46 protein-coding genes and 1 riboswitch are annotated in these 57,671 nt (G+C 52.1%); of the genes, 13 read left to right on the top strand and 33 right to left on the bottom strand.

Annotation, left to right across the window (positions count from 1 at the left end; genetic code table 11):
- Positions 1-182: 182 nt before the first annotated feature.
- The 3 genes from I2D94_RS10835 to I2D94_RS10825 all read right to left on the bottom strand — a co-directional run bounded on the left by I2D94_RS10835 (position 183) and on the right by I2D94_RS10825 (position 5,000).
- On the bottom strand, positions 183-1,112 hold the full coding sequence (locus I2D94_RS10835) for a DUF5131 family protein (RefSeq protein ID WP_195396903.1): 930 nt from the start codon (positions 1,110-1,112) through the stop codon (positions 183-185).
- Positions 1,113-1,581: 469 nt separating this feature from the next.
- Positions 1,582-2,913 (bottom strand): MATE family efflux transporter, encoded by a 1,332-nt coding sequence (locus tag I2D94_RS10830; RefSeq protein WP_072683367.1) that lies wholly within the window; start codon positions 2,911-2,913, stop codon positions 1,582-1,584.
- Positions 2,914-3,077: 164 nt separating this feature from the next.
- Entirely contained in the window at positions 3,078-5,000 is a 1,923-nt protein-coding gene (locus I2D94_RS10825; protein ID WP_195396901.1) for an aconitate hydratase, read from the bottom strand.
- 138 nt (positions 5,001-5,138) lie between these two features.
- Between I2D94_RS10825 and I2D94_RS10820 the strand changes: the two genes are divergently transcribed.
- Positions 5,139-6,482 carry a citrate synthase gene (locus tag I2D94_RS10820; RefSeq protein ID WP_195396899.1) on the top strand — a complete coding sequence of 448 codons (1,344 nt, stop codon included), beginning with the start codon at positions 5,139-5,141 and terminating at the stop codon, positions 6,480-6,482.
- A 129-nt stretch (positions 6,483-6,611) separates the two neighbouring features.
- On the top strand, positions 6,612-7,385 hold the full coding sequence (locus I2D94_RS10815) for a sulfite exporter TauE/SafE family protein (RefSeq protein WP_195396897.1): 774 nt from the start codon (positions 6,612-6,614) through the stop codon (positions 7,383-7,385).
- Positions 7,386-7,638: 253 nt separating this feature from the next.
- Here I2D94_RS10815 and I2D94_RS10810 read toward each other — a convergent pair whose 3' ends face one another.
- The 3 genes from I2D94_RS10810 to I2D94_RS10800 are packed head-to-tail and all read right to left on the bottom strand — an operon-like array spanning position 7,639 to position 10,205.
- Entirely contained in the window at positions 7,639-8,973 is a 1,335-nt protein-coding gene (locus I2D94_RS10810; RefSeq protein WP_195396895.1) for a hypothetical protein, read from the bottom strand.
- A complete protein-coding gene (locus I2D94_RS10805) occupies positions 8,954-9,850 on the bottom strand; it encodes an ATP-binding cassette domain-containing protein (protein ID WP_195396893.1) in 897 nt (298 codons plus the stop codon). The genes I2D94_RS10810 and I2D94_RS10805 overlap by 20 nt, the downstream gene beginning before the upstream one ends.
- Positions 9,837-10,205 carry a GntR family transcriptional regulator gene (locus tag I2D94_RS10800; protein WP_039865060.1) on the bottom strand — a complete coding sequence of 123 codons (369 nt, stop codon included), beginning with the start codon at positions 10,203-10,205 and terminating at the stop codon, positions 9,837-9,839. Before I2D94_RS10800 ends, I2D94_RS10805 begins: the two co-directional genes overlap by 14 nt.
- A 154-nt stretch (positions 10,206-10,359) precedes the next feature.
- Here I2D94_RS10800 and I2D94_RS10795 point away from each other — a divergent pair, with 154 nt between their 5' ends.
- A complete protein-coding gene (locus tag I2D94_RS10795) occupies positions 10,360-11,163 on the top strand; it encodes an amidohydrolase family protein (RefSeq protein WP_195396891.1) in 804 nt (267 codons plus the stop codon).
- Positions 11,164-11,331: 168 nt separating this feature from the next.
- On the opposite strand, the gene I2D94_RS10790 is transcribed toward I2D94_RS10795, so the two are convergent.
- Entirely contained in the window at positions 11,332-13,221 is a 1,890-nt protein-coding gene (locus I2D94_RS10790) for an alkyl/aryl-sulfatase (protein ID WP_195396889.1), read from the bottom strand.
- Positions 13,222-13,379: 158 nt separating this feature from the next.
- Between I2D94_RS10790 and I2D94_RS10785 the strand changes: the two genes are divergently transcribed.
- Complete coding sequence (locus I2D94_RS10785; RefSeq protein WP_195396887.1) at positions 13,380-13,925, top strand: TetR/AcrR family transcriptional regulator; 546 nt, start codon at positions 13,380-13,382, stop codon at positions 13,923-13,925.
- A gap of 51 nt (positions 13,926-13,976) precedes the next feature.
- On the opposite strand, the gene I2D94_RS10780 is transcribed toward I2D94_RS10785, so the two are convergent.
- From I2D94_RS10780 to dnaE, 5 genes are all read right to left on the bottom strand, one after another.
- A complete protein-coding gene (locus I2D94_RS10780) occupies positions 13,977-16,736 on the bottom strand; it encodes a glucosaminidase domain-containing protein (RefSeq protein WP_195396886.1) in 2,760 nt (919 codons plus the stop codon).
- Between the two features lie 400 nt (positions 16,737-17,136).
- Positions 17,137-17,838 (bottom strand): tRNA1(Val) (adenine(37)-N6)-methyltransferase, encoded by a 702-nt coding sequence (locus I2D94_RS10775; protein WP_195396884.1) that lies wholly within the window; start codon positions 17,836-17,838, stop codon positions 17,137-17,139.
- Positions 17,820-19,289 carry a cell wall metabolism sensor histidine kinase WalK gene (locus I2D94_RS10770; RefSeq protein WP_195396882.1) on the bottom strand — a complete coding sequence of 490 codons (1,470 nt, stop codon included), beginning with the start codon at positions 19,287-19,289 and terminating at the stop codon, positions 17,820-17,822. Before I2D94_RS10770 ends, I2D94_RS10775 begins: the two co-directional genes overlap by 19 nt.
- Positions 19,279-19,941: a response regulator transcription factor gene (locus tag I2D94_RS10765; protein WP_039865057.1), complete on the bottom strand. Its 663-nt coding sequence runs from the start codon at positions 19,939-19,941 to the stop codon at positions 19,279-19,281. The genes I2D94_RS10770 and I2D94_RS10765 overlap by 11 nt, the downstream gene beginning before the upstream one ends.
- A gap of 37 nt (positions 19,942-19,978) precedes the next feature.
- On the bottom strand, positions 19,979-23,062 hold the full coding sequence (dnaE, locus tag I2D94_RS10760; protein ID WP_195396880.1) for a DNA polymerase III subunit alpha: 3,084 nt from the start codon (positions 23,060-23,062) through the stop codon (positions 19,979-19,981).
- Between the two features lie 436 nt (positions 23,063-23,498).
- Between dnaE and I2D94_RS10755 the strand changes: the two genes are divergently transcribed.
- The 7 genes from I2D94_RS10755 to I2D94_RS10725 all read left to right on the top strand — a co-directional run bounded on the left by I2D94_RS10755 (position 23,499) and on the right by I2D94_RS10725 (position 30,077).
- On the top strand, positions 23,499-24,350 hold the full coding sequence (locus I2D94_RS10755; protein ID WP_072683383.1) for a DegV family protein: 852 nt from the start codon (positions 23,499-23,501) through the stop codon (positions 24,348-24,350).
- A 139-nt stretch (positions 24,351-24,489) separates the two neighbouring features.
- Positions 24,490-24,945 (top strand): MarR family winged helix-turn-helix transcriptional regulator, encoded by a 456-nt coding sequence (locus tag I2D94_RS10750; RefSeq protein WP_195396878.1) that lies wholly within the window; start codon positions 24,490-24,492, stop codon positions 24,943-24,945.
- Positions 24,938-25,345, top strand: coding sequence for a hypothetical protein (locus I2D94_RS10745; protein WP_072683385.1), 408 nt, complete (start codon positions 24,938-24,940; stop codon positions 25,343-25,345). Before I2D94_RS10750 ends, I2D94_RS10745 begins: the two co-directional genes overlap by 8 nt.
- Before the next feature lie 6 nt (positions 25,346-25,351).
- A complete protein-coding gene (locus I2D94_RS10740) occupies positions 25,352-25,639 on the top strand; it encodes a hypothetical protein (protein ID WP_195396876.1) in 288 nt (95 codons plus the stop codon).
- Positions 25,640-25,904: 265 nt separating this feature from the next.
- Positions 25,905-27,383 carry a stage IV sporulation protein A gene (gene spoIVA / locus I2D94_RS10735; RefSeq protein ID WP_072683387.1) on the top strand — a complete coding sequence of 493 codons (1,479 nt, stop codon included), beginning with the start codon at positions 25,905-25,907 and terminating at the stop codon, positions 27,381-27,383.
- Positions 27,384-27,616: 233 nt separating this feature from the next.
- Complete coding sequence (locus tag I2D94_RS10730) at positions 27,617-28,966, top strand: S1C family serine protease (RefSeq protein WP_195396874.1); 1,350 nt, start codon at positions 27,617-27,619, stop codon at positions 28,964-28,966.
- Between the two features lie 418 nt (positions 28,967-29,384).
- On the top strand, positions 29,385-30,077 hold the full coding sequence (locus I2D94_RS10725) for a hypothetical protein (RefSeq protein WP_195396873.1): 693 nt from the start codon (positions 29,385-29,387) through the stop codon (positions 30,075-30,077).
- 77 nt (positions 30,078-30,154) lie between these two features.
- Here the strand turns inward: I2D94_RS10725 and I2D94_RS10720 are convergent, their stop codons facing one another.
- Positions 30,155-31,540, bottom strand: coding sequence for a sodium-dependent transporter (locus I2D94_RS10720; RefSeq protein ID WP_195396872.1), 1,386 nt, complete (start codon positions 31,538-31,540; stop codon positions 30,155-30,157).
- Between the two features lie 269 nt (positions 31,541-31,809).
- On the opposite strand from I2D94_RS10720, the gene I2D94_RS10715 reads away from it, so the two are divergent.
- Both I2D94_RS10715 and I2D94_RS10710 read left to right on the top strand, forming a co-directional pair.
- The gene (locus I2D94_RS10715; protein WP_229056852.1) at positions 31,810-32,250 is read left to right on the top strand and encodes a LytTR family DNA-binding domain-containing protein; all 441 of its coding nucleotides are present in this window, start codon (positions 31,810-31,812) and stop codon (positions 32,248-32,250) included.
- A 9-nt stretch (positions 32,251-32,259) separates the two neighbouring features.
- Positions 32,260-32,721, top strand: coding sequence for a DUF3021 domain-containing protein (locus I2D94_RS10710; protein ID WP_195396868.1), 462 nt, complete (start codon positions 32,260-32,262; stop codon positions 32,719-32,721).
- A 169-nt stretch (positions 32,722-32,890) separates the two neighbouring features.
- Here I2D94_RS10710 and nagA (I2D94_RS10705) read toward each other — a convergent pair whose 3' ends face one another.
- The 20 genes from nagA (I2D94_RS10705) to I2D94_RS10610 form a co-directional block, all read right to left on the bottom strand.
- Complete coding sequence (gene nagA / locus I2D94_RS10705; protein WP_195396867.1) at positions 32,891-34,093, bottom strand: N-acetylglucosamine-6-phosphate deacetylase; 1,203 nt, start codon at positions 34,091-34,093, stop codon at positions 32,891-32,893.
- A gap of 21 nt (positions 34,094-34,114) precedes the next feature.
- Positions 34,115-35,332 (bottom strand): N-acetylglucosamine-6-phosphate deacetylase, encoded by a 1,218-nt coding sequence (gene nagA, locus I2D94_RS10700; RefSeq protein WP_195396865.1) that lies wholly within the window; start codon positions 35,330-35,332, stop codon positions 34,115-34,117.
- A gap of 67 nt (positions 35,333-35,399) precedes the next feature.
- Positions 35,400-36,212 (bottom strand): PTS system mannose/fructose/sorbose family transporter subunit IID, encoded by an 813-nt coding sequence (locus I2D94_RS10695; protein WP_195396863.1) that lies wholly within the window; start codon positions 36,210-36,212, stop codon positions 35,400-35,402.
- Positions 36,205-37,002 (bottom strand): PTS sugar transporter subunit IIC, encoded by a 798-nt coding sequence (locus I2D94_RS10690; RefSeq protein ID WP_195396861.1) that lies wholly within the window; start codon positions 37,000-37,002, stop codon positions 36,205-36,207. Before I2D94_RS10690 ends, I2D94_RS10695 begins: the two co-directional genes overlap by 8 nt.
- Before the next feature lie 12 nt (positions 37,003-37,014).
- On the bottom strand, positions 37,015-37,515 hold the full coding sequence (locus I2D94_RS10685; RefSeq protein ID WP_195396859.1) for a PTS sugar transporter subunit IIB: 501 nt from the start codon (positions 37,513-37,515) through the stop codon (positions 37,015-37,017).
- Between the two features lie 78 nt (positions 37,516-37,593).
- Positions 37,594-38,010 (bottom strand): PTS sugar transporter subunit IIA, encoded by a 417-nt coding sequence (locus I2D94_RS10680; RefSeq protein WP_195396857.1) that lies wholly within the window; start codon positions 38,008-38,010, stop codon positions 37,594-37,596.
- Between the two features lie 15 nt (positions 38,011-38,025).
- Entirely contained in the window at positions 38,026-40,758 is a 2,733-nt protein-coding gene (locus I2D94_RS10675; protein ID WP_229056851.1) for a sigma 54-interacting transcriptional regulator, read from the bottom strand.
- Between the two features lie 505 nt (positions 40,759-41,263).
- A complete protein-coding gene (gene nagA, locus I2D94_RS10670) occupies positions 41,264-42,460 on the bottom strand; it encodes an N-acetylglucosamine-6-phosphate deacetylase (protein ID WP_195396853.1) in 1,197 nt (398 codons plus the stop codon).
- A gap of 12 nt (positions 42,461-42,472) precedes the next feature.
- Complete coding sequence (locus I2D94_RS10665; protein ID WP_195396852.1) at positions 42,473-43,288, bottom strand: PTS system mannose/fructose/sorbose family transporter subunit IID; 816 nt, start codon at positions 43,286-43,288, stop codon at positions 42,473-42,475.
- Positions 43,281-44,081 carry a PTS sugar transporter subunit IIC gene (locus I2D94_RS10660; RefSeq protein ID WP_195396850.1) on the bottom strand — a complete coding sequence of 267 codons (801 nt, stop codon included), beginning with the start codon at positions 44,079-44,081 and terminating at the stop codon, positions 43,281-43,283. Before I2D94_RS10660 ends, I2D94_RS10665 begins: the two co-directional genes overlap by 8 nt.
- Before the next feature lie 12 nt (positions 44,082-44,093).
- A complete protein-coding gene (locus I2D94_RS10655; RefSeq protein WP_072683403.1) occupies positions 44,094-44,594 on the bottom strand; it encodes a PTS sugar transporter subunit IIB in 501 nt (166 codons plus the stop codon).
- A 56-nt stretch (positions 44,595-44,650) separates the two neighbouring features.
- Complete coding sequence (locus I2D94_RS10650; protein ID WP_195396848.1) at positions 44,651-45,067, bottom strand: PTS sugar transporter subunit IIA; 417 nt, start codon at positions 45,065-45,067, stop codon at positions 44,651-44,653.
- Positions 45,064-47,814 carry a sigma 54-interacting transcriptional regulator gene (locus tag I2D94_RS10645; RefSeq protein ID WP_195396847.1) on the bottom strand — a complete coding sequence of 917 codons (2,751 nt, stop codon included), beginning with the start codon at positions 47,812-47,814 and terminating at the stop codon, positions 45,064-45,066. Before I2D94_RS10645 ends, I2D94_RS10650 begins: the two co-directional genes overlap by 4 nt.
- Before the next feature lie 305 nt (positions 47,815-48,119).
- On the bottom strand, positions 48,120-48,968 hold the full coding sequence (locus I2D94_RS10640) for a DegV family protein (protein WP_072683405.1): 849 nt from the start codon (positions 48,966-48,968) through the stop codon (positions 48,120-48,122).
- A gap of 140 nt (positions 48,969-49,108) precedes the next feature.
- The gene (locus I2D94_RS10635; RefSeq protein ID WP_195396845.1) at positions 49,109-52,330 is read right to left on the bottom strand and encodes a DEAD/DEAH box helicase; all 3,222 of its coding nucleotides are present in this window, start codon (positions 52,328-52,330) and stop codon (positions 49,109-49,111) included.
- A gap of 56 nt (positions 52,331-52,386) precedes the next feature.
- The gene (locus tag I2D94_RS10630) at positions 52,387-53,376 is read right to left on the bottom strand and encodes an NAD(P)H-dependent glycerol-3-phosphate dehydrogenase (protein ID WP_195396843.1); all 990 of its coding nucleotides are present in this window, start codon (positions 53,374-53,376) and stop codon (positions 52,387-52,389) included.
- A gap of 12 nt (positions 53,377-53,388) precedes the next feature.
- Positions 53,389-54,693, bottom strand: a complete 1,305-nt coding sequence (gene der, locus I2D94_RS10625) for a ribosome biogenesis GTPase Der (RefSeq protein WP_195396842.1) — start codon at positions 54,691-54,693, stop codon at positions 53,389-53,391.
- On the bottom strand, positions 54,686-55,360 hold the full coding sequence (gene cmk / locus I2D94_RS10620; protein ID WP_072683409.1) for a (d)CMP kinase: 675 nt from the start codon (positions 55,358-55,360) through the stop codon (positions 54,686-54,688). Before cmk ends, der begins: the two co-directional genes overlap by 8 nt.
- Complete coding sequence (locus I2D94_RS10615; RefSeq protein WP_072683410.1) at positions 55,360-56,415, bottom strand: hypothetical protein; 1,056 nt, start codon at positions 56,413-56,415, stop codon at positions 55,360-55,362. Before I2D94_RS10615 ends, cmk begins: the two co-directional genes overlap by 1 nt.
- A 315-nt stretch (positions 56,416-56,730) precedes the next feature.
- Positions 56,731-57,333, bottom strand: coding sequence for an ECF transporter S component (locus I2D94_RS10610; protein ID WP_195396840.1), 603 nt, complete (start codon positions 57,331-57,333; stop codon positions 56,731-56,733).
- A gap of 95 nt (positions 57,334-57,428) precedes the next feature.
- Positions 57,429-57,545: riboswitch (FMN riboswitch) on the bottom strand.
- Between the last annotated feature and the right edge of the window lie 126 nt (positions 57,546-57,671).

The following is a 57,671-nucleotide window of genomic DNA, read 5'->3' as shown; positions in this document are numbered from 1 at the left end:
GATCTGAATCTCAGTCAGATATCGCTGCGAATCCATTTCATTCCAAAGTCCGTACTGTATGATTTGCCGATCGGGGCCGTTGAGATGCTTTCCGTTTTCTTCCAGCCCCCGGACAACCAGCAGCGGAGCTTGCGGATCAAGATCGGCTTCAGTTTGGAAAATTCGCCGATTTTTAACGTCGTTCAGTCCTTCTTTCCGGTAATCCGATCAAGCTGCAATGGGTGTCCTGACGTCGTCTGCTTTTTCTCACAGCGCCCGCAGTGGGTGCAGCCGTTGCAGGTCAGCTGTCCGCCGCAGCGCTGGCAATGGGATCCAAAATAAGGCTGATATAACCGTTCCGGCGGAATTGGGCCATATTCGTCTTTCAAATGAAAGACCTGCGGACGGCCGCGGAAGCTGAGTCCGGATTTCCACGCCATTTCACTTTGCAGGCGCTTGGACGGCATGCGGTATGTTTTCCCGTCTTTGACAAAAACCGAGCCGGTTTCGATGAAATTAAAAGTCACCCCGGCCCGGCGGCATTGCGCCCCCAGAGCTTGAACCCAGCGATAATCGCAAGGCCGCGCGCCATCGTAATTTTCCCCGCCGCAGATCACCTGTTCGATCTGGCCGCTGGCGAGCCATGGCGACAAGTCGACAGGACCGATCAAGGGTGCGCACATCACCCCTTTATGTTGAAACGGCAGCTTCAATAACCAGTCCATCCGCGATTCCGCCCGTTTCTGATTCTCCACGGTCACATTAAAAAAGATGTTTTCCCAACCCGTTCCCCAATCCGCCGGAAGACACGCCGCCACACGCTCAGGACGTTTTGTCAGCAGGAAAAAGATAACGTCCGAACGTTTTTTCATGATCTGCCAGGCTTCCTTTCGCCAGAGGTCAGCCTCAGCCAGGAAAAAATCAGAGTTCATGCATACGCGCACCCGCTCGCCGCTTAGAATCTTATAATATCCGCGCCGGTCTTTCTTTACCGGCATGTCGAAGCCACTTGCAACCCGCCGGATCTGGGCTCCGTCCTGCCCCCGCTGGCGGTCGAGAAAATACATATAACAATGCTCGCAGCCCTCGCTGATCTTCGTGCAGCCATGCCATGGATTCCAGATATCATGCATCGGGATCGCCACCCTTCTTTTTCCTGTTTTCTTCATTGTAGCGAAACATTGAATTATTTTCAAGTTTTTTAGAATGATTCCTGAGGAAACGGACCACAGAAAAAGAAAAGAATCCTGCGCTCTGTCAGAATTCTTCAATTTCCCCTTGGTCTTGATAAATCAGCTCGATTAAGCGGCCCTGCGTGCCGATCGTAAACATCAGCTTGCGGATCACGATCAGCCAATCCCATCCTGAAGCTCAAAGACTTTCAGATAAGCAGGATTTCGCTTCAGCAATGTTGACGGTGTGATCAGATCCGACAATATTGCCAGCCCTTATGCCGAGCAACCATCCCCGCCGTCAGCTGAAATTGCGCCAGCTTGGGATGCTCGTCAAAAATCGGCTGAAGCATGAGAGCCTTCCAACAGTCCTTTGCGGCACACGACATTCCTGCCGCTTTCCCGGCTGTCCCTACTTCAGATACCGGCCTCAGCCTTCGATTAACTGACGGCGGGTCCAGCGGTCGCCGCGGAAGCGAACCGCAAAGAAAGCGGAACGCACAAACCAGTCGCAGATCATCGCCAGCCAGACGCCGACGACGCCCAGCTTGAAAACCAGCCCGAACACATAGCTCAGACCGATCCGGCAGATCCACATCGACGCAATCGAAACGCTCATCGTAAAACGCGCGTCGTTGGCTGCCCGCAGCGCATTGGGCAGCGTGAAGGAAACCGGCCAGATCACCATCACGAAGAAGCCATGGATAAACAACAGCTTAAATGCGATATCCAGCGTTTCCGGCGACAGATTATACAGCTTCAGTAAGACGTTCGCTCCCAGCAGAATGCAGACGTTCAAAGCGATCGAAGCCATATACGCCCATTTCATCAGCTTCTTCGTATAATATCGCGCTTCCTCGATCTTCCCGGCGCCGACGCACTGGCCGACCACCGTGACCAAGCCCAGACCGATTGCCGCGGCGGGAATGACTTCCATCGACGCGAAGTTGTTGGCGACGGCGTTGGCCGCGATCGAAGCGGTGCCGAACATCGCGACTAAGCTCTGTACCAGAATCTTGCCGATCTGAAACATGCCGTTTTCTAATCCGTTCGGGACACCGATCTGTAAGATCCGTTTGATCATCGTCCAGTCAAAGCCCAGATGGAAATACGAATCCAAACGGATCTGATCCTGCCGATGCCGGAGCATCACGACGATCAGCACCGCGCAGACGATCCGCGAAATCAGCGTCGGGATCGCCGCACCTTCCACGCCCATGCCCAAACCGTAAATCAGAATCGCGTTGCCGACGATATTGAGCGAATTCATGATCAGCGACGTCACCATTGAAATCCGTGAATTGCCCATCGCCCGGTATAACGCCGCGCAGGAATTATACAACGCGATAAACGGATAGGACATCGACGTGATAAACAGGTAGGTCTGCGCACTGGCAAGCACCTCCGGATCCACCTTGCCGAAGATCAGGGAAATCAGCTGATGACCGAAAATCAGAAACATCACCATGATCACCGCGGAAATCGCCGTCGTACACAAGATCAGCTGCTTCGCGGAGAAGCACGCCTGTTCCTCTTCCCGCCGGCCGAGATACTGCGCCGCGACAACCGCGCCCCCGGTGGCCAGCGCCGCAAAGATATTGATGATCAGAATGCTGATCGAATCGACCAGCGATACGCCCGAAACCGCAGCCTCAGAAACGCTGCTGACCATCATGATATCTGCCATGCCGACCAACACCGCCAGAATCTGTTCGATCACTAACGGTATGATCAGCTGTTTTAACTTTTGATTGGTAAACATTGTCTTCCCCCATTTCTCTGAACTTGTCTGATTATACGCTTTCTTATCGGGAAGTTCAATTTTGTTTTTCTGTTAATAAGCGCGATCTGCCACTGAAAGCATTGGCCTAAGCATTTCAAAGTTGAAGAAAACATCAAGAAAGCTGACTTGCGTCAGCTTTCAGGTTATGCTTCAGTTTTCTGATTCTTGTTTTTAATCAGGTTCAACAGACCGCCGGCCCGCAGAATTTCCAGCTCCCGCGCAGTACAATGATGCTGGACCGTGAAGGAGAAGCCCTTCGCGTCCGTGATCGTCAGCGGCTGGCCTTCCGCCAGCTTGCCGCAGTCCAGCGCCAGCGTATCGAGCATCGCAATTCGCTCATAGTCGTCCGGCCGCTCAAAGACCAGCGGCACAATTCCGGCGTTGATCAAATTCTGGCGGTGAATCCGGGCATAGCTCTTGGCGATCACCGCCTGAATCTTCAGATACATCGGCGCCAGCGCGGCATGTTCGCGCGAGCTGCCCTGCCCGTAGTTCTCCCCGGCGATAATCCACCCGCCCCCATACTGCAGACAGCGATCGTGGAATTGCGGATCGATCTGGCTGTAACAGAACTCGCTGATCTTTTCGATGTTGCTGCGGTACGGCAAAATCTTGGCTCCGGCCGGCATGATGTGATCGGTTGTGATGTTGTCCCCGACCTTGATCATGACCTGCGCTTCAATCGTTTCCGCTAACGGGGTCTTGACCGGATACGGCTTGATGTTCGGGCCGCGTTTTATTTCCACCGCCGGATCGCAGCTGGGCTGGATCAGCATCGTGTCGTCGATCAGATAAGCGTCCGGCATCTCCGGCTTGGCATAGTCGATCGTTTCCGCGCTGCACAGAACCCCGGCGATCGCGCTGGCAGCCGCGGTGGCTGGGGAAACAAGATAGATCCCTGCGCTCAGCGTGCCGCTGCGGCCATAGAAGTTGCGGTTGAACGTGCGCAGCGAGACGCCGTTTGACTGCGGACTCTGTCCCATTCCGATACACGGTCCGCACGTCGCTTCCAGCACCCGCGCCCCCGCCGCGATCAGATCGTCCAGCGCCCCGCAGCGGCTGAGCATCCGCAGCACCTGCTTGGAGCCGAAGGAAATCACCAGTGAAACTTCCGGATGAACGGTCTTGCCTTTGAGAATCCGGGCCACCTCCAGCAAATCGGTAAACGAGGAATTCGTACAGGAACCGATCGCGACCTGATCGACCTTCAACCCCGCCAGCTCCTCGACCGGCTTGACTAAATCCGGGGAATGCGGACAAGCGACCAGCGGTTTCAGCGCGGCGCAGTCAATTTCGATCACTTCGTCATACACAGCGTCCGCATCGGGCTTCAGCTCGATAAAGTCAGCCGCACGGCCCTGCTTGGTTAAAAACTCACGGGTATTTTCATCGCTGGGAAACAGCGACGTCGTCGCGCCCAGCTCCGCCCCCATGTTGCAGATCGTACTGCGCTCCGGTACGCTTAAATCAAGCAGACCTTCACCAGTATATTCCAGGATCTTGCCGACGCCGCCTTTGACGCTCATCAGCGACAGAACCTTCAGGATAATATCCTTCGCCCCGACGCCATGCGGCAGCCGGTGGATCAGCCGCACGTTGACGATCTTCGGCATCGTTAAGGAAAACGGCATACCCGCCATCGCGCAGGCCACGTCCAGTCCGCCCGCGCCGATTGCGATCATCCCCATCGCCCCGGCGGTCGGCGTATGGGAATCCGAACCCAGCAGCGTCTTGCCCGGTTTGTCAAACCGCTCCAACTGCACCTGATGACAGATCCCGTTGCCCGGCCGGGAGAACAGAATGCCGTAACGATCCGCGACCGTGCGCAGGTATTGATGATCGTCAGCGTTTTCAAAGTCGTTCTGCAGCGTGTTGTGATCGACATAGCTCACCGAGCATTCCGTCTTGACCCGCTCGCATCCCATCGCCTCAAATTGTAAATAAGCCATCGTCCCCGTCGCATCCTGTGTCAGCGTCTGATCAATCTTGATTTCAATCGGCATTCCCGCCTTCAGCTCGCCCGCTATGCAATGCGCCGCTAAGATTTTTTCCGCCAGTGTCTTCATCCAACCCCTTCTTTCATAGACTTTATTATATCAGCTCGTTTCCGCTTTTGAAAGTCTTTACACAGAAAAGTAAATTGTTTTCTTTCCTGTGTCATTTCTTTCATTTTTGTAGTAAACTAGAACTATTGAGGTGAAATCATGAACAGTCAGCTGCAGAAGATCTTCCAGGAATCAATCCCGGAAAATAAAATCGACAATGAATTATACACAAAATATGACGTAAAGAAAGGTCTTCGCAATGAAGACGGCACCGGCGTCTTGATCGGTCTGACCCGGATCGCCGACGTCGTCGGCTACAAGCTAGTCGACGGGAAAAAGGTGGACGATCGCGGTGAGCTGTACTATCGGGGGATTCCGATCACCCAGCTGTGCCGGAATCTCGATCAAGATCAGATCTGCGGTTATGAGGAAACGTGCTTTCTGATTTTATTCGGGCATCTGCCAAGCCGGTCGGAGCTGGATCTGTTTACCGCTGAACTGCGCGGACGCTACACGCTGCCGGAGGGCTTTCTGGCGACCAACATCCTGCGTTATCCAAGCATGAACGTGATGAACCAGATCCAGAAGGCTTTGTTGATGTTGTATGGGGAGGATCCTTTGGCTGACGATATCTCGGTTGCCAACACGCTGGACCAGGGGTTGTCGATCCTGGCGAAAATGCCGGCGATCCTGTGCTACTCGATGGCCGCGAAAGCGCATTTCTTTGAAAACAAGAGCCTGATCGTCCATCCGGTGAAGCCTGAGCTGTCGATCGCGGAGAACATCCTGTCCTTATTAAGACCCGATCAACAGTTCACCCCGCAGGAAGCGAAGATTCTGGATCTGATGATGGTGCTGCACGCCGATCATGGCTCCGGCAACAATTCCACATTTACCAATATCGTCGTCGCTTCCACCGGTACGGATATCTATTCTGCGATGGCGGCTTCCGTAGGCTCGCTGAAAGGTCCGCGCCATGGCGGAGCGAACATCTCCGCCCGGCGGATGATGGACGCGATGCTGATGCGGCTGGGGCTGGACGCCAGCGACGCACAGATCACCCAGATTTTAGAACAGATCATGGATAAGCAGTTCTTCGACGGCAAAGGTTTGATCTACGGCATGGGGCATGCCGTCTACACCCTTTCCGACCCGCGCAGCGAAATCTTAAAAGCGCAGATTGAAATTCTGGCTCAGGAGAAAAACCGTTCCCGCTTATATCAGTTCTACCGCCGCACTGAAGAATTGGCGAAGCAGGTCATCTTGCGCCGCAAAGGAATTCATGTCAGCAGCAACATCGACTTTTACAGCGGGCTGGTTTATTCCATGCTGGACATCCCGGAAGATTGTTACTCGCCGCTGTTCGCCGCCAGCCGGATGGTCGGCTGGCTTGCCCACAACATTGAAAACAAGCTGTATTGCGACAAGATCGTTCGGCCAGCCGGCAAATACGTCGGTGACTTAGCCGATTACATCCCGCTTGCACAACGCCAAAACCGCTGAATCCCAGCGGTTTTTTTGACAAATCACCAGCTTTGTCAACAAGCGCAGACAGTTTTTCTTGACATTCGTTCTCCGCTCTTTATAATTTATAAATAGTTTACAAATAAACTATTCAAAGGAGCTGAATTGATGAATATGACTATTTTGATCGTCACGATGATCGCGGGATTAGGCGCGGGCATTGCGACCGGACTGGCAGGCTTGTCGGCGGCCGCGGTCATCACGCCGATGTTGGTCACCTTATTGGGCTTCAACGCTTATGAAGCCGTCGGCATCTCGCTGGCCTCCGACGTGCTGGCCTCGGCTGTTTCAGCCTTCACTTATTACAAGCACAAGAATCTGGACATCCGCAACGGCTTGATCATGATGATCTCGACGGTGATCTTTACGATGGTCGGCAGCTGGCTGGGCTCGTTAGTGCCGCAGACGACGCTGGGCAGCTTCTCCGTCTGGATCACGATGATCCTCGGTATCCGCTTTATCGTCAAGCCGGTCATGAGCGCCAGCTCCAAAAATCAGACCCGCACCGCGAAACAGAAAGCGTCGTTATCACTGGCCTGCGGCGTCCTGATCGGTTTAATCTGCGGCTTTATCGGCGCCGGCGGCGGCATGATGATGCTGCTGGTCTTAGTCAGCGTGCTGGGTTATGATTTAAAAACAGCGGTCGGCACCAGCGTGTTCATCATGACGTTTACCGCCTTAACGGGTGCTCTCAGTCATTTTGCGATCAGCGGCACGATCCAGTGGTTCCCGTTGATCAGCAGCGTCTTCTTCACCTATCTGGGCGCGATGATCGCCGCGCGCTTCGCCAACAAGGCGGAACCGAAAAAGCTCAATCAGGTCACCGGCGTTGTCCTGTTTATTCTGGGCGTATTCATGTTGGCGATCAAATATCTTGGCTGAATTTTTACAAAACACTCCGTTTCGTGCGGAGTGTTTTTAATCTGCGATTTACTTTCTTTGTTTAAATGAAAATCGAAAGAAACTGAAATTGCATAATCGTGTAAAGGGTAATCGCTTGGCAAACCTCTAAAATTAAATGTCATTCAAATCATTAGTAAAGGTATCCATAAAAGCTGCACGAACAGAAAGTTTGTGCAGCTTTTTAGCTAAGTTCAAAATTAAATGATCAGTTAAATCTTATGACTGTTTCGGTTCATTGTGGCTGGCAGCCTTCCGGCAGATCCTGCTGATAAAACAGCTGGACAACTTTGCTGCCGGACATTAAATCTACCGGGATATTCTTATAATAAGTTAAATTTTTATAATCGTGAAAACGCACCTGCATTGCCCGCGAAGCATCATCGTTCCAGTCATCATATTCGTAGTAGCTGGCATCTTGATAAATTCCTTCCAGCGAAGTTTTCATCCACCCCCGCAATTCGTTCAGCACTAACGGATCCTTTACCTGATCAACTTCGACCTTGCATAGCAGATTTTCGGGGATCATCCGCTTGTCGTTATATAAATAATATTCCATGGATACTTCGTTCATTTTTTGAATTTCCCGTTTATCAAGACGGTAACAGAGCGGACGAATCCCCAGGTTAATCCCCCACGCGATCAATCCTATCGCCAGAAAACCAACGACTTCTTTACGCGATGGTCTCAAGCTTTGCCGGTAAAGCATCAGCCCTCCGAAATAAACAAGAATCATCAGAAGCGCCATCATAATCCAGCTGCGGTCGCGCGGCAAACCCTGAGTGCAGTTCAACATCAGCAGAAACGCATAAGCCGAGGATAAAACCGGCAGCACCCCTGCTGAGCGGAAGCCTTTCCCGGCCTCCTCATTGTGGAATTTCCGGCTTAAACGCAGGGTCAGCGCCAGAGCCGCCGCGCCGATCAGAAAGACAAGCCCTAATTCCATCCCATCCCAGCGCTCTCCCGTAAAGGCACCGGTTAAAAACGCCTGAAAATCGCCGCTCATCTTACTGAAGCCATAGATCCAGGGTGATAGAAAGTCCAGCCATCGGGGGCTGTTAAACCCAAACAGAAGATGCTGACGAAGGATATCGGACAGATTATTAAGAATCGTCATCGGCAACAAGAGATATCCAGCTAACGCAATGATCCCTTCCGCAGCTGAATGGCAGACGCTCAGAATCAACAGATTCAGCGAAGTCATCAGAAACAGATGGCAGATCCAGTTCAACATCAGCGAGATCATCGAGGTAAAAGAGATGCTCTCGCGAACGACCACCGCGAACAGAAGAAGGATCGCCGGAACCAGCACCAGAAACAGAACAACGCCGAGCCGGGCAATGACAAATTTCTTTCGATCCATTGGCAGCGCCCCATAGGTGTACGCCGTTTTTCGCCGGAACTGCCAGAACTGAAACAGAAACGGAATCGCCAGCGATACGATGGCCAAATAAGCCGGAAGATTATCCGGATTGATAAAACCGAGCGAGAACAACAGCCCAAAAACCAAAATCAACGCAAACAGCGGCAGCGATTGTTTCATCAAATATTTAAAATACTTCTCCGTCATTCTCCTCATCCCCCTTCCATGTCGAATCTGTCATCAGGCTGAAATAATCCTCCAGACTGAGCGGCTGAACGTCGGCCAACGCCGGGGACAGCCCGGCAATTACGCCGCGGATCGCCTGTTCCTCTCCGCGCACAACGGCATTCCAGCACTTTCCGATCCGCTCGGCCTGCACGATTTCCAGCGTCTTCAAATCCAGCTCACACTCCTTGAGAAACACCAGCTGCACGCGAAACAGATGATTCTCCAGCAGATCCTGCTGAGCGACGATCGTCTGATCCTTCATCAAGAAACAATGATCGCAAATTCCCTTGATCTCTTTTAAACTGTGCGAGACCAGCAGCACGCCCATGGATCCATCGCTGATCTTATCCGTCAGACACCGCATGAGATACCGCCGGACGTTCCAATCCAGGCCGTCGAACACTTCGTCGATCATCAATAACCGCAGATCCAGACTCAGCGCAATGGAAAACAACGCCTGACGTTTCTGACCTTTCGACAGGCTGCTGATCCGCAGCTTTTCCGCCAGCTGAAAATGCTTTAAATGCTGCGCAAACACCTCCTCATCAAGCGGATAAAACATGCTGTAAAATTCTTTCATCTGACGAATCGTGAAAAACTGACCTTCGTCAAAGTCCTCGCTGATCAAAAACAGCGCTTTCCGGTTCAGCGGTTCATGAATTAAATCTTTACCATCCAGTTCAATCCGTCCCGCTTCCGGTACCAACACGCCCGCGATGCAGTTGAGCAGCGTCGTTTTCCCGGCACCGTTAGGTCCCGCCAGCCCGCAAATCTGACCGGCCTGCACGCTCAGGCTGCAATCCTTGACGATTGCCTTCGATTGAATCGACTTTGTTATGTTGTCAACAATCAACATTATTTTCCCCTTCCTTCCTTATGATTTCGATCAACTCGTCCGTGCTGATCTTCAGGGTGCGGCATAACTTCAGCAGCTGCCGGACTTCCGTTTCCACACCGCAAACTTTTCCATTCGCAGGCCGGCCGCGGACAAACACCCCTTTTTTCGGCAGCGTATACAGCACACCTTCCACTTCCAGTTCCTGATAGGCTTTCTGCACGGTGTTGGGATTGATATTTAATTGCTGGGCCAGCGAGCGCACCGAAATCAATTTTTCATCCGGCTGCAGCACGCCGGCTTCCACGAACCGCACGATCTGACGTTTAATCTGTTCGTAAATCGGTTCGTTGCTTTGCGTATTGATCAGAAACAAGCTTCCGCCTCCAATCTGTATCATCTGTACTATCTGTATTAACTGTATTACTAAAAGGTAAAAATGTCAATCCTGAATTGACGCTTTTCCCCCTCCCTCCTCTTTTCTTTTTTCATCAGCCTTGTATAATCTAAACAGAAGGAGAGATCGGATTATGAAAATATTTGCCAATCATGCGCATGTGTTCCGCCGGGATCAGCGGGCAGACGGAACGGTCAGCGCTTTGCTTGAAATCATGGATAAAACAGGAATTGAGAAATGCGTCTGTTTCGCACCATTTTACGAATGGGGTCTGGACTATAACCCAAACCTGTGGATGGCGGAAGAACTGAAAGCCCATCCGGAGCTGACGGGCTTCGGCGTCGTGGACATCCATGGACAGGATCTGGCCGGACAGGTCAGAGAAATCCGCGAACTGGGATTGAAAGGCATCAAGCTGCATCCGGCTTTCCAGAAATTTGCGATCGACGGACCGAAAGCGTTCCAGGTTTATGCGGCCGCACAAGAAGCGGGATTATTCCTGTCGTTTCATACCGGCGTGCACTGGCATCGGATCAAGGATTATCAGCCGCTGCTGTTTGACGAAGTCGCCTGGCATTTTCCAGACTTGAAATTCTCGATGGAACACGTCGGCGGCTATTGCTTCTTTAACGAAGCGCTGGCCGTGATCCTGAACAACCGCGCGGAGGAAACCGGCAAGTGCAACGTCTACGCCGGATTAACGAGCGTGTTTGACAACGACCGCAACCGCTTATGGTATTTGGGTCAGGAGAAGGTGCGGACACTGCTGCACATGACCAGCGATGAGCTGTGTCTGTTCGGATTGGATTTTCCTTACAACAACGCTGAAAAAATCACGGAAGCGATGAATGAAATCCTGCGTCTGCCGATTGATGAAGACGCAAAGCAGCGGATCCTGGGCGGCAACCTGGCGCGGGTTCTGGGCGTTGATCTCTGATATAATTTTGAAATTATAAAAGTCTTAAAAAGCCAATAAAAAAAACTTGGTCTGCAGGCTGCCTTTCCGGTTTGAAAGGCAATCTGTCCTTGCCAAGTTTTTTTGCTTCCGCGCTGTTCCAGTTTGAAAAACAATCTGTCCTCGCCACGTTTTCTTTTTACTTTTACGCTATGGTTCGATGATCGCGAAGCGTTTGTCAAAATCGGTAATGGCCTCCGTCAGCTCCGCGATACAATTCGGATCGCCGTCGATCTGAATCAGCTTTGCCTGCAGATCCCCATTGCGGGAAAGTATGGCCGCCAGCCCCATTCGCGGCATCGTCAGCGTCGCCCGGGCATCTTTTTCGTGAATCTTTGGATAAACTAACAGAGCGCCGTGAATCAGATGCACGCAAAACTTTTCCTGGGTGTCCGTGATTGTCAAGTTCAGCTTGATATCCTTGTCCTCCGCCTGTTCGCCGTCAATCAGAATACCCAGATAGTCCAGCATCATGCGGCTGTCCATACAGCGGGCCAGATCCCCGGAGTTTTTCGCTTGCCGGCCTGTTTTGACCCCGTGGCGGAGTTCGTCCGCGCCGTTGAGATAACAGTTGCGCCAGGGGCCGGATTCAGCCTGATAGCCCAGTTGTTCCAAGGCATCCGCGCAGAGATAGCGGGCTTTCATATGGTCGGGATGGACAAAGACAACGGCGTTGGCCAGCTCCGCCGCCCATTGATATTCACCCTTTTCCAGTGCTTTTTCCGCTTGTTCCAACACAGCCTCAAGGCCGCCGGCCAGCTCGATCAGCTTCTGCCCCTGCTCGGATGGGAGCAGCGGATTCAGATTGACCGGATTGCCGTCATACCAGCCCAGATAGCGCTGATAGACCGCTTTGGCATTGTGCGACAGCGTACCGTAATAGGGCCGGGTCGTCCACACTCTTTCTAACGACTTCGGCAGCCGGATCGTATGGGAAATTTCATTCGGCGTCAGGCCCTTATTCATATACAGCAGCGTCTGATCGTTGATGAACTTGTACACCGCCGCGGTTTCCTCCAGAATTTCGTTGACTTCCTGATTCCCCCAGTGCGGCCAGTTATGCGCCTGAAACAGCACTTCGGCCTCGCTGCCAAACAGCGCTCTGGCCTGCGTGATCGCGAACGCCCACGCATTGCCGTCACGGATCTGCGTGCCGCGCAGCGTATATAAATTATGCATCGTCGCATTGCACAGTTCAGCCATCCATAAGGCCTTAAACTGCGGCAGATACCAACACATTTCCGCCGGCGATTCTGTTTCCGGCGTCATCTGGAAAATAAATTCCACGCCGTCGATGATCCGGCTTTCCCCCGTCTGCCGGATTTCATCCGTAGGCCGGATAAACGTCACCGTCCCGCGCGACTGCCCCATCCCGATCCCCATCGCGATCGCGCCGGTTTCGCCAAAATCCAGCGCCGTTCCATACTGGTAACAGGCCCGCCGCTGCATCGCGTTCATCGCATAGACATTCTCGCTTGCGGCGTAATCGGTATAATGCTCGGGCACAATGATCGGAACCGAACCATTTTGAACCGCTTCTTCGCTGACAATGCCCTTGATTCCGCCGAAATGATCAAGATGCGGATGTGAAATCACAACCGCGGAAACCGGCCGCGTTCCAAGCACGGCATTGACTAAGGCCAGCGCCGCGGCTGAGCATTCACAGCTGATCAGCGGATCGCAGACGATCCAGCCGGTTTCCCCGGCGATGACGGTCAGATTGGACATATCGTAGCCGCGGACCTGAAAAATTCCGTCGACAACCTTGAACAAACCGGTCTGATGATTCAGCCAGGCGTTGCGGTACAGGCTCGGATTGATCGTTTCCACTTCCTGTTCCTGATCCAGACAGGCGATTTTCTGACTCCAGATCACTTCGCCTTCCGCGTTTTTGATTTCCAGATTTTCTACTTTTTTCAGACAGTTGCGCAGCGCGCATTCCTTCTCATGCGGATCGTCAAAATCCAGCAGCGTCTTCATCGCTTGATGAATCTGGCGGGTCGCCTCGCTTGCGGGTTTTGGCAAATCGTTGTATTCCATAACTTATCCCTCCGTGCTTGATGATAAGAAACGGATCGCCGCTTGTCCATGGGCACTCTCCTGTTCTGTTCGATTTTTGGGCAATTTCTCAATTTGTCCAAAAGAATTTGGACAGCGGAACCGGGGTTTGTTACAATAATGAAAAAGGAGTGAGACTGATGGCGACTTCCGAACTGACCCGGCAGGCGATCTTCAACGCCGTAGAAAACTTGATGCGCAAGAAATCGCTGGATGATCTGCAAATCGGACAGATCAGCGATGTGGCCGGTGTCAGCCGCAATACGCTTTATTATCATTTTTCCGATAAATACGAAATTCTGGACGCGCTGCTAAAAAGCCGGCTGATCCCCGTTGTCCAACCGCTATTGACGCGGGAGAGTTGGGCGCGGTCTCTGGAAGCGGCGGCAGCTCAGCTGCGGCAGGATCCGGCGTTTACGATGCATGCCCTGCACACTTACGGACGGGTCAATTTAGGCACGGTCCTGCGCGAGATTTACGAAGGCTTCCTGCGCCAGCAGCTGCAACTCAGCCATCCGGATTTAAGCGCCAAGGAACAGGGACTGATCGTGCGTTTTTATACGCATGCGATTGTCGGCTTGCTTCAGGATTGGATCAATCTGGGGATGAAGCAGGACGTCGGCGAAGCGATTGCCGTGATCACCCGGGCGATTCATGAAAACATCTTCCAATCCCGCAAAGAATAAAAATCCGCAGCGAATGAACTTCTGAAATTCATCCGTCACGGATTTTTTTAATTATCGGCGGCGGGTACGCTGGCGTTTCGCTCTTCTCGCCAGGGCCCGGCGGCGTTTTTTATCCGCCCGCCGTTGTAAAACAAGGACGGTGATAAACAGGACTAACAACGCGATCACGGCTGCCAGCGCCTTGATCATCAGCTGCGGCCAGTCTAAACCGTTCTGGGCGATCGTCATGACCTCAACCGGCGCCGCGTCTTCATATTGGTTAACCGTCTGACGGCTGACGAGCACAAACTGACCTAAGGCTTCCGTCGAGAAGGTCAGCGTCGAAGCGCTCTGGGTCGTCGGCATCTGGATGACGTCGCCGGCCTCCAGCCGCCACACCGTTACCTTCTTTGAGCTGTCCCAGCCCTCCGGCAGACTCATCGTCACGCACAGAGGCGTGCGCAGCGTCAGCGTTTTGTCATAGTTCTTCTGTCCCGACACGCTGAACCATTGTTCAATCTCCGCGCCGTTGCCGCTGGCAATCGTCTTCACCTGGGCCTGGACCTCCGCCTCCGGCACGGTTTCTTTCAACGTCAGCTTGTAGGTGTCCGGGATGCCTTTTTTCTTTCCTGGGTTTTTCTGCGGCAGCGCCAGACTCAGTCCGGAAACCGCAAACTGGCTGTCCTTGGATTTCAGAATCAGCGAGCGCTGGCCGTCCAGCAGTGGTTTCAGCAGCGCATCCAGCGAACGGATCTGGGCGATCGTCCAGGCCGAAACCTCCGTCGTGTCCAGCCGCTGCTTCAGCTGAATCAGATCGGTCTTCTGCTGCTCCGTGACCGCCGCCGGATCAATCGCGTCAATCAGCGCCTGAAGATCCTCTTTGAGCGCATCCTGAGCTTGGGTCAGCTGCTCGGACACCTCAATATCGTAACTGGTCGTCGCCGTGCCGACGCTCACCGTGACCGTCTGCGGCCCATCAGCGTTCATATCAAATCCGCTCACCATGGAACTGGTCAGCGGCTTCTCTTCCTGCGTTCCATCGGCATACTGAACCAGGACTGATCCTTCTTTGAGATCAATGCGTGAACCGCTCGCAAATTGTTGCTTCGGCAGCGAAATCATCGAAATCGACTGAATTTCCTTATATTCAGCCGTATAAACACCGTTGTTTTCCTGCCAGCCGACAAAGACGCCGCCTTCCCGGGTCGGCTCCGGCGCATACGGTTCGCTGTTTTCCAACAGATCGATTTCGATCCGGCTGCCGCCCTGCGGGAATGTTCCTTCACCCGCGTCAAAGACCGCGGATTTCAGCTGCAGCGTATTCAATCGGTCCGCGTTTAAAATCAGCTGGAAGCTGGATGATGGCAGATAACCGATGCAGTCTTCAAAGCGATAGGTAAAATCTTCCGCCACCGCGGCTTCACTCTGCACCTTATACCATGTGCCTTCCCCATTCTCAAGCTTTTCCAATAACACTAACGCCAGCGGCGCCGTCTTTCCGCTCGTGTAGAGTACCTCTGCGGAAGCGGCGGGTTCGCTCAGAATTTTAAGACTGGTATTTTCCGTATGAATGCCCAGCGTCAGCTGGTTCAGATCTTTCAATCCCATCGCTTCGTCCAGCTGCATATAATAGGAAGCCGCTTTCTCACCCCAATACGGATCGGAGGCATAGCTGACGTTCATTCCACTGGCCTTGTCGCCGAAAAATCCGCCGTGATACTGAAACTTCTTCGGATTGAGATAACTGGCGGAAACATAGGTTTTGGCATGCGATAAAATGGAGCTGCTTAACTTGAAATAGCGCTTGGCGTTGGCCTCGACGTCGCTGTCATACGCCGCATGGCCGAACAGATTGTTGCGCGTAAAACTCAGGGAACTGCGGCCGCTGGCCGATTCGTTCATCGACAGCGCCAGCATCATTAACGCATTGGAGCCATACAGCGACTGCGCCTGCAGGAATGCGCCTTCCTCGCCATAATACAGCGACTGGTTCAGTGTATCGTGAACGGAATTGCGGTCGCGGTCCTGATAGGAAACGATCGACTGATCGATCCCCAGCGTCTTCTGGAAATAATCCGTCAGCTCCGCTTCCGTGTAAAAGGACAAGGAGCGATGGGATAAATATTGATAATAAAAATAAAAGGGTTCGGCGGGATTGACTGACGACGCGGTGCTTCCCTTGCGATAATCCTGCAGCATCACCGCCGGATCTTCATAGAAATAGTGACCGTCGTAGCTGTAAAGCTGAGCAGCACTGCTCAAATATGCCGGAACCGGCCCCAGATCGATCATCGTCGCATAGCGCGAGGACGACTGACTTTGACGGATCTGATGATACAGCCGGCCGTCGCGGATCGTATAGCTGCTTAAATTGCCAGCCTGATCCAGCGGAACCAGCGTCACCTCTGCCAGCTTCACCCGGCCGCGCACGCCGGAAATTTTGAAATCCACCTGCATGCGTGTGAAATCAGTGTCCAGCGCCGCACCGTCAGCGCCGTAGCATCCGTTGAGATAGCCGTCGTTACCCGTGTCGGCATCCTTGTATTCCGTATTGACCTTGCAGCCTTCCGAGGCGAAGAAGACGATCCCCTGATCCACGGCGATCAGCTTCCCATCCTGCCGCACGCCCAGATTGGCGACACTGGCGTCATCCCGGTGCTTGGCATAATAATCCGCCGCGCTTTTCACGGTGCCAAACGTCTGCAGGACAGATTCCTGTCCATCGCGGTAATCGACAATTTCGATCACCGTCGTTTCCGCTTTGACCGGCGTTACCGGCAGCAACAGGCAGCACAAAAGAAACGCCGCCCATTTTTTTCCTTGTTTTCTCATTTTTGACCTCCTGAAAGCTGGGGGAACTCGCTTAGATTCATTGTAAAAGTTTTAGCGTCTGAAATCAACTCCGACCGGGCTGCCATTTCTTTCAATTTCAGGTCGGAATGAACGGATTTTTGTTTCTTAATGCGCTTCCTCCGGTGAAGATGTGATGAAGGAAAACGCGATTCTGCCCGCTAACCAACAGGAACCCGCCGCCTTCCTTATGTTTCATCCGAACTCCTTTCAAACTTTTGTACTGAGATCATTTCAGAGATTATTTTTTCCTGCTTACCTTCCTCATTCTTATCGTTTCTTTTTTCGATCTTTCCGGATTTGAGCGATGTTCAGGCAATGCAGAGACGCGATCCTTTCCAGAAACAAAAAACGCCGGCTTTTTTCAGCTGACGTTCTTTCCTTATTCCTGATCGGGTTCCGGCCGCCACAATGGTTCGCGGAAACGCACCGGGCCCAGCTTTCCCTTGCACAGCTCGGCGATCACCGCCGTGGCCTGACGGGTGCGGCGGTCAAACACCAGCGTCGCTTCGCGCAGCGTTAACGGCGAGTTCTGCAGCGCCACGATGATTTGCGCCAGCCGGTCGGCGCGGTGAACCAGATAGAACCGGCCCTTGTCTTTTAACAATCGGCCGCCCGCCGCAAACAGCGTTTCCAGCGTGCAGCCCGCTTCATGCCGGGCTGTCGCTAAAAAAGGATTGGGGTTGACGGAAGCCGGATCCGGCGTCGCGAAATACGGCGGATTGCAGACGATCACATCAAACGGCAGATGACGAAACTCCGCCAGATCCGCGCAGATCAGTTCCGCTTCCAGACCGTTGATCCGCATGTTTTCCGCCGCCAAGTCCAGCGCTTGGGGAAGCAGGTCGACGCCGGTTAAGGAACCCGGCGAAAAACGTGAGGCGTACAGCAGCAGCGCGCCGTTGTTGCAGCCCAGATCGAGCACACTCTCGCCTTTTCGAACAACCATCTGCTCGCCCAAAAGCACGGTGTCCGTGTTCATGCAGAACATGTCCTTGCGCTGCCACAGCGGCAGTCTCAGCTTGGGCAGATAATCCAGACGCAGGTTCTGTCGTGCTTCTTCAGTTAGATTTTGATTTTCCATTCTGCCGAGCGCCGGATCCTGAACCAGAACCGGGAGCCCTTGCCCTCCTCGCTTTCTACTGCGTATTCCGCGTGATGACTGTCCAGAATCGCCTTGACGATCGCCAGGCCCAGCCCGGTGCTGCCGCCGGTTGCCCGCTGATATTTTTTATCAATCTTGTAATACCGGTCCCAGATGTACGGCAGATCTTCTTTCTTGATCCCCTCGCCCTCGTCTTCCACCTCAACCTGAATCCAGTCGTTTTTTTCAAACGCGCGGATCGTGATCTTCTTTCCGTCCGGCGTATGCTTGAAAGCGTTGGACAGGAAATTATAAATAACCTGGCTGATTTTGACCTCATCGGCCGTCATCATCAAACTCCGCGGACATTCGATCATCAGCTGATAATGATGCTCGTCGATCATGACCTGGCACAGCGTGACGATGTTCTGGATTTTCTGGCTTAAGTTAAACGTACCGAGCTTCAGCTGATAGCTGCCCGACTGCATCTTCGAGAGCTCCGCCATGTCGGTCACCAGATGATCGAGATAATCGACCTCGCGCACGATGACGTCCAGATGCTCGTCGCGCTTGGCCGGGATATCGCCGGAGATATCATGGATCATTTCGGCATACGCCTTGATCATCGTCAGCGGCGTCTTGATGTCGTGCGAGACGTTGGCAATCAGATCCCGCCGCAGCTCATCAACCTTGCTCAGCTTGTGCGTGGCATCGTTCAGCGTATCCGCCAGCTGGTCGATCTCGCTGAAATAGCTGCCTTCAAAATGAATATCGTAATGCCCCTTGGCCAGCTCGTTGGCGGAGTGCTTCATCTGCACGATCGGCCGCGACAGCTTTGTCGATATAAACAGAGAGATCACAATGGATAAAATCAGCGCGAAAAAAGCCAGAAAGAAAAACTGATCCTGAAAAATCGTCAGCGTGGAATCCAGCGGTTCCAGCGGACTGTTGACAAACAGATAAAAATTCGCCAGATTGGCCTGCACCATTTTCCCATACAGAATCATTTCCTGATCGCTGCGCTGATTCGCCAGCACTTCCGAAAGCTCCCCGTCGCTTAACAGCAGCAGCTCGCGCATCGCTTTTCCGTTGGTCAGGGGCTGCAGCTGCGTCGAGCCGACGGTAATCGTCTGGTTGAAAATACACGAATCCCCCAGCGAATCGGAATTGTAGACCACGTTGCCGCTGTCGTTGTAAACGACAGCGCAGACATTGTTGTTGATCGCAAACTGCGAAGCTTTCTTGATCGTCGCCTCGTCCAGCCATTGATTGTCGATGACGTACTCCTGAATCGTCGCCGCCACCTCTTTGATCGCCGAAATCTTATTGCTTCGATAATACGGCTTGATCAAAAGCAGCTGCGCCCCGCCGACCAAAGCTAAAAGTCCGGCCGCAAACAACATGAAATACAGCCAGATATTAAACTTTATGCCATGAAAATCAAGCTTCAAACTTATACCCCATTCCGCGGACGGTAACGATGAACTTGCGGTAGTCTTTTAAATTATGCCGCAGCATTTTAATGTGCGTATCGACCGTCCGGTCATCACCGAAATAGTCGTAATCCCAGACTTCTTCCAGCAGCTTCATCCGCGATAAGGCAATATTCTTATTTTTAACCATGTATAACAACAGATCGATTTCCTTCGGCGTCAGATTCGCTTTCTCCCCATCCACCGTGACAGAGCGTCCCTCGATATTGATCTGCAGCCCTTCAAAGCGCAGGACTTCGGTATCCTTGGTTTTAAAGCGTTCCAGAATGACCTTGACGCGGGCCATCAGCTCCTTCGGCGAGAAAGGCTTGACGACATAATCGTCCACGCCCAGCTCAAAGCCGAACAGCTTGTCGTATTCTTCCTGACGGGCCGAAAGCATGATGATTGGAATCGGCTTGATCTTTTTAATCTGCTTACACGCGGAAAAGCCGTCGAGCTTCGGCATCATGATATCGAGGATCACGCAGTCGAAATCTTCCTTCTCCACTAACTCCAGCGCCTCCAGTCCGTCGCTGGCTTCCGCGACTTCATAGCCGTTGATCAGCGCGTATTCCCGGACGACCTCGCGGATCATCTGTTCGTCGTCAACAATGAGTATTCTGGCCATGTGCATCATCCTTCCTTATGGTCAACAGTGTATCGTTTTATTGTGAATTCTGCGTGAAATCCGTGTTCAGCGGCTGCAGCCGGTTGACAAGACAGGAATCTTCCTTGTCCATCTTGCCCTGGAAGTACACGTACTGGCCTTTGTTCAAAAAGGCCGTGCTGCGGGCGTAAATGCTCGGCATGACGACTAAGTCGATCTGCGCGGTTTCATCCACGCCGACCGCAAACGCCATCAGATCGCCTTTTTTCGTGCGATGCTGGCGCACCCGCTGCAGGTAAACGAAGCCTTCGATGAAACCGCCCTTCGCCATTAACCGGACTAACGGTTCGGTCTGGATCTGAAATTTCTTTTTGACCTGCAGGATCGGATGCGAGCAGAGATAAAAGCCCAGCGCTTCCCGCTCGCGTTCGCTGCGTTCGATCGGATCTTCCTTCGCCATCACCATCACCGGCTTGGATACCAGGCCTAAATCAATCCGTACCTGACCGCCGACCTCAATCCGCACTAAATCGCCGTAGCTGATCGCTTCCTCCAGCGACAGGCGCAGACTTTGGCGGTTGGCGTGGAACTCGTCCAGCGCCCCCGCGTCGATCAGCGCTTCGATCATTTTCCGATTAAGCCTGCGCGTCAGCATCCGCGTGACAAAATCGTAGTAATCCTGAAACGGCCCGTTTTCCTGCCGCTCCGCCAACAGCTGCATGCAGGCGGCCGAGCCGATATTCTTAATCCCGAGCAGCGGATAGCGGATCGCTTCACCCTCGATTAAATAACGCACGTCGCTGGCATTGACCGACGGACCCAGAATTTGAACCTGATGCCGGCGGCATTCGTCAATGTATTCGGCCGTCTTGCCTTCCGCGCCGATCACGCTGTTAAGCAGCGAAGTATAGAATTCCAACGGGAAATTGGCCTTCAGATAGCTCAGCTGATAGGCAAGCAGGCCATACGCTACGGAATGGGATTTATTGAAGCCATAATTGGCGAACTTCAGAATCAACGCATAAACCTCATTCGCCAGCTTTTCATCATAGCCCTGCTGGATACAGCCGCCGATGAATTCCTTCTGCAGCGACTGCAGCTCCTTGAGCTTTTTCTTGGACATCGCCCGCCGCAGCACATCCGCGCGGGCAAGCGAGAAACCCGCCATCTTCTGCGCCGTCTGCATGATCTGTTCCTGATAGATCATTACGCCATAGGTACTTTCCAATATCGGCTTGAGATCCGGATGCAGGTAATGCACAGCCGACGGATCCTTCCGGCAGCGCAGATATTCCGGGATGTTTTCCATCGGCCCGGGGCGAAACAGCGCGATCGTCGCGACGATGTCGTCGAAACAGGCCGGCTGCATCTTGCGGATCAGATTTTTCATGCCTTCCGATTCCAGCTGGAAGATGCCGACGGTGTCGACTTTTCTTAACAGCGCGTAGGTTTTCGCGTCGTCCAGCGGAATTTTCATAATATCGAGCGACTGGCGCTGCTGCACGCGCTGAACGATATCGTCGATGATCGTCAGGTTGCGCAGTCCCAGAAAGTCCATCTTGATCAGTCCCAGCTCCTCAAGATGCTCCATCGTATACTGCGTGGAAAGCAGATCGTTTTCAATCCGGATTGTCGGGCAGACCTGCTCCAGCTCGGCGCGGGAAAAGACAATTCCGGCCGCATGGGTAGAAACATGCCGCGGCAGACCCTCGATCCGCAAGGCAGTTTCATACAGCTCCTGATACCGCCGGTCGGCATAGACCATCTGGTAAAACCGCGGATTCTGCTGAATCGCCGTCTGCAGCGTCATCTTAATTCCAAACGGCACAGCTTTGCAAAGCATGTCAACCTCACGCAGCGGAATCTCCAGAACCCGGCCGACGTCGCGCAGCACCTGCTTGGCGCCCAGCGTACCGAACGTCGCGATATGCGCGACATGTTTTTCGCCATACTTTTCAGCGACATACTGAATCACTTCGTCGCGCCGGTTATCCGGGAAGTCGGTATCAATATCCGGCATGGAAATTCGCTCCGGATTCAAAAATCGTTCAAAAAGCAATCCGTATTCCAGTGGATCCACATGCGTGATTCCCAATACATACGCGACTAATGAGCCCGCCGCGCTGCCCCGGCCCGGTCCGACATAAATTCCCGCCTTGCGGGCAAATCGGATGAAATCCCAGACGATCAGAAAATAATCCTCAAAGTGCATCGTTAAAATGACGTCCAGCTCATATTTTAACCGCCGCCGATACGCCGGATCCTCCGGCTGTCCCTGCCGCCGTTTCTTCAAGCCGGCCAGACACAGCTGGGTTAAATATTGTTTTGAGGAAACGCCCTGCGGACAGGGAAACGCCGGCAGCGTCGTCTTCGCCAGCTCCATCGTCACGTTGCAGATTGAAGCGATGTGATCGCTCGCCTGCAGATCCTCGGCGTCATACAGCTGTTCCATTTCCGCCGGGGTGCGCAGATAGCGGCCGTTGACCGACGGCAGCGTTTTATCATTGATCGTCTTGGACAACCGGATCCCGTTGACAATTTTAAACAGCTGGGCATCCTCTGCTTTGCCATAATAAATCTTCGACAGGGCGACAGTCGGAATTTCCTGCGCCGCGCACACCTGCTTTAATAAAATATTCTTCAATTTCCAGAACGACGCGTCGTTAAACGAGACCGCCATATAAAACAACGGCAGCTGCGTCTTCAGCCAGCCCAGCTTATCGCTCAAGCCGCGGCGGTCCTCCTGAATCAATTCACTTTCGACAAAACCGCCCTCGCCATAAACGATCAGCACCCAGTGTTCCAGATGCGCTCGGATCTGATCCAGCGTCAGCGTATTCTGCCCGTCGCACAATCGGCTGGAAGCTTCCATCAGACCGACATAACCTTCATTATCCCGCGCCAGCACGGTCATCGCAACGATCTCTTCTTCAATTTGAATCTGTACTTCCAAACCGAAAATCGGTTTAATCTGTTCCCTCTGGCAGCACTTCCAGAATTCCATCGCACCGTGCATCACTTTTTCGTCGGTGCAGGCGATCGCCTCATAGCCCGCCTGTTTGGCCTGAGCTACCAACTGCGGTACCGTCAGGGTGCTGTTTAATAAAGTATAACAACTTCGCGCATGCAGATGAACACTCATTTTTCAGCACTCCCTTCTTTTTTATTTTACCATAAAGCGGCCGGATCAGCCACTGCTTCACTCAACCGAAGGCTTCCCTTCCGGCTTATTTCCATGCCTGTTCCGCTCCGTCAGGGCAGCGCCGCTTCCATTTTGCGTCATCATTTCTTTTGAGTGAATTATACGAAATTATTCAGACTCCGTCAATTTCAAATTGAATTTTTTTCTAGTTTGATCGAAACATCCCTCTTTCCGTTTTTTCCAGATTTATTTTTGCTTTTCCAAACTGTCCTTCTTTATTTTTAACCCTTGATTCAGCCCTTTGATTCATCAATTCGATTTCAATGAAGATCTGTGCTTTCGCACAAAGTCGACAAACCGTCTTTTCTGTAAGTGGATATTAGTTTACTTCTAAATCAGATCGCGTTAAAATGAAACATATAAGGAGTGAAAAACTATGAAAATAGCCTTTGTTACCGACAGCGGCATCGGGAAAACCGCGGCTGAAATGGCAGCGGACGGCATCGTCAGTCTGCCGCTTCAGATCAGCGTCGACGGCCGCAGTCTTCAGGATATGGAAGACATTGATCAGGACCAGCTGATCACGCTGCTTCAGCAGCAGAAGGTTATGGCGACATCCCTGCCGTCGTTAGGCCGGATTCAGGAATGTTTTGAACAATTAAAAGCTGAGGGCGTGGAACTGATCTTCGCTGTGCCGATCTGCAGCGGTCTGTCCGGCACAATCAGTGCGATGCAGACGGCGGCTTCCCAAATTGGGCTGCCGATCATCACGATTGATACGCATGTCACGGCCGTCGTTCAGGAATACCTGATCCGCACCGCCAGGCAAATGGCCGAGACCGGCGCCTCCATGGAAGAAATCCAGGCCGCCTGCCAGCAGGTGATCGACACGACCAACACCCTGATTCTGCCCAGCGACATGCAGCATTTAAAACGCGGCGGACGGCTGACGCCGCTGGCCGCCACGTTAGCGGGCTTATTAAAGATCAAACCGATTCTGGAAATCAACCGGCGTACCCAGGGCCGGATCGACGTCAAGGAAAAGGTCAGAACCTATACCCGCGCGCTGGAACGGGCCGTACAGATCATGAAGGAAGATAACATCGACGAACATTACTCGATTACCATCGCGCACGTCGACGCACCGCAGACCGCCGAGCAGCTGGCCGCCATCCTGCGCCGCACCTTCCCGAAAACCGAAATTCAGATCATCAAGCTTGTCAACGTCGTCGCCGTTCACACCGGACTGAACACGCAGGCGATTCAATATTTCAGAAAGCTGGATTAGCCGTCAATCGCGACGGCTTTTCTGTTGCTTCAGAAAGTGAAGACTGTGTGAACATTTCATGTGAAATCATGTGAAGTCTGTAAACACGTGTTTACAAGATTGCGAAAATCGGTATAATAGTTTGCATGAGGTGATGATGATGGAAGATGCAATCCGCAAGGTCCTCGAAGATTTATTCAATCTGCAGCCGCTGATGCTCAACCGATCCATGGGAATCGCGCAGAACGAGAATTTCAGCCCTGTTCAATTATATGTTTTATTCACGCTGCAGTGCCGTGAGGAAATGACGCTGGCCGACTGCTGCCGGCAGACATTGATTTCCAAGCAGCAGCTGTCCAAGCTGATCGACGGTTTAGTCACACGCGGGATCGTCGACCGCAAGCCCAACCCCAACAACCGCCGCAGCATTCTGATTTCGATCAGTCCTCAGGGCGGCGAAATCCTGCGCCAGTATAAAGAGAAGCAAATCCGGCATCTGACGCCGTATTTCGCCCAGCTCAGCGCAGACGAACTGGCGACGCTGCACCGCAGCTTTCAGGAGATTACGCAGATCATGCGCAAGCTACATTATAAGGAGAACGATAACCATGCTTGAAAAAATTAAAAACGCGCTGTTTCGCTTTATGAACGGCCGCTACGGCACCGATGCGCTGAACAACTTCCTGTTGTTCGCATCCCTGGCCGTCCTGCTTGTCAACACGCTGACGTTTAAGAGCGTATTCCTCGGCCTGCTGGGCGACGTACTGATCTTCGCCTCCCTGTTCCGCACGCTTTCCCGCAACCTCTGGAAACGCCGGAAAGAAAACATCAAATTCATGGAACTGACCCGGCCGGTCCGCTCCGCCTTCTCACTGATCAAAAAGAACGCCAGTGATAAAGAGCACAAATATTTCAGCTGCCCGCATTGCCATCAAACGGTCCGCGTGCCGCGGGGACACGGGAAGATTGAAATCACCTGTCCGCGCTGCAAGACGACCTTCGAGAGAAAGTCGTAGGGCGCGATGATGGGATCCTTTGTTTATTTTTTCATTCTGTTAATTATTCTGCAGGTGCTCTCGCCGCTGCTTTACGCCTATCCGCTGGTCGGACTGTTGTTATGGGTCGGGATCATCGGCTGGTTTCTGTACCGCAATAAAAAACAGCGCGAAGCTTTCTACAAAGCGCAGCAGCAACAAGATTATTATCAGCAGCAACAGCAGGACGCCGGTTATTCACAAACTCAATCCCGCCCGCACGTCGATGAAAAAGATGTGATCGACGCGGAATATACCGAGCATGAAATCAAATAGCGCAGCCCTTAGGCAAGGAAGGTTGGTCTTCTTGTGGATCAACCCGATTTAAATCCATCGTGAAAAGACAATCCACCGGTCGGGATTGTTTTTTTTCTGCGATCACGGCCTTCGTTTTCCTGTTTCTCATGCGTGTCCCCCCGCGGTTCCTTTTTAATCGCCGCCGATTCCCTTCCGCCCGGCAGATTTCCACTTATTTTTCACATTGCGCTGGCATAGAGCCCTGGGCAAATTCATACACTTCAAATAGCTAAGGGAGGAAGTTATGGAAACGACAGAAATTTTGAAAAACATCGGTGAAAGAACTGGCGGCGATATATATTTAGGCATTGTCGGACCAGTACGGGTAGGCAAATCCACTTTCATCAAAAAGTTCATGGAGCAGGCCGTCATTCCGTATGTCGAAGACGAATACGAAAAAGGACGGATGATTGATGAACTCCCGCAATCCGGGGAAGGCAAGACGATCATGACAACGGAGCCGAAATTTGTCCCGAACAACGCTGCGACGATCGCTTTCGACGACGGCTTTACGGTCAAGGTCCGGTTAGTCGACTGCGTCGGTTTTGTCATTCCTGAAGCCAAAGGCTACAAAGACGAAAACGGCATGCGGATGGTGCGCACGCCGTGGTATGACGAAGCGATTCCATTTAATGAAGCGGCCAAGACCGGCACGCAGAAGGTCATTCAGGATCATTCCACGATCGGCATCGTGATCACCACCGACGGCTCGATCGCGGATTTGCCGCGCGACTCGTATATCGAGGCGGAAGCCGAGGTCATCGACGAACTGACCCAGATCGGCAAGCCGTTCATCATCATCGTCAACTCCAAGGATCCTTCATCCATTCAATGCCGCAGCGTCGTCGACAAGTTAAAGGAAAAGACTCAGGTTCCGGTTCTTCCGATGGCAGTCAACCGCCTGGACGAAAACGATATTCACGCGCTGCTGCGGGAAGCACTATACGAATTCCCGGTTTCGGAAATCAACGTTCAGATGCCGAAGTGGGTCTCCGTTTTGAGCGACGAGCATTGGCTTAAGCAGAGTCTTAACGGTTCGATTGAGGAAAGCATGAAGGCGATCACCAAGCTGCGCGAGGTCGAAGGCATCGTCGATATCCTCAATGAGAACGAATATGTCGAGAAAGCTAACCTGGCGACCGTCGATACCGGCAAGGGCGTCGCCGTCGTCGATCTGGAGGTCAAAAGCGGACTCTACAATCAGGTCTTAAAGGAAATCATCGGTCAGGACATCACCGACAAAGCCCAGCTGATGCAGCTGATGCAGGAATTTGCCGAAGCCAAGCGGGAATACGACGCCATCAGCAGCGCTCTGAAGATGGTCAAGCAGACCGGCTATGGCTTCGCTTCCGCCTCCCTGCATGACATCCAGCTCTCCACTCCGGAAATCGTCAAGCAAGGCGGCCGCTACGGCGTGCGCATCAAAGCCGTCGCCCCATCCATTCACATGATCAAGGTCGATGTTGAAAGCACGTTTGAGCCGATCATCGGATCGAAAGAACAGAGCGAGGAACTGGTCAGCTATCTGCTTCGCGATCAGGAAAGCGATCCGCAGGCCATCTGGGAATCGGATATCTTCGGGCGCAAGCTGGCCGACATCATTAAGGACGGCATGAACTCAAAGCTGTCGATGATTCCGGAAACCGCGCGGGTCCGCCTGCAGGGTATCCTGACCAAATTGATCAACCGGGGCAAAGGCAACGTCATCGCGATTGTTCTCTAACTGGCAGCTGTACTCAAAGAAGCCCGGAGGTTCCGGCGCTTCTTTTTGCCTGTCCGCTGCCTTCTGAAAGTCTTCGCCGGATATGCTTTTCACCCTCAGGTCAACCAGTTTTTTTCACCTTCTCTACAAAGTGAACATCAGTTTACCCAAGCCTTCACACAATCTTCATATTTCAGTCAATATGAAGTCACATCCCCGGACTAGAATAAGACTCGTAAAAAGAAAGAGGTGTGATGATGATGAATGAAAATCATGAAAATCGAATCCCAGAAGAAAATCACTGTGAAAATGAAGCCGGCATGACCGCTGCCTCACAGGAACATACAAGCGCGAATGCCCAGGCAAAAGCTCAGGAACAAACCCGCTGCGAGCGAATCCATGTCCAGCCCGAACCCGATCCGGTGCTGAAAGAACTGGCAAAGCAGCGCAAGTCGATGAAGCGCACGATGGTCACCGGCTTTCTCTGCTGCGGACTGTTGGCCGGAGGCATCGGTTTCGGCGGCGGACTGCTGGCCAACCCGATGAACGGCTCCTCCACAACGCTGTACCGGTCGACCGCCGGCAAGGTGGAAGTCCAGCCGGTTGCGGCCGGCAGCGAGATGAGCGTCGAGCAGGTCGCTGCGCTGAATCAGCCGAGCGTCGTGGAAATTAAGACGGAAAAAGTCACCAACAGCAGCTTCCTGCAGCAATACGTGCAGACCGGAGCCGGCAGCGGCGTGATCATCTCCGAAGACGGCTATCTGATCACCAACAACCACGTGATCGACGGTGCTTCCACCATTCAAGTCCGCACCAGCGACGGAACAACCTATGACGCGGTGCTGGTCGGCACCGACAGTAAGACCGACGTCGCGGTGCTGAAGATCAATGCCAGCGGCCTGACGCCGGTCACCTTCGGTGATTCAGACACCCTGAACGTCGGCGAAACCGCCGTCGCAATCGGCAATCCGTTAGGTGAGCTGGGCGGTACCGTAACCAACGGCATCATCAGCGCCAAGGATCGCTCGATCACGCTGGATAATCAGCAGATGACGCTGCTTCAGACCAACGCGGCAATTAATCCGGGCAACTCCGGCGGCGGGCTGTTCAACTCCCGCGGCGAACTGATCGGCATGGTCGTCGCCAAATCCAGCGGCAGCGACGTCGAGGGCCTGGGCTTTGCGATTCCGTCCAATCTTGTCAGCAGGATCGCACAGGAGCTGATCGCCAACGGTTATGTCACCGGCCGGCCAGCGCTGGGCGTTACCGTGCTGAGCATTGAAAACGCTCAGACTGCGATGCAGTACGGCGTCAACAGCTTAGGCGTTTACATCACGGATGTGGAAAGCGGCAGCGCAGCGGATAAAGCCGGCATGCAGGCGGGCGACCGGATCATTTCGATCAACAATCAGGTTGTGGAATCCTTCGCGGATCTCAGCGCGGCGTTAGACAATTACGCTGTCGGCGATACCGTGGAAATCATGGTCAGCCGCGGCGGATCCACGGTTACCCTGTCCCTGACGCTGCAGGAAAAGAAAAACACCACCCTTCCGCAGAATGAAAACGGCGAAACGCAGACCAATCCGCAAGTCCCGTTAAATTAATCCCTGAATTCTCCACAGCATAGTTTCTGACCTTCCGCAAACCGCGGAAGGTTTTTTTCTACCGTCCGCTGTTTTAAACTGATCCGTTTTTTTGTCTGCTTTTCCCCAAGGAATTCATAACAGCGGATGAACCCGCAACAAAAAGGTTGAACTTTAATCAGGGACGTTCTGGTAATGACGTTAGCAGACTGGCTTTAAGCCTTAGCCGATGTTCCGTTTTTTTCATTTCATCCTTTAAAGAATCGGATGCCTCTTGGCTCACTATCGAAACAGAGTAAAAAAGTTAAATTCACTTCCAAGATGTAAATGTTTTCAGGCAAAAAACGAATTTTTAGAAAAAATTTTAACTTTTTTTATATTTCAGCAAGGCTTTTTGAAAAAAAACGCAATATTAAAGGTAGAAAGCGAGGAACAAACTATGCCGGAACCATCACTCAACGAGTATTTTAACCTGACCAACGATCTGCTTTTCAAATTAATCATCTCCAGCCTGCCCCATTCCATGAATAAAAACGTCGGATCCACGATGGTTTTTACCGTCGATTCCGAAACTTTGAATTCTGAATATTCGATTGGCGTCGGCGTCCAGGTCGGTGATTTCATGGTGCTGGGCGTTCAGACCGTTACGGCCTGGCGGACTGCGTCTATCCGGACGAAAGCGCTGGTCAGCGAATTGCTTGCCGCTCAATCCCCTGACATCAAGGAAATCGAAGAAGCACAGCCGATCGTGGCCGTTTCGTTTGTCCTGAATCCTGCCTCGTACCGGAAATGGAAAGCGCCGCAGACTTTGCGTTTATCTGATTTCGGTTTGTTTACGCCGTTTGAGGATAAGGTCACAATGGTCGTCATTCCGCTGCCGGCACAGGATGAAAGCTTCACCCCGCCGCTTTCTCAGGAAGATCAATGGCGCTGGTTCATCAAAGAAGCCCGTCCGCACAGTCAGTCCCCGATCGTCGAAGCGTTAATTAAAATGGATCCGGTCTTCGAAGTCATGCAGCGGAATCTGGACAGGCTCAGCGATCAAAAACCGATCTGCGAAGTGATGAAAAAGCGTTATCTGCGGATGCAGGAAATTATTCAGGAGGAAGAAAAAGCCGCGATGCGAGCTTAAGCTCCAACCGCGGCAGATGATCTGATTTTCAGCAAACTGCCTTTTTTGTTTTAACGGCAGTTTGCTTCTTTCTTTGTTTATGATAATCCTTGTCCCTGAATCAATGTAAAATACAAGATGATCAAAATTACGATCGGCGCGACATAGCGCACGATAAAACTCCAGTATTTTTCCAGTTTAAACGGCTTCTGCGCCGCGCCGCTGATTTCCTTCGCCGCTTTCCGCGAACCCCAGATCCAGCCGACAAACACGCAGAACAACAACGCGCCTAACGGAATCATCAGATTATCGGTGAACTTTTCCATGACCGCATTCATCGGCAGCCATTGCAGCCCATGCTTCCAATCCAGCCATGGCAGGTTCAGCGAGCGTTCCGCGCTCTGCGACAGCGAATAACCAACGCTTAACAAACTCATCGGCGCCGCCAGAAACAACGTCGACTTCAATCGGCTCCAATGCAGCTCTTCGTTCAGAAAAGCCGTGCAGCTTTCCAGAATACTGATCGCGCTGGTCAGCGCCGCCAGAAACAGAAGCAGAAAGAACGCCAGACCGAACAGCACGCCGCCCGGCATCATCGCAAACACCTCCGGCAGCGCCATAAACGCAAAACCGCCGCCCATGCCCAGCCCTTCAGCGCCCATCGTGACAAACACGACCGGCACGATCGCCAACGCCGCCAGCACCGCGACCAGCGTATCGAGAATGCAGATCATCACCGCGCTGCGCAGCAGATTTTCTTTTTTCGGCACATACGATCCATACGTCACCATAATGCCCATCCCGACCGACAGCGAGAAAAAAGCCTGACCCAAAGCCGCCACCAGCGTATCGCCGTTAAGGGCTTCCGGCCGGATTTCAAACAGATATTTTACGCCTTCCCAGGCCCCCGGCAGCGTGACTGCCCGGAACACGATCGCAATCAGAAGCAAAAACAAACACGGCATCAGAAACTTACTGAATTTTTCGATGCCGCTGGAAACTCCGCGCACGACGACGAAGATGCACAAGCCGAAAAACAACGCGCCCCAGATCAAAGGCTCGACCGGTGCACTGATAAACTGCACGAAGAAATCCTGAAACGGCGCGGCTGTCGCCGGGAAATGCGCGCCTGTTAAGTAAACGAAGACATACTTCGTCACCCAGCCCCCGACAATACAGTAATACGATAAAATCACGAATAACGTGACGACCCCCAAACCGCCGCAGAAGGTCCAGCGACGGTTCAGACTGTGAAACGCGCCGACGACGTTCTTCTGCGTTGCCCGGCCGATGGATAATTCCGCTAACATCACTGGCAAACCGATCAGCGCAACGATCAGCACATACAAAAGCAAGAACGCCCCGCCGCCATAAGCTGCGATCTTGCCCGGAAACTTCCAGATATTGCCCAAGCCGACGGCGCTGCCCGCCGCGGCCAGAATAAAGCCCAGATTACTGGCCCATTGTCCTCGTTTTGAATTCATTTCCTGTTCCCCTTTTTTAAACCTTGTTTTTCATTATATCAAAACCCGGCTTAAATTTGAATGAAAACTTTTCTTTTTCCCGCATTTCTTTCCTTGTTCTGTTTCATCTTTTCACAGTTTCAGCGTTCATCCTTTTTCATCTTCTTTTTCCCCTGAATTTAACCGTCTGACCCGCAAAACCGACCGTCTGTCGGAAAGCGGGTGAATCCCGCCGGGATTTCCGCTATACTAGGATCAGATCAAGAAAACAGCCAAAGGAAGTGATGAACATGAAGGTTGAGATTCAAATCGACGAGAACTGCGGCGAAACCCGGCTCATCGTCGTCACCCGCCAGGTCACTGACGAAATCCAGACACTGATTCAATCCTTATCCAATACACCCGCCGCATATCTTGCGGGATTTCAGGAGGATGAACTCGTTCTGCTTCAGCCCCGGGAAATCATCCGCATCTATGCCCAGGAAAAGAAAACGATTGCGGAAGCCGAGAAAGGCCGGTTTATCGTCCGGCTGAGTCTGCAGGAAGTCCAGGCCCGGTTAAGCCCCGGGGATTTCGTCCGGATTTCCCATTCGGAAATCATTAATCTGAGCAAGGTGAACCATTTTGACTTAAGCTTTTCCGGGACGATCTGCGTAACGCTGACCAACGGTGTGCAGACTTACGTTTCCCGGCGCTACGTTTCCAAAATCAAACAAGCATGTGGAATATGAGGTGAAATCATGAAAAAGAAAATGATCCTGACCGGTCTGTTCGGAGCGCTTGCCGGCGTGGCCCTTTCCACGCTGATCACGCTGGCGATCTCGCTGCTGCACAACAACGGGCATTATTACGCGGTGGTTCCGGAGCTGATCGTCTTCTGCGGCTCGGAGGTCAGCGCGATGCTCCTGCAGACGCTCTGTTCGATGCTTTACGGCGCGATCTGGGCGGCTGCCAGTCAAATCTGGTCCATCGAAAACTGGAGCTTACTCAAGCAAACGCTTGTTCATTTGATCGTCTGTTCTTCCGGAACGCTGCCGATCGCCTACTTCATGTGGTGGATGCCACACACGCTGATCGGTTTCGGTTGTTATTTCGGCCTGTTCTTCGCAATTTACGCCATGATCTGGCTGATTGAGTACAGCCTGATGAAGCGCCGGGTGAACCTGCTGAACCGACAGCTGAAAGCGCACAATCAAGCCTGAATCCAAGCTGTAAAATTGGACTTAAACAAACGGAAACACTGCAAAAACAAGAAAAAACCGGCCTGTGCAAAGTTGGAAACAAAACCTTGCACGGCCAGTTTTTATGTTGTGATCATGGGAGTCTCCGCCGGATTTTCTTTCTTGTTGCTTCGGGTTTCTCAAGCTTGGCTTAAGCAACGCTGGTTTTCAAAAAATCCGGGTTGACCGTCAGGACGTCGCCTTTTTGATAAGCGCAGCGACCTTCGACAAAGGTTTTCATCAGCTGAAAATCAGCGTCGACAACGATCAGATCCGCGTCCTTGCCCGCGGCAATCGAGCCTTTATGCGGCAGGCTGAACAAGACCGCCGGATTTTCCGAGGTCATTTTAACGATCTCCGTGATCGGTTTATGCAGCATTTCCGCCAGATTTCGGACGCCGTAAAGCATGTTTTTGGAGCTGCCCGCAATCGTTCCGTCCTCCAGCAGCACCAGCCCCGCTTCACTGATCGTCCGCTTGTGTCCGCGGATCGTATAAACGCCCGCCGGCAGTCCGCTCATCGGCCCGGAATCGGAAATCATGATAAAGCGCGACATCGGTTTGATCCGGAACATGATTTCCAGCATCGGCTGACTGATATGAAACAGATCGCAGATGACCTCGCTGAAAATTTGATCGGAAAGCAGCGCCGCGCCATACGCGCCGGGTTCGCGCCGATCCATCTGCCGCATCGCGTTGCCGGTATGGGTTGAACACGCCAACCCCTGTTCGATCGCCCGGTTATATTCCGCAAACGTCGCGACGGTATGTCCGCCGCTGAGCAAGACGTTCTGACTGCGGCAGAAACGGATCAGTTCGCCCTGCGGATCCAGCTCCGGCGCCATCGTCATAGTTTGGATCTGGCCCTGGCTGGCTTCGATATAAGCCCGCATTTTCTCAACGGAGGGCTCAAGCAGCTCCTCCGGCTGAAATGCACCGCGCCGGTTCGGATTGAGGAATGGTCCTTCCATGTGAATGCCGAGCATCCGCGCTTCCCCGTTTAAACCTTGCTTTTGTTCGCCGATCGCCTGCGCGATCGCCGCCAGATTTTCCATTTCCGTCTCATTGTGATCACCCGCCGTCACCAGATAGCTCGTCACGCCGACCGCCGCCATCTGTTTGGACAGCGCGTGAAAATCTTCCGGTTTCGTCGACAAGGCCGAATAGCCGTAATAACCATGCGTATGAATGTCGATCAGTCCCGGCAGCAGCTTGTACCCGCGCCAGTCCTCATCCCACGCTTCCTCCTTCAGCTCAGCCACCGGCACAAGCTGAGTGATCTTTCCATCCTCCACGATGACCAGTCCGTCGATCACACCTGCCGGGGTTACGATTTCATTGCAGCGTATTTTCATGAATTTCTTTCTCCTTTTCGTTTAGTCCAGCTTCTGACAGAACTGTGAAAAATGCTCGTTGGTCAAAATCGGATCCGCGGACGTATAAACCCGCCGCCCCTCGACCCATGTTTCCTGAACCTCGTAGCGGTCGTTGATTATGAAGAAATCCGCGTCTTTCCCCGGAGCGATCGAACCCTTCTGCGCTTCGATCCCCAACAGCCGGGCCGGATTCAGCGACGCCATCTGGCTGACCCGCTGCGGCGCCAGCCCCAGTTTTTCGATCAGGTTTTCCATCCCGTAGAGAACATATTTTGAGCTGCCGGAAATCGTGCCGTCGTCCAGCAGAATCCGTCCGTCGGAATGTACGTGGACGCGCTTGCCATAAGCGAAATAGGTGCCCGGTGCCACCCCGGAGAGCGTATCGGAGTCGGAAATCATGATGAACTTGTCAAAATTATGCTTTATTCGGAACATAATTTCCAGCATCCGCGGTGCCAGATGATAGAAATCGCAGATGATTTCGCAGACGACCTCCGGATCCAGCAGCGCCGCGCCCAAAGCGCCGATATCACGCCGGTCGATCTGGCGCATTGCATTGCCGGTATGAATCGATACCTGGATACCGTCCCGAACTGCCTGACGCATTTGTTCGTCGTCCGCCAGAGTATGACCGGCCCCCGCGACAATCCCGTGTTCCCGCAGCCAGTGAATCGTTTCCGCCGCGCCCGGCATTTCCGGTGCCAGCGTCATATACTTGATCTTCCCGCGGGCCGCCTGCCAATACGCCTCGCACTTTTCCACGCTTGGCAGAATGACTTCTTCCCGCGGTGTCGCGTTGTGCTTGTCCGGATTGAAAAACGGCCCTTCCATGTGAATGCCTAAAATCCGCGTACCGGTCACGCCTTCGTCCAACGCCTCCGCGATCGCGCTGAGCATCTCCATCTCATGCGCCTTCCAGCCCGAGGTTGTCGCCAGCGTCGCCGTGACTCCGATCGAAGGCAGAATTTTCGATAAGCCCTGAATTTCCGCCTTGTCGATCGTTTTGGCTGACCAGCTGCGATAGCCGTGGCTGTGCAGGTCGATGATGCCCGCGAAGATCCGCTGATCCGCAAAGTCCCGGGCCGCCGCGATCTGCGCCGGATTTGGATTTTCGATCAGACCCGCAAACTTCCCGTCCGCGACCTGCAGCACCCCTTCCACCATGCCCTGCTCCGTCAGGATCCGGCGGCTGTAAAATGAAACTGTTTCGTTGCCCAATGTCGTCAACTCCTTTCCCAGTTGAAGAAGCGGCCCTGTTGAAACAAGCCGCTTCGGGTTAACCCTATTATAACAGACCGATCAGCGTTCCGATCAAGCCGAACGCAAAGATTGCCAGAATCACCGTATTGACCTTGACGCCCTTGCGGATCGCACCGAAGGCTCCCAGCGTCAATAAGAGCGGCAGAATCTTCGGCACGATCTGATCGAAGACCTCCTGCAGCACCAGCGTTGTTTCGCCGATCTGCGCTGTAAACCCAACGTTGAACGTCACCATCGTCGCGATCATCGCGCCGACCGTCGTCAAGCCGATCACCGTCGCCAGCTTGGTCATGTGCTGAATCAGACCGTTTTCATACGAAGTTTGAATAAACTTCGAGCCCAGCTGATAGCCCCAGATCGTGCAGTAATACCGGATGATCAGATGCGGCACGTTGAACAGAAGCAAGAACAGGATCGGGCCGAGAATGCTGCCCTGCTGCGCCAGCGAAATGCCGACGCCCGCCGCAATGACGCGGAAGGTTCCCCAGAAAAACGAGTCCCCGATGCCCGAAAGCGGCCCCATCAGGGAAACCTTGACCGCATTGATCGTCGAAGGATCCATATCCTTTTTCTCGGCATATTCTTTTTCCATCGACGCGGCCATGCCTAACGAGAACGTGCAGATGTTCGGTGTGATGTTGAAGAATGCGGTATGCCGTTTCAGCGCTTCGACTTGTTCCTGCGGCGTTTTGCAATAGAGCTTGATCGCCGGGAACATCGCCCAGGCAAAGCCCAGCGCCTGCATCTTTTCATAGTTGAACGAGCCTTCCAAAGCAAAGGAGCGCCAGAACAGCTGGTTGATCAGTTTTTTCTCATCGGATTTCATCACGTTACTCATTGAAGAACGCCTCCTCTTCACTTTGGGCATCCGGCTGCGCCGCCATCCGCGGAGTGCGGGATGCGCTGATATCCTGAACGATCATAACGATTCCGATCGTCGCCGCAATGCCGGCAATCGCGATAATCGGCAGATTCAGATAGACTGATAAAATGAAGCCGAAGAACAGAAAGACGCACAGCCGGTTATCCCAAAGCATGTTCATCAACAACGCGAAGCCGACAGCCGGCAGCATCTGGCTGGCCGCGCCCAGGCCGGTGATGATGATCGCCGGGATTTTCTCGACCAGCGCCTGCATCGCTCCGGCTCCAAACTGCAGCGAAACAAACGCGATCAGACCGTACAGCGTAACATACAGCGCGCAGTGACCGAAATGGAAGCGCGTGATCTTCCCGAAATCGCCCGCTTCGGCGAATTCCTCGACCTTGTGCATCGTCGTCGCACGGAAGAAATAAACGAGATATTTGACCATCTGCTGAAGAATTCCGATCGGAACCGCCAGCGCCAGCGCGATCTCTACGCCCTGATGCATGCTCATGGCGAAGGCCGTGCCCAGCACCGACCCCATGTTGGAATCCGACGGTGTTGCGCCGCCGATCGACACCACGCCTAAGAAGATCAGTTCCAGCGCTGCGCCCATGATTAACCCTTGTTGTAAATCGCCGAGGATCGCACCGACTAACGGAGCCAGAACAATCGGCCGGTTAACCATGACGTTGCCGCCGATATCCCCCGCCGCCTGACCGGCTGCCGCCACCAGGGCGATCAGAAGTGCTTGAACCAGTGTCATAAACAGTCCTCCCTATTTCCGGACGTTTTTCAACGCCTCTTTGACCTGAACCTTGTTGCTCGTCGGGATCATCTGAATTTCAAACGGCAGACCGGCCGCTAGAATTTCTTCGATCGCCGCGATGTCCGCGTCGTCGACATAGACTTCCTTGGTCATCATCATCCGGTCCCCTTTGTCGATCCGGCCGCTGTTGCCGATGTTGACCCGTTCGATGACTGACTTGTCTTCAATCTTTTGCAGCAAACGCGCCGCATCGACCGGATTTTTCATCACGACCAGAATGTTCATGCCCGCCGCACGGGGATTGTTGATCAGCTTGGCCGCCTCGTCGATCGTCTTGATCAGCAGCTTCAGATGCTCCGGCACCGCCAGCTTCATCGCCAGGCTCTGGATCGGATCCGTCACCAGCTCATCGTTGGCCACGATGATGCCCTTAATGTTCAGCTGTTTCGTCCACATAAACACCACCTGTCCATGCAGCAGCCGATCGTCAATCCGCAGCATTTTAATCATTGTCACGCCTCCTTTCTTTTTTATCCTCCGGATCGCTCCGGTGAATTTCCTTGTTGTTTCCGGAATGTTTCCGCCGCGTCAGAACAGTTCGTCTTCCGTTGGCGGACAAGCCAGGACGGCATTGCCGTAGATCATCCCCTGCCGGGCTTCCGCCAGCGCCGCAGGGATCGCCCGGGCCAGCGGTTCGGGGCTCAGACACAGCTGCAGCACCAGATTCAGATTCATCCCCGCGACGATGTGCACGCGCGGATCCTGCGCCAGGGCAAGCAAGGCGTTGTTGACGCTGCCGCCCCACAGATCGGTCAGAATCAGAAATTCGTCGGCCGTCCCTGCCGCCAGCCGTTCTTCGATCTGACGCTTTAAGCAATCGGGATGACTGCCGGGCAACAAGGCCAGCGTGCTCAGATGCGGATCATCGCCGATGATCATCCGCGCGGTATCCGCCATGCCCGATGCCAGCGCGCCGTGCGAAGCCAGAATGATTTCTCTCATCATTTTTCCTCCTGAAAGTTAAACCCCTGAAGGGTCCTGTCGGTCGTTTTCGATATAGTCGTAAAGATAGGAAATCTCATCGATTGGAACGGTGACGTTGTAATTCTTAAGCAGCGGTGCAAAGCTGGCGTTGACCTGTTTGATGAAGTCGCGGTGAGCCTGGACAAACGGCGTCAGATCTGCCAGTGATTCGATCGCCGTGCGGGTCACTAACCGTTCGATCAGAAAGCTGACATGAATATAGATGCCGACTAGCGTCCGGCTTTGAAAGCGCCGGTTCATCTGCCGCTGCAGCGCGCTGACCGCTTCGTATACGCAGTCCAACAGACGCGCGGGATTGAGGATCGTCAAATTTTCCATCAAGCTCTGCAATGAGAAGTTCTTTAGCAGCTGCTGCTGAAACAATTCCAGCTCCGCCGTGTCCAGCTCGCCTTCCAATGCCTGATTGAGCGGCTCCATCGAGCGGAAGCTGACGATATCCTCCAGCGCCATCGTATTGACGTTTTCCGGATGGAAACCTAACGGCCCGATCAGAATCAAAACCTCGTAACGGTCGAATAAGACCTGCCGTTCTTGCGGCGACTGCAGCGTCGCGTAATCGGCTTCAATAAACCGGATATTTAATGGACGAGGCAGCGACCGGGCGAACAGCTCCGCCAGCTTGCCGCTGATCTTCACCGAAATATCGCTGGTAAAGAGAATCGCCCGTTCTTTTTGCTTGCGCGCCAGAATCCGGTACCGGCATTGATAACTCTCGCACGCTGATTTCAAAATCGTTTCCAGCGGTTCGCACCGGCTTAAGCGCATTCCGATATCCAGTGCAAGTCCGGTTGAGATATTGTTGATCACGCCGACTTCCATCGGACAGTCGAGATGCTCGGCAATTCCTTCCAGCGATCCCATATCGACCAACAGGATCATCGAGCGGAGGTAAGAATGGAATCGGATAAATTCGTTCAGTTTTTTCTCGATCTCGCCAACCTCCGTATCAAGCGGCATATCCAGCGCGTCGAAAATTCGTTTTCCCAGCAGCTGGTTCGCCGCATCCGCAATGCTGGACGCCGTCGAATAGCCGTGGCTGATGATGATGCCGCAGTTTTGCCGGCGTATCGGCTCCTGGTTATAAAAGCGGATGTTCAGCGTCAGAAAGATCGTGTTTAACGGCTGGGAACGCAATTCAAGCGATCCGCATATTTTCTCAGTCAGCGACTCTGCTAACGCCGTTGCCTCCGGAAGCTGCTGACGCAAGGTGTTCAGGCAGCCCTGAATCGCTTCCTGCCGCTGACTTTCCCAGACGGCCAGACTGGAATGAATTCGCGCCAGTGCGCACGTCATCCGGGCCAGCACAAAGCTGCAGTTCGGCGGCAGCGTCAGCCGCTGATCCAGATCCAGCGTTTCCAGTTCGCGGCGGATCTGAGCTTCGATGACCGCCAGCCGGCTGTCCTCCTCCTTTGCCGTGAAGATAATCGTATCGTAATATTCCCGCATCCGCGTCAGCCCCTGCTCCAGAAATTGGGCAAAGACGCGGTGCTCGTTATAATAGTGCCGGTGACTTTCCAGCAGATGATCGAACAGCTTTAAAATCTGATCGCTGCCATCCTGACGGCGGAATTGTTCGATCGGCAATGGCGTTGACTCCGACGGCTTGCGGATTTGGCTTAACGGTAAGCGGCCCAGCAGCTCCGGCGGCAGATCCATCGCTTTTAACACGATGACCGGCTCTTGCGGATGTTGGGAATAGGCGGCCGCGCACATCGTTTTTAAACCGTTATTCAGTTCCGCTAAATTCAGTCCCGGCAGATCGGCGCACAGAGCGCCAAACAGCCGCGCGGACATTTTAATCTCCCGGTTCAGCTTGCGTTGTTCCTTCAAAAGCAGCTGGATCACCAGTTCTTCCCGCTCCTGAACCGGACGGCGGGAAAAGGCAGGAACCTGGCAGTGAACCGGGATGCTGAGCAGCAGCTCAGGCTGCAATGCCTGCGCAGACCGGCTGGCCAACGATAGAATAAAGCGGGCGTTATTCGTCAAGACCGGTTGTGTTTGGCGAGCCCGGGTATAGGTGCCCGAGCGGATCAATTCAGCCAGCTTCAGCTGACATTCCGCACTCAGCTGATCGGCTTCCGTCAGGTACACGACACCCTCCCCGGCTTTTTCAATCAAGCCTGAGCGCACCGTGCCCTCCTGTTCCTCACCGAACAGCTCGGCAAGCTGGCGTTCAGGAGTCATTTCCGCACTGACGCTCCAGCGCACAAACCGGGCGGCGGCCGAATTCAGATGTTGATCCGTGAGAAATTCAAACGCCGACTGCGCGAGAAATCGCCGTCCGCTGCCGCGTTCCCCTTCCAGAAGCACCGCCAGACCGCTGGGGTATTGCATCGCCGACTTGAGCTGCGCAATGCAGCCGGCCAGAGAGCCGTCGGCCCCGACTACGTTTTCAAAGTTTCGCGCCGGAAACGGCTTCCGGGAAAGTGCCTGAACCAGATCGGCGACATTGAAATATTCCTCGTCGGTCAACGTCACCTGATATTTTATTTCCAGCTCCTGCCTCGCCAGATAGTAAACCGGACGGGAGCTGATTTTGACGCACGCGTTTTCCTTGCACAGCTCGTTGAGATACTGACTCGCCAAGGTGCGCGACAGATTCAGCTGCGCGGCGATATTCCGGGTCGTCATCCGCTCCAGCTGCGTCAAACCGTAGATCCGGGTCTGGTTTTTCAGCCAGATGAGAATTTCCTCTTTTGTTTTATTCATCCCATTCACCTCGTTCAGATCGGCTGATGGCTTCATTATAGGATATTCACCCGATTTGTCTTTACATTCATCAAGTTTCAACACTGACTGCCTAAATTCAGATCGTTTTGGCACTGTCAGCGACACGTTTCATCAGTGACGAATAGCCCAGATTGGTGACGACAACGCTCATCTCCATGAAAGCTCAGCCCTTTTTCATTTCCATTGTACGTGAATCTCCCCGCTCTGTCGCTGTGCGGCCTGAGTTTAACATTTGAAAAAAACTGGTTTCCATGACGGATTTACCAGTTTTCAATTCGATCTCAGTTTAAATAAGTTCATGATCTCCGCAAATTAAAAAACTGAAATCGGCCTTCATCTTCAGCCTGATTTCAGTTTTTAAAATAATCAACAGAGCTATCCATTATCCTTTTTCAGCGGCGCAGTCATACTGCTTCACTATTTCAGAATGAAACAAAATGAATCCCGAGAAACTCCCCTGCCAAAGCAAGATTACAGCGGCGTCTCATTGTAACTGATCTATGAACCGCGGATTAACCGTGGCTTCCTGATGACAATCATATACGCATATGCCGTTCACATAGGTCTGGATCAGACGGTCCTCGTCATCCAGAATGATGAAATCGGCGTCCATTCCCGGAAGCAGCTTCCCTTTTGTCGTTAAACCGAATAATGCCGCCGGATTCTCAGACGTCATTTTCAGAATTTCAGGAATTGACTTGTGGAGCTTTCGATAACAATTACGAACACCCTGAAGCATATGGGTTACGCTTCCCGCTAAAACGCCATCGTCAAGCACGAGCTTCCCTTCCTCCGTCACAGTATAATGCCGCCCCTTTTCATAGTAATTTCCTCGCGGGAGTCCGGACAGGGATTCTGAATCGGAAATCATGATAAACTTTCCCATTCCTCCTTTTTTAATTCTGAACATCATTTCCAGCACTTCCTGCGATACATGCACAAAGTCGCAGATGACCTCGTTATACAAAGCCTCTGAAAGCAATGCGGCGCCGAAAGCTCCGCCATCCCGGCGGTCAATCGGAGACATCGCATTCCCCGTATGCGTTGATGTAGATAAGCCTAAAACAATCCCTTTGTTATAGACTTCAAAGGTAGCGGTCGTATGACCGCCTGATAACAGAATATGATGATTCTGACATTCACGCATCAAGCTTCCTTCAGGATCCATTTCAGGCGAGATAGTCATATACTTCAGATGCCCGCCGGCTGCAGAAATATAAGAACGGAGTTTATCGACAGAAGGCTCGCATAATTGACTCAGTGCGAAACCACCTTTTTTTGCCGGATTCAGAAAAGGCCCTTCCATATGGATTCCAAAGATCTGCACCTCATCCTTAATCTCCGTCCGCCTCTGTTCATCAATAACGCTTGCCAAAGCAGAAAGATTCTCATACTCCTTATCAAAATGTTCGCCGGCTGTCGGAAAAAATCCAGTAACCCCGATTGAGGTCATTGCCCTGGCTAAACCATGCAATTCTTCAGGATCCGCAGACTGAGCGGAATAACCCAAATAACCATGCGTATGAATATCAATCAGTCCCGGCAAAATCTTATTTCGCTTGAAATGATCTTCGCCTGACTGTAAATCTGGATAAAGGCCAACAATTTTCCCATCCTTGATTTCCAGCGTTCCTCTTACTGCTCCCTGAGGCGTCCAGATTTCATAGTTTTCAAATTTCATGAGTCATTGTCCTTACAACAGACCGACAAAAGTGCCTAACAATCCGATAACAAAGATCGCGATGATCAGGGTGTTCACCTTAATTCCTTTCCGGATCGCATAGAAGACGGCCATCGTTAATGATAACGGCAGTAAATTCGGCATGATTTGATCGAAAATCTCCTGAACCACCAATTCCATTTCGCCAATTTGAACGGTCAAACCGACATTAAGGCTCACCATTGTGGCAATCATGGCGCCCACGGTCGTCAAACCGATGACGGTCGCCAGCTTGGTCATGTGATGAATCAGACCATTTTCATAGGATGTCTGAATGAATTTTGACCCCAGGACATAGCCCCAGATCGTGCAATAGTAGCGCAGCACTAAATGCGGAACATTAAACAGAATTAAGAACAGAATCGGGCCCAAGACATTGCCCTGCTGAGCCAGCGAGATGCCCACGCCCGCCGCGATGACGCGGAAAGTTCCCCAGAAAAAGGAATCGCCGATTCCGGAGAGCGGCCCCATCAAGGAAACCTTGATCGCATTGATCGCAGCGGGATCCATCGTTTTTTTCTCAGCAGCCTCTTTTTCCATGGACGCCGCCATGCCGAGTAAAAACGTGCTGATATGCGGAGTAATATTGAAAAAAGCGGTATGTCTCTTTAAAGCTTCGACCTGTTCCTCCTGAGTCCCGCAAAATTCATGGATTGCCGGAAACATCGCCCAGGCAAATCCCAAAGCCTGCATTTTTTCAAAGTTAAACGAACATTCCAAAGCAAATGAGCGGTAAAACAACTGACGGGTTAGCTTCTTCTCCTGCGGAGTGATTTCAAATTTACTCATTAAAGAATTCCTCCTCTGCCTGATCCTGGCCCTGCGGCAAACTGATCTCCGGTTGTTTACGGTTATGGCTCATATCCTGAACCACCAGCAGAACGCCGATCGTTAAAGCGATACCGGCGATCGCGATGATCGGCAGATTGAGATAAGTCGCTAAAATAAAGCCTAAGAACAACAAAACACAGAGCCGATTATCCCAAAGCATGTTCATCAGCAGCGCAAACCCGACAGCCGGAAGCATCATGCTTGCCGCATCCAGCCCATCCAATATAACCTGAGGAATCTGATCGACAAGATTCCGCATCAATTCAACGCCGAATTGCAGGGAAGCAAAGGCGATGAAACCATAAATAATCGCAAAAATCAGAATGCTTCCAAAATGCAGCCGCGTAATCTTATTGAATTGCCCCTGTTCAGCATAAACCTCGACTTTCGACATCTGGGTAGCACGGATGAAATAAACTAAATACTGCACCATTTGCATTAATAACCCGATCGGTACCGCCAGCGCTAAAGCAATTTCCACGCCCTGATTCATACTGATCGCAAACGCTGTGCCCAATATGGAGCCCATCGTTGAATCCGAAGGCGTTGATCCGCCGATTGAAACAACGCCTAAGAAAATCAATTCCAAGGCAGCTCCCATAATTAACCCTTCATACAAATCACCGAGAATAAACCCCACGATCGGCGCCAAGACAATCGGCCGGTTTAACATCAGCCCGCAGCCGCTTTCAGTTACTAATAAGCCGCCAAAAGCAACAAATCCAATCAAAATAGCCTGGAATAGTGTCATTGTTTCTCCTCCTCACTTCCGGATGCTTCTTAAAGCATCTTTAACATTGACTTTGTTGTTTGTTGGAATCATCTGGATATCAAACGGCAGTTCATAGCTCAGAATTTCCTGAATCGCTTCAATATCGGTTTCATCAACATAGACTTCCCGGGTCATCATCTCTTTGTTTCCTTTGTCAATCCGGCCGCTGTTTCCGATATTAATTCGCTCGATCAAGGTTTTGTCCGGCAGTAATCGAAGCAATCTCGCCGCGTCGGCCGGACTTTTCATCACCAGCAGAATGTTCATTTTAGCGGAACGTGGATCCTGAATCAGCCGGGAGGCTTCTTCAACGGATTTGATCAACAGTTTAATTTGTTCTGGCACCGCTAATTTCATGGCCAGACTCTGGATTGGATCCTGAACCAGCTCGTCGTTGGCCACGATAATCCCTTTGATGTTAAGCTGTTTCGTCCACATGAATACGACTTGTCCATGCAGCAGCCGATCGTCAATCCGCAGCATTTTGATCATACATTTCCCTCCTTTCTCATTTGAAGTTCACTGGAAAATATCCAGTTCATTCCTTTTTAAAACCAGGATTCCTCTTGCGGAATCTCGTTTAATTTAGCGTTGCCGTAGACCATTGACTTCTGCGCTTCATTCAGAATGGATTCGATGGCCATGCCGCCGGTTTCCACATCGCTCAAACACAGCTGCAAGACTAAATTCAGATTCATCCCGGCAATCAAATGAACATGGGCATCCGCACAGAGAGGAAGCAAGGCGGTATTGACGCTGCCTCCCCAAAGGTCGGTAAGAATTACCGTTAATTCGCCAGGCCAGGATTTGATCATTCCTTCCACTTTTGTTTTGAGCAGTTCCGGCTGCATTCCCGAAACCAGGGACAGCGGAATCAGCTCTGTTTGATCTCCAACGATCATTCTGGCCGTATCGGCCATGCCTTCGGCTAACCGGCCATGTGAAGCTAAAATCAATCTTTTCATTCTGCCTCTCCTTCCAACTCTTTTTTATTAAAGGCTTCATCATTCGCGATATAATCATACAAATAAGATATTTCATCAATCGGAACGGTAACGTTATAGCTTTTCAATATCCGTTGGAAACTGATATGGACTTGATCAATAAAATCCTGATGTTCTTTTTGAAAACGCGTTAAATCCGCCTGGGACTCAATCGCGGTTCTTGTCACCAGCCGCTCAATGAGAAAACTGACATGGATGTAAATTCCCACAAGCGTCCGGCTTTGAAACCGGCAATGACGCTGCCGTTGAAGCTCGCTGACGGCTTCATAAACTGAATCCAGCAAATGTGCAGGATTGAGAATCGTGAGATTTTCCATCAGACTTTGCAAAGAAAAATTCTTTAATAACTGCTGATGAAATTGATCCAGTTCCTCCTCGTTTAATTCATCCTGAAAAGCTTCCGATAAGGGCTGCAGGTTTCTGAATCCTACGATATCTTCTAAGGTTACTGAATTCACGCCATCCAGTTTCAAGCCTAACGGTTTAATTAAGAGGACGACATGATATTGCTGAAAGAAATCGTCATTTTCCAACGTCGTCTTCAGTCTCGAATACTCGACCTCAATAAATTTGATATTGACCGGACGGGGCAAAGAGCTGCGGAACAGTTCTGCCAATTTCCCGCTGACGCGGATTGAGATATCATTTGTAAATATAATCGCTTTGGGTTTTTCTGTTTGCCGCAGCAGTCGGTAATGGCATTGATGGCTTTGACAAGCGGCGATGAGAATCGCTTCCAGTTCTTCGTTCTGTTTAATCCGATTGCCGACGTCCAGCGCTAATCCTGTCGATATATTGTTAATTATTCCAATATCCATCTTTGAATTTAAATGCTGGGCCATCGCTTCCAGCGAACCCATGTCGACAAGAACCAACATTCCCTGATAATAAGAATGCATCTGCAGGAATCGATCCAGTTGCTTTTCAATCGCGGCGACTTCAGTATCCAGCGGCATGTCAATGGCATCAAAAACCTGACTTTGCAATAACTGATTCGCGGCATCCGCAATACTGGACGCCGTGGAATAACCATGACTGATTATAATTCCGCATAACTGCCGGCCTTTTTCCTGCTGATTATAAAAACAGATATTCAAGGTAAGAAAGATAACGTTCAGCGGTTGTGTTTTGATTTCCAGTGTAGCGCATAGCCGGGAAATCAATTCGTCGGCAAGTGAGAACGCCTGCGGCAGCTCCTGTTTCAAAGAATTCAGACAAGACTGGATCGAATCTCTCTGTTCGCTCTCCCAAACGGAAGCGCTGGTTTTCATTTGATGAAGAGAATCGATCATTCTTGCTAAAACAAAACTGCAGTTTAAGGGCAAGGTTAGCCTGGCATTGTCTTTCGCTTGATCAATCAACGTTTGAATTATATTTTCAATCGAACTGATCCGCGGATTCTCTTCTTTTTGTTCAAAAACAATCATGTCATAATACTTCCGCATGATCTCCAACCCGTCCTTCAGAAAAGAATTGAAATGATGATGATTAAAAAAGTAATCCCGATGCGCTTCCAGCAACAGATCAAACAGATCGAAAATCTGATGACTGTCATTCTCAGGAACCAGTTCGTTGATCGTTAAAAAGACAAGTTCCTCTTTCAAGCCTTTCCATTCCAAAGGAATTTTCGATAACAAAGGTTCCGGCAAATAAACTCGCTTCAAGCACAGGCTTTGTGTCTTCTCCTGTTCCAAAAAAGCATTGGCACACATCGTCCGAATACAATTTTTCAACTCATGAATATTCAGCCCCAACGTATTACTTCCTAACAAGGTAAATAGAGATTGCGAAAGTCGTATTTCGCAGTTTAATCTTTTTTGTTCCTGATTCAGAAGTACCCTTACTAATTGTTCCCGTTCTTCAGCCGGACGCTTTGTTAACGGCGGAATGCTGCAATGAACTGGTATGCTTAATAATAAATCCTGTCCCAAACATTCTAACGAAGGCGTATCCACCCCAAGGATTACCCGCGTTTGACTGCTGATGGGATGTTCTGAATCTCCCATGCGGGTAAACTGTCCAGTGTTGATATAATCAGCGATCCTCTGCTGACATTCCAGGCTCATTTTATCGGCCTGTGAAAGATAAAGAAGACCGTTATGACATTTTTCGATAAAGCCTGTTTGTTTTTTAACAGAGCTGTGGATTCCGAAAAGATCTTCCAGCATTTTATCCGAGGTTTGTTCTGAATTAAATTGATATGTGATAAAACAAGCTTTATCCATGACGCGATGTTGATTTTTTAAGAATTCAAAAGCAAGCCGGGCTAAAAATGTTTTTCCGCTTCCTCTTTCACCCTGGAGGATCACGGGCAACCCATGCGGATAAAGCATCGCAGCTTTTAACTGCGAAATACAATAGCCTAACGAACCATCCTCACCCACCGCGTTAAAAAAATCCTGCGGCTCTTTCTGCTTCTGCTTTAACGCTTCAATTAAATCCGGCATATTGTAATATTCGTTATAGGTTAACGTCACGTTATACTTTTTCTCCAACTGTGTTTTATCGAAATAATAAACGGGTCTGGAGTTAATTTTGATACATCGCCCCAGTTTACACAATTCATTCAAATATTGGCTGGCTAAAGAACGGCTGATATTTAAAGTATTGGCAATATTGCCGGTGGACATCGCTTTTAAAAAGTCAACGCCATGACGGCAGGTTAGATCTTCTACGATTTTCTGAATTTCTTTCTGCGTTTTTTTCATGGACTCACCACAGCTCTCTAAGGTTGACTTCTGTCTTCATTATAAGCGTTGGAATAAAATTGTCTGAAACACCAGAGAACTTCAACACTGTTTAACAATTTTCATTTGTTTTCAACACTATTTGTCCTTTTTAACAATACGATTCTCCAAGTTATTCATTTCCGAAAATCTTACATTAACTACAAATGAATCAGAGTCACCTCTGCCATGATACCGCTCGAAAGCGATTTAATCTATCATTCAATAACTTTGGCAAATTTTACCTGTTTGTCAAAGTACCAAAAAAAAAACTGCCAAGCTTACGCTTAACAGTCTGCCTGACGCAGATAGGCGATTGCACTGACGCCCGGCCCGGTATGCGTGCCGATTACGCTGCCCACGCCGCACACCTGCGAACTGACGATCGCTTTTTCTTCCAAGAACGCAATCAGATCACTGACCGCTTCCCGGTTTCCCGTATAACCAAAGATCGGTTCCACCTGAGGATCCGGCATTCCCAGCTTTTCCATCTGCTGCCAAAACAGCTGCAGTGTTGCTTTCTTGCCGCGGGCTTTGCCTAAGACGCTCAGCTTGCCCTCCTCCAGGGTGATCATCGGATGGATGCCCAACAACGAACCCGCAAATCCGGCGGCCTTGGACAATCGTCCGCCTTTTACCAGAAATTCCAGCGTGTCCACAGCGGCCAGAACGACGATGCGCGATTTCAGCTGATCTAACTGCGCCGCGATCTGCCTGGCGGACTGTCCGGCATCGCGCAGCCGGATCGCTTCGCGCAGAAGCAGCTGTGTGCCGATCGTCGCCGATAAACTGTCGACAATATAAATCGGTTCGTATTCACAATAATCCTTCGCCAGCTGCGCCGATTGACAGGTTCCGCTTAACTGGCTGGACAACGTCAGAACGAGGATCTCCTCGCCTGCCGCTTTTGCTTTCTCATATTCCGTCAGAAAGTCGTTCGGCGAGGGCTGGGAGGTTGTCGGCAACTGACCGCTGCCCGTCAGCTTGGCATAAAATTCTTCGATGTTCAAATCAATGCCGTCGCGGTATTCTTCATGGCCGAACAGCACCTTCAGCGCAACAACGCCAATATTGAGCTGCCGGGCTGCCTCCGGGGTCACATCGGCCGTGGAATCAGTGATAATACGAACTGTCATATCGTGTCTCCTCCTTGAGATAGTTTGAATATCAATATAAAAATCTAACCCATTGTAACAGCGTATTCTCCCCTTGGCAACCCTTTTTCGCAAAATAAAAACGGCATTTCAAACAATCACTTGAATGAAAGCCGTATCATTTAAAATTCAGTCTCAAACAGCTCGAGAATTTCCTCACGGCTCATCGCGGCGATCGAGCCGTCGGAACCTTCGATGACCGATTGCGACAGCTGCTGCTTCTGCTGCTGAAGCTTGCTGATCTTCTCCTCTACCGTGCCTTCGACGATCAGCTTGACAACCTGGACGTTGCGCGTCTGGCCGATCCGGTAGGCGCGGTCGGTCGCCTGATTCTCCGCCGACAGATTCCACCATGGATCGTAATGAATGACGATCTCCGCGCCGGTCAGGTTCAATCCTGTGCCGCCGGCTTTCAGCGAGATCAGAAAGACCGGCGTCTTATCACGGTTGAAGCTTTCCATTAAATCAAAACGCTGCTGCTTCGGCGTTGCGCCGGTCAGCAGATAGGTTCCGATCCTGCGCTTCTCGCATTCATCCCGCAGCTTGTCCAGAATTGTCGTAAACTGGGAGAAGACCAGAATCTTCTTGCCCGACTCCACCGCATTTTCAATCAGCTCCATGCAGGCAGTCAGCTTGCTCCGCTCGCCCCCGTAACCATCAAATACCAGCCCCGGGTCGCAGCAGATCTGCCGCAGCCGCGTCAGCATCGCCAAAATCATGATCTTGGAGCTGCCGGCGTTGGTTTGCTGATCCAGCGTCTGCGTCAGCTGCGTCTGGATCTGCTGCAGCGACGCCTGGTAGAGCTTCTTTTCCGCTTCGCTGAATTCGATCTGCAGCACGCTTTCCGTCTTTTCCGGCAGTTCCTTCAAGACGTCCTGTTTCACGCGCCGCAGAATAAACGGCGATACCAGCTTCTTTAATAACGTCAGCCGTTCTTCGTCGTCATACCGCACGATCGGCAGCTCGTAATTTTCCTTAAACTGCGCGTAGCTGAACAAATAGCCCGGCATTAAGAAATCGAAGATCGACCACAGCTCGGCTAATGAATTCTCAATCGGCGTACCAGTTAAGGCAAAGCGGTGGCGGGCCTGGATCTGCTTGACGGCCTGGGCACTCTTGGTCCGCTGATTCTTGATCGCCTGCGCCTCATCGAGCACCAGATACTGAAACGCCAGCGGCTGGTACAACGCCTCGTCACGCTTGACGTAGTCGTAAGACGTGATGAGGATGTCAAAATCATTTGCGGAAGCCAGCGTATTCTGACGTTCTTTCAGCGTGCCGTGCACGCAGCCGCATTTCAGCTGCGGCGCGAAGCGGTGGATTTCCGCCTGCCAGTTGAGGATCAGCGAAGCCGGGGTGACGACCAGACTGCAGCCGCCTTCCCCCTGCAGCCGCGCATCCTCCAGCACGGCGATCATCTGCAAAGTCTTGCCGATGCCCATATCGTCGGCCAGAATCCCGCCGAAGCCATAGTGGGCGATCGTTTTCAGCCAGCGGAAGCCTTCCTTTTGATAGGTGCGCAGAATCTTGCGCATCGAGTGCGGCACGTCGAATTTGCTTTCCTCAATATTCTTAAAGTCGCGGATCATCGTTTTGAACTCCTGATTCCGCTCGACCTTGATCTCCGGCGTACTCATCAGCCGTTCGTTCAGCGCCAGCGCCCGATAGTTTTCCAGCGTCACCGGCCCGGCGCCCAGCTGCTTCGGATCAACCTGCAGCGCGTCCAGCATCGCCAGCATTTCTTCGGTTTCGCCCTCGCCAATTGCGAAGTAGTCGCCATTTTTCAATCGCACATATTTTTTCTTCTGCTGATAGCCGCGGAAAATTTCTTCCAGTTCCTGCGGCGTCAGCTGCGGACTGTCAAGCTGCAGCTCCAGCAGGCCGGAGGTCAGCCTTACGCCGACGGAGAACGAAGCCCGCGAACGGATCTGAACATTTTTCAGCGATTCGCAGATATAGACCTCCGCCAGATCCATCAGCTTGCCTACCCCTTCCGCCAGGAAGCTGAATTCCTTGGTTTCGTTTTTCTCAATCCAGGCGATCTGGGTCAGCGTGTCAATCCGCGTCACATACTGCCGGATGATCGCGCGCACTTTCTGTTCCTTGCGCAGGTTGCGGTTATCGCGGTTGGTCAGCGTATCGAAGCCGATGTATTCGTTGGGGCCGTAACAGAAGCGGATCGTAATCATGATCGTGTGCGGCGCCGGCTCGTCGATATACACCCGCGTGACCAGCGGATCCAGCCGGACCGGCAGCTCGTCCATACCCAGCACCGGAATCAGCTCGCTGACCGGCTGCAGGACGTTGTAATAGAAATTCTTGATCTGTTCGTGACTGACGAGCAGCTTGCCGCCCTGCTGCAGCCGTTTTAATAAGGGTCCGCACAGGATCCGGTACCGCGGAAGCAGCCGGATCAGCGTGCCGCCGACATAGACATAATCGGCCTCATTGCTGGACAGATAGCGGTATTCGTGCGGCGTGACCGCAAGCTGGTAGTCCTGTCCCTGCCCTTCGACCTGAAGCGTAAACTGCGGATTTTCCTCAATCATCACCATCGGCCGGCCATCCGCCATCATCACCGGATGATTCCAAAACAGCTCATAAAAATCATCGACGCTGCCGCCGCTCAGCTTGACATAGCGCGCTCCGGTATCAAAATTGGTCTGGGATGAATAGTTGCGGCGGATAAAGCGCAGAATTTTCTGCGAGACTTCGTCGAACGACTCCGGAACATGCAGAAACTGCAGTTCCTTGCCATAGCTGACAATCGCCGCCTCGTTCATCCGCGTCATAAATTCGCCGAGATTTTTCAAAATGTATTTTTTCTTGCGGCCGATCCGGAAACTGACCAGCAGCTCGGAATTGGAAAACATGACCTCCGGCTGCAATTCGACCGGATCGTTCTGCAGCATCACCGGGTCGTCCAGCACCGCGGAATTGACATACGCCTCGATCAGCTGCTCGCTTTGCGAAAACATCTGCCGGCGACGCATCTGCTGGATATAGTCGGCGGCGTTCTCCCGGTAATAAAAAGGAAAATGGTCGATCGTCCGTTCTTTCAAAAACATCAAAACCGCGCCGATGTGGGCGCAGGCTTTTTCATCGTGGACACAGTACGGGCATTCACAGGAAAAATGAAGCAGCTCGCCGGTCACAGAATGCAGCGACAGCTTGACATGCTGCAGATACGGATAGACGACGGCTTCGACCTCGATCAGCTGCAGCGTTTTATATTCAACGGCCGACAGCGACTGGATGATCGAGCGTTCCTGATGATAACGCCGCGCCAGATTCCACGTCCGCTCGTCAAAATAGGTACTCAGATTCGTTTCGTCCAGAATCATTGGCACCGGTTCCTCCTTTCCGATTGTTCCATCAGAAAAAGCCCCGCGACGGGCTTTTATTCTGATTTCAGCTCCCGGGCCATCAACAGCTTGATCGCCTGGGACGGCTTTTCGCCTTCGTACAGCACGCGGTAAACCTGTTCGGTGATCGGCATGCTGATGTGCTTCTTAATTGATTCTTCATAGATGACCTTGGCCGCTTTTACGCCCTCGACCGTCTTCTTATTGGTTTTCCAGAAAATCTCCGCGCTGTCCTGACGGCCGATCTGCATGCCGGCCTGGAAGTTGCGGGAATGCGGAGAGGTGCAGGTGACGATCAGATCGCCGACCCCGGTTAATCCCAGATAAGTTTCGGCCCGTCCGCCCTGCGCGATGCCGTAGCGGGACATTTCTGCCAGACCGCGGGTCATCAGCGCCGCCCGGGCGTTGTCGCCTTCGCCCAGTCCGGTAATGATGCCGCTGGCAATCGCCATGATGTTTTTGATCGCCACGCCGGTTTCCGAACCGATCACGTCGGTTCCGCGGTAAACGCGGAAATAATCGTTGGAGAACAGCTCCTGAATCTTTCTGGCTGACGCTTCGTTTTCACAGACCGCATTGACCGAGGTCAGCTTGCGGAGAATGACCTCTTCGGCGTGTGAAGGGCCGATCAGAGAAACGACGTCCGTCAGTGTTTCCGGCGTGAAGCATTCCTTGATCACTTCGCTGAGCCGCTGATGGGTCGTCGGATGGAATCCCTTGGCGACGTTGATCACAATCACCGGATGATCCAGCGCCGCCGCAGCCCGGCGGCTGACTTCCTCCACCGCGCCGGTCGGCACCGCGAAAAGCAGGATATCGGCGGTTTTGACCGTATCGAACTCCAGCGTCGCTTCGATGGCCGGATTGACCAGTACCTCCGGAAAGTATTTCGTGTTGCGATGGAGCTTCAGGTCGGCAATTTCCTCAGGGCTCTTGCCCCAGATGACGACCTCATGATGATTGTCCGCCAGCACCTGCGCCAGCGCCGTGCCCCAGCTTCCGCTGCCCAATACGCAAATTTTCATATTGCGCCTCCTTTAGTCCTTACTGCGGGCGATGATCCGGATCGGCGATCCGTCAAAACCAAACGCTTCCCGCAGACGGTTCTCAATATAACGGCGGTAGGAAAAGTGCAGCAGCTGCGGATCGTTGACGAACAAAACAAACGTCGGCGGCGCGACCGCTACCTGCGAAGCATACAAAATCTTTAAGCGCTGACCGTTATGCGTCGGCGCCGGAGTTGTCAGCTGAGCGTCCATCACGACTTCGTTGAGCACGTTGGTCGCGATTCTTAATTGGGAATAGTGATAGACGTCTTCGATCATCGGCAGCAGCGTATTGACGCGCTGATGGGTTTTGGCCGAGACGAACAGAATCGGCGCGTAGCTCAGATACACAAACTGCGTGCGGATTTGTTCCGTCACCCGGTTCATCGTCTTCTCATCTTTTTCCACGGCATCCCACTTGTTGTATACGATAATGATCGGTTTGCCGGCTTCATGCGCATACCCGGCGACATGCTTGTCCTGTTCGCGGATCCCGCTTTCCCCGTCGATCACAAACAGCACGACGTCACAGCGTTCAATCGCGCTCATCGCGCGCAGCACCGAGTATTTTTCAATATTTTCATAGACCTTGCCGCGCTTGCGGATCCCGGCCGTATCGACGACGACGTAATGCTTGCCGTCATGTTCAAACGGAGTATCCACCGCGTCGCGGGTCGTGCCTTCAATATCGGAAACAATTACGCGTTCTTCTTTTAACAGCGCGTTGACCAGACTGGACTTGCCGACATTCGGCCGGCCGATGACCGCGAAGCGGATGCCTTCCAGCTCCGGCTGCTGCTTTTCAGGAAATGCCCCGACCAAGGCGTCCATGACGTCGCCGATGCCGATGCCGTGCGATCCGCTGACCGCGATCGGTTCCGAAAGCCCCAGCGCATAGAACTCATAAATATTTCCCTGCAGCGTCGCGTCGTCAATCTTATTGACGGCCAGAACGACCGGTTTGCCGCTGCGCCGCAGCATCCGCGCAATGAACTCGTCGTCGCCGGTCACGCCGTCGCGGCCGTTGACGACAAACAAAATGACGTCGGCTTCCTCGATCGCAATTTCGACCTGGGCTTTAATTTCTTCCTGAAACGGCTGATTTTCCAGCTGAATTCCGCCTGTGTCAATGACGCGGAAATCCTGAGTCAGCCACGTTCCTTTTCCGTAAATCCGGTCCCGGGTCACGCCCGGGGTATCCTCGACGATGGAAACCCGTTCGCCCAGGATCCGATTAAAAATCGTTGACTTTCCGACATTCGGACGGCCAACGATGGCAACCACACCTTTAATCATGGTTTCCCTCCTTACTCTTTTCAGCAGCCAGCTGCTTGATCGCCGCAACGACCTCCTCGATCGTCATGTCCGAGGTATCGACGCAGACGGCGTCCTCCGCCTGCCGCAGCGGCGAATGGATCCGCTCCATGTCCTGCCGGTCGCGCTGTGCGATTTCCGCGACGAGCTGATCATAGTCTGAACAGATTCCCTTCTGCTGATTCTCCAGAAACCGCCGTTTCGCACGGGCCTGGGGCGAAGCGGTCAGAAAGATCTTCACTTCCGCCTCCGGCAAAACAACCGTTCCGATATCCCGGCCATCCATGACGACGCCTTTGTCCGCCGCCATTTTCTGCTGCCGCTCGACCAGTTTCTGACGCACTGTTTTTAGTGAAGAAACCCGGGACGCCGCCATCGACACGGCGTTGGATCGGATTTCATCCTGCATCTCCACACCGTCCAGGAACACCTGTCCCTGCGGAGTCAGACAAATTTCAGTCCGGTCGATCATCGCGCCCAGCGCAACTTCATCATCCAGCGCCAGCTTTTCGTTCAGCGCTTTGTAGGCGATACAGCGGTACATCGCCCCGGTATCTAAATGGATATAGCCACATTCGTGAGCCAGCCGCCGGGCAATCGTACTTTTCCCCGCGGCGCTGGGCCCATCAATCGCAATGTTCAATTTCATTAAATAATTCCTTTCTGAAGCAGGATCCAGTACACGACGATCCCCAGTACCACTAACAGCGCCAGGATCAGCAGGACCAGAATGAAGTTTAACAGACGATTCGTATAGGATACGGAATCGTTCATATCGTTCAGCTCATCTTCATAGTCGTCCATCTGCGCCCGCAACTGTACCGTCTCGCTCATCAGCTTTTCACGCAGTTCTTTTTCTTCCTGCATGTGGGAGCGCAGTTTGCCGAAGAAGCGATGCGGCTGGGTCTCGTCCTCTTCCCAATCCTCGTCTTCCTCGTCCTGATCTTCCTCTTCTTCCTCGTCGTCATCCTCATCCCGATGCCGGCCGAACAGTTTCCAACGCGGTTTTTTCGTTTCTTCTTCGTCCTCGTCGTCCCATTCGTCATCCTCTTCCTCATCGTCTTCGTCCTCGGCAAGGACCGGCTGGATGTCCGTGGTTTCTTCTTCAACCGGCGGTTTCATCCGGCGTGATTTCTTGATTTCCGGGGTTGGCGCCGGTTCCAGCGTCTTTAACATTTCGCCGCTGTTGCCGCTCTGATCAAGCAGCTGCTTGACCTCCATTGAGATCGTGTTGCGCAGCGTGTCGTCCTCCGGCAGCACAAACGACGGGATATCCATGTCATCCAACAGGTTATCCTTGCTCGTGCTGACCATTTTTTCCTCAAACGGCCGGATTGAGCTCTGTTCGCGCAGCTGCTTCAAAATGTTGACCTGCGTGTCCTCACTGGCTAACAAACCGCGCTGCTTGTTGTACTCCTTTACTTCGCTGATGTACTCGTCAAGATATTCATTATTAAAAGAAGAGGCTGCCGGACTCGCCTTCTCTTTCTGCGTTTCATCCGCAAAATAAGCTTCGCGGCGCAGATGGATCGGATCGTGGTTTTCTTCTTCTTTAACTTCCAGCTGTTCCGTTGCAGTCGTATCCAAACGGCTTAGCCGTTCGGCATAGGCGGAGATCCCCTTCGTGCTGATCTGCGATTCCGCATCGTTCTGCAATTCCTGCCTCAGTTTTTCATATTTAGCCTTACGCGACATATTCTGCATACACAGTGCCTCCTAATCTTTTTCATTATATCAAAAATTGACTCCAGTTGCGAAGAAAACTGACGGTTTGCCCGGATTCTTTTGTAAAAGCGGCTGGTCAGCTTTTATTCCTGCGGCCTCACTTGGAATCATGTCCACGATCATTTTCCAATTTTCTTCATCCTGCCGCCGATGAAAGCGAGGATCAATCAAGAATTAAAAAAGCTGGCGATTGATTCTGAGCGCTGATTTGCCAAAGCAGATCGCAACCCGAATATCAAAATCCCAGCCCAGAAGCTTCTTTTTTATTCCGTCCTATTTCGCGGCCGATTTTCTTCAGCGGTGCAGAATCGGCGAAATGTGCTTATATAACAGGAACACCATCAACGACGTCACAATTCCTTTAATTAAATTGAACGGTGTCGTGCAGAACAATACGAGCGTGAACGCGTTATCGACAAACGGAACAACCTTGGCGCCCATCGAAATAATCGCTTCCAGCGGCATATTGAAGAAGAACGAATACGCCGGAAGCATCACGAAATAATTTGTCAAACCGCCGACCAACATCAGGCTCACCGTGCCCAGAATCATGCCGATCAGCGCGCTTTTCAGATTCTTATGCCGCCGATAAAGCCAGGCGGCCGGCAGGATAAATGCGCAGCCCATTACAAAGTTGGCCAGCTCCCCGACATACGCCGTACCGGAACCAAAAAACAGACAGCTTAGAAAGACCTTCATCGCTTCGATCGCAACGCCGGCCAGCGGTCCCATCGCAAAACCGCCGATCAGGACTGCGACCTCACTGAAATCCAGTTTGTAAAACGGCGGAGCGATAAAGGGAATCGGAAAATCAAATTCCATCAGGATAAACGCGATCGCCGCTAAGATGCTGACTTTGGCCATGGTTTTAATGTTGAAAAATTTTCTGTTTGTCATCTTTTTTCCTCCACTTCTGACAACGCTGACTTTTCCTGTCCTGGCGACAAAAAAAGGTTTCAACAAAACCTTCGGGGTAGCTCTATGAAAAAGAAAAAAACATTCTTTCATCCAGACTTTACTGTCGCCACTGGAATTCCACCAGTTCGGCCGAGAATCGGCTCGCGGGGTTTACCGCCGGTCGGGAATTGCACCCTGCCCTGAAGTTTTATCGCCTTTATCATAACCTTCACAAATGAATTTGTAAAGACCTTGACAAGAAAAAGAAATTAGATAATAAAAAACAAGAGTTTTTTGCGTGAATTTGAAAAATCTCAAAATCTCAAAAAACATCAATA

The sequence above is a fragment of the Holdemania sp. 1001302B_160321_E10 genome, from assembly GCF_015552275.1.
Lineage (GTDB): Bacteria > Bacillota_I > Bacilli_A > Erysipelotrichales > Erysipelotrichaceae > Holdemania.
Note: the sequence above shows the minus strand (reverse complement) of the source record. Positions and strands in the feature narration are given on the sequence as shown.

Bases quoted from the DNA above. Each gene is read 5' to 3' on its own strand.
- I2D94_RS10675 (WP_229056851.1), bottom strand. From the start codon at position 40,758: ATGAATAAAACAAAAGAGGAAATTCTCATCTGGCTGAAAAACCAGACC.
- I2D94_RS10795 (WP_195396891.1), top strand. From the start codon at position 10,360: ATGAAAATATTTGCCAATCATGCGCATGTGTTCCGCCGGGATCAGCGG.
- I2D94_RS10680 (WP_195396857.1), bottom strand. From the start codon at position 38,010: ATGATGAGAGAAATCATTCTGGCTTCGCACGGCGCGCTGGCATCGGGC.
- I2D94_RS10775 (WP_195396884.1), bottom strand. From the start codon at position 17,838: ATGGAAAATCAAAATCTAACTGAAGAAGCACGACAGAACCTGCGTCTG.
- nagA (WP_195396853.1), bottom strand. From the start codon at position 42,460: ATGAAATTTGAAAACTATGAAATCTGGACGCCTCAGGGAGCAGTAAGA.
- nagA (WP_195396867.1), bottom strand. From the start codon at position 34,093: ATGAAAATACGCTGCAATGAAATCGTAACCCCGGCAGGTGTGATCGAC.
- I2D94_RS10825 (WP_195396901.1), bottom strand. From the start codon at position 5,000: ATGAAGACACTGGCGGAAAAAATCTTAGCGGCGCATTGCATAGCGGGC.
- I2D94_RS10710 (WP_195396868.1), top strand. From the start codon at position 32,260: ATGAAAAAGAAAATGATCCTGACCGGTCTGTTCGGAGCGCTTGCCGGC.
- I2D94_RS10815 (WP_195396897.1), top strand. From the start codon at position 6,612: ATGAATATGACTATTTTGATCGTCACGATGATCGCGGGATTAGGCGCG.
- I2D94_RS10655 (WP_072683403.1), bottom strand. From the start codon at position 44,594: ATGATCAAAATGCTGCGGATTGACGATCGGCTGCTGCATGGACAAGTC.
- I2D94_RS10610 (WP_195396840.1), bottom strand. From the start codon at position 57,333: ATGACAAACAGAAAATTTTTCAACATTAAAACCATGGCCAAAGTCAGC.
- I2D94_RS10690 (WP_195396861.1), bottom strand. From the start codon at position 37,002: ATGACACTGGTTCAAGCACTTCTGATCGCCCTGGTGGCGGCAGCCGGT.
- I2D94_RS10805 (WP_195396893.1), bottom strand. From the start codon at position 9,850: ATGTTGATTGTTGACAACATAACAAAGTCGATTCAATCGAAGGCAATC.
- I2D94_RS10645 (WP_195396847.1), bottom strand. From the start codon at position 47,814: ATGAAAAAAACGCAGAAAGAAATTCAGAAAATCGTAGAAGATCTAACC.
- I2D94_RS10740 (WP_195396876.1), top strand. From the start codon at position 25,352: ATGATGGGATCCTTTGTTTATTTTTTCATTCTGTTAATTATTCTGCAG.
- I2D94_RS10785 (WP_195396887.1), top strand. From the start codon at position 13,380: ATGGCGACTTCCGAACTGACCCGGCAGGCGATCTTCAACGCCGTAGAA.
- I2D94_RS10685 (WP_195396859.1), bottom strand. From the start codon at position 37,515: ATGATTAAAATGCTGCGGATTGACGATCGGCTGCTGCATGGACAGGTG.
- I2D94_RS10715 (WP_229056852.1), top strand. From the start codon at position 31,810: ATGAAGGTTGAGATTCAAATCGACGAGAACTGCGGCGAAACCCGGCTC.
- I2D94_RS10745 (WP_072683385.1), top strand. From the start codon at position 24,938: ATGCTTGAAAAAATTAAAAACGCGCTGTTTCGCTTTATGAACGGCCGC.
- I2D94_RS10665 (WP_195396852.1), bottom strand. From the start codon at position 43,288: ATGAGTAAATTTGAAATCACTCCGCAGGAGAAGAAGCTAACCCGTCAG.
- dnaE (WP_195396880.1), bottom strand. From the start codon at position 23,062: ATGAGTGTTCATCTGCATGCGCGAAGTTGTTATACTTTATTAAACAGC.
- der (WP_195396842.1), bottom strand. From the start codon at position 54,693: ATGATTAAAGGTGTGGTTGCCATCGTTGGCCGTCCGAATGTCGGAAAG.
- I2D94_RS10810 (WP_195396895.1), bottom strand. From the start codon at position 8,973: ATGACGGAGAAGTATTTTAAATATTTGATGAAACAATCGCTGCCGCTG.
- I2D94_RS10730 (WP_195396874.1), top strand. From the start codon at position 27,617: ATGATGATGAATGAAAATCATGAAAATCGAATCCCAGAAGAAAATCAC.
- I2D94_RS10725 (WP_195396873.1), top strand. From the start codon at position 29,385: ATGCCGGAACCATCACTCAACGAGTATTTTAACCTGACCAACGATCTG.
- I2D94_RS10650 (WP_195396848.1), bottom strand. From the start codon at position 45,067: ATGAAAAGATTGATTTTAGCTTCACATGGCCGGTTAGCCGAAGGCATG.
- I2D94_RS10755 (WP_072683383.1), top strand. From the start codon at position 23,499: ATGAAAATAGCCTTTGTTACCGACAGCGGCATCGGGAAAACCGCGGCT.
- I2D94_RS10780 (WP_195396886.1), bottom strand. From the start codon at position 16,736: ATGAGAAAACAAGGAAAAAAATGGGCGGCGTTTCTTTTGTGCTGCCTG.
- spoIVA (WP_072683387.1), top strand. From the start codon at position 25,905: ATGGAAACGACAGAAATTTTGAAAAACATCGGTGAAAGAACTGGCGGC.
- I2D94_RS10835 (WP_195396903.1), bottom strand. From the start codon at position 1,112: ATGCATGATATCTGGAATCCATGGCATGGCTGCACGAAGATCAGCGAG.
- I2D94_RS10720 (WP_195396872.1), bottom strand. From the start codon at position 31,540: ATGAATTCAAAACGAGGACAATGGGCCAGTAATCTGGGCTTTATTCTG.
- I2D94_RS10820 (WP_195396899.1), top strand. From the start codon at position 5,139: ATGAACAGTCAGCTGCAGAAGATCTTCCAGGAATCAATCCCGGAAAAT.
- I2D94_RS10750 (WP_195396878.1), top strand. From the start codon at position 24,490: ATGGAAGATGCAATCCGCAAGGTCCTCGAAGATTTATTCAATCTGCAG.
- I2D94_RS10640 (WP_072683405.1), bottom strand. From the start codon at position 48,968: ATGACAGTTCGTATTATCACTGATTCCACGGCCGATGTGACCCCGGAG.
- I2D94_RS10695 (WP_195396863.1), bottom strand. From the start codon at position 36,212: ATGAGTAACGTGATGAAATCCGATGAGAAAAAACTGATCAACCAGCTG.
- I2D94_RS10830 (WP_072683367.1), bottom strand. From the start codon at position 2,913: ATGTTTACCAATCAAAAGTTAAAACAGCTGATCATACCGTTAGTGATC.
- cmk (WP_072683409.1), bottom strand. From the start codon at position 55,360: ATGAAATTGAACATTGCGATTGATGGGCCCAGCGCCGCGGGGAAAAGT.
- I2D94_RS10790 (WP_195396889.1), bottom strand. From the start codon at position 13,221: ATGGAATACAACGATTTGCCAAAACCCGCAAGCGAGGCGACCCGCCAG.
- I2D94_RS10615 (WP_072683410.1), bottom strand. From the start codon at position 56,415: ATGCAGAATATGTCGCGTAAGGCTAAATATGAAAAACTGAGGCAGGAA.
- I2D94_RS10630 (WP_195396843.1), bottom strand. From the start codon at position 53,376: ATGAAAATTTGCGTATTGGGCAGCGGAAGCTGGGGCACGGCGCTGGCG.
- I2D94_RS10660 (WP_195396850.1), bottom strand. From the start codon at position 44,081: ATGACACTATTCCAGGCTATTTTGATTGGATTTGTTGCTTTTGGCGGC.
- I2D94_RS10765 (WP_039865057.1), bottom strand. From the start codon at position 19,941: ATGGCCAGAATACTCATTGTTGACGACGAACAGATGATCCGCGAGGTC.
- I2D94_RS10635 (WP_195396845.1), bottom strand. From the start codon at position 52,330: ATGATTCTGGACGAAACGAATCTGAGTACCTATTTTGACGAGCGGACG.